General features: G+C 64.9%; 62 protein-coding genes (1 of these 62 only partly in view). 18 read left to right on the forward strand and 44 right to left on the reverse strand.

Annotated elements, in window-relative coordinates:
- From E4P29_RS00005 to E4P29_RS00015, 3 genes are all read right to left on the reverse strand, one after another.
- Positions 1–538, reverse strand: a 538-nt coding sequence (locus tag E4P29_RS00005; protein WP_135040868.1) for an extracellular solute-binding protein, incomplete at its 3' end; no start/stop codon positions are given.
- A 196-nt stretch (positions 539–734) separates the two neighbouring features.
- Positions 735–1,223: a general stress protein gene (locus E4P29_RS00010; protein ID WP_027498040.1), complete on the reverse strand. Its 489-nt coding sequence runs from the start codon at positions 1,221–1,223 to the stop codon at positions 735–737.
- A 65-nt stretch (positions 1,224–1,288) separates the two neighbouring features.
- Positions 1,289–2,245 (reverse strand): CoA ester lyase, encoded by a 957-nt coding sequence (locus E4P29_RS00015; RefSeq protein ID WP_135040870.1) that lies wholly within the window; start codon positions 2,243–2,245, stop codon positions 1,289–1,291.
- Positions 2,246–2,305: 60 nt separating this feature from the next.
- Here E4P29_RS00015 and E4P29_RS00020 point away from each other — a divergent pair, with 60 nt between their 5' ends.
- The 6 genes from E4P29_RS00020 to E4P29_RS00045 all read left to right on the forward strand — a co-directional run bounded on the left by E4P29_RS00020 (position 2,306) and on the right by E4P29_RS00045 (position 8,672).
- The gene (locus E4P29_RS00020; protein WP_027498042.1) at positions 2,306–3,580 is read left to right on the forward strand and encodes a CBS domain-containing protein; all 1,275 of its coding nucleotides are present in this window, start codon (positions 2,306–2,308) and stop codon (positions 3,578–3,580) included.
- Positions 3,581–3,600: 20 nt separating this feature from the next.
- The gene (locus E4P29_RS00025; RefSeq protein ID WP_135041808.1) at positions 3,601–4,131 is read left to right on the forward strand and encodes a DUF1003 domain-containing protein; all 531 of its coding nucleotides are present in this window, start codon (positions 3,601–3,603) and stop codon (positions 4,129–4,131) included.
- Positions 4,132–4,256: 125 nt separating this feature from the next.
- Complete coding sequence (locus E4P29_RS00030) at positions 4,257–5,129, forward strand: murein transglycosylase (protein WP_209205245.1); 873 nt, start codon at positions 4,257–4,259, stop codon at positions 5,127–5,129.
- A gap of 86 nt (positions 5,130–5,215) precedes the next feature.
- Positions 5,216–6,352 carry an Mrp/NBP35 family ATP-binding protein gene (locus E4P29_RS00035; protein ID WP_135040874.1) on the forward strand — a complete coding sequence of 379 codons (1,137 nt, stop codon included), beginning with the start codon at positions 5,216–5,218 and terminating at the stop codon, positions 6,350–6,352.
- A gap of 92 nt (positions 6,353–6,444) precedes the next feature.
- Positions 6,445–7,902, forward strand: a complete 1,458-nt coding sequence (locus E4P29_RS00040; protein ID WP_032369630.1) for an amino acid ABC transporter substrate-binding protein/permease — start codon at positions 6,445–6,447, stop codon at positions 7,900–7,902.
- Positions 7,899–8,672 (forward strand): amino acid ABC transporter ATP-binding protein, encoded by a 774-nt coding sequence (locus E4P29_RS00045; RefSeq protein ID WP_135040876.1) that lies wholly within the window; start codon positions 7,899–7,901, stop codon positions 8,670–8,672. Before E4P29_RS00040 ends, E4P29_RS00045 begins: the two co-directional genes overlap by 4 nt.
- Before the next feature lie 160 nt (positions 8,673–8,832).
- Here the strand turns inward: E4P29_RS00045 and tatB are convergent, their stop codons facing one another.
- The 4 genes from tatB to sigE form a co-directional block, all read right to left on the reverse strand.
- Positions 8,833–9,282, reverse strand: coding sequence for a Sec-independent protein translocase protein TatB (gene tatB, locus E4P29_RS00050; protein WP_135040878.1), 450 nt, complete (start codon positions 9,280–9,282; stop codon positions 8,833–8,835).
- An 18-nt stretch (positions 9,283–9,300) separates the two neighbouring features.
- Positions 9,301–10,806: a trypsin-like peptidase domain-containing protein gene (locus E4P29_RS00055; protein ID WP_135040880.1), complete on the reverse strand. Its 1,506-nt coding sequence runs from the start codon at positions 10,804–10,806 to the stop codon at positions 9,301–9,303.
- 85 nt (positions 10,807–10,891) lie between these two features.
- Complete coding sequence (locus tag E4P29_RS00060) at positions 10,892–11,218, reverse strand: zf-HC2 domain-containing protein (RefSeq protein ID WP_135040882.1); 327 nt, start codon at positions 11,216–11,218, stop codon at positions 10,892–10,894.
- Positions 11,219–11,234: 16 nt separating this feature from the next.
- On the reverse strand, positions 11,235–11,843 hold the full coding sequence (gene sigE / locus E4P29_RS00065) for an RNA polymerase sigma factor SigE (RefSeq protein WP_209205278.1): 609 nt from the start codon (positions 11,841–11,843) through the stop codon (positions 11,235–11,237).
- Between the two features lie 257 nt (positions 11,844–12,100).
- Here sigE and E4P29_RS00070 point away from each other — a divergent pair, with 257 nt between their 5' ends.
- Positions 12,101–12,712, forward strand: coding sequence for an O-methyltransferase (locus tag E4P29_RS00070; RefSeq protein WP_032365496.1), 612 nt, complete (start codon positions 12,101–12,103; stop codon positions 12,710–12,712).
- Between the two features lie 68 nt (positions 12,713–12,780).
- Here the strand turns inward: E4P29_RS00070 and glgC are convergent, their stop codons facing one another.
- Positions 12,781–13,995: a glucose-1-phosphate adenylyltransferase gene (gene glgC / locus E4P29_RS00075; RefSeq protein WP_135040884.1), complete on the reverse strand. Its 1,215-nt coding sequence runs from the start codon at positions 13,993–13,995 to the stop codon at positions 12,781–12,783.
- Positions 13,996–14,071: 76 nt separating this feature from the next.
- On the opposite strand from glgC, the gene glgA reads away from it, so the two are divergent.
- Entirely contained in the window at positions 14,072–15,235 is a 1,164-nt protein-coding gene (gene glgA, locus E4P29_RS00080; protein WP_135040887.1) for a glycogen synthase, read from the forward strand.
- Here the strand turns inward: glgA and E4P29_RS00085 are convergent.
- From E4P29_RS00085 to E4P29_RS25805, 12 genes are all read right to left on the reverse strand, one after another.
- Positions 15,205–16,083: a putative RNA methyltransferase gene (locus E4P29_RS00085; protein ID WP_135040889.1), complete on the reverse strand. Its 879-nt coding sequence runs from the start codon at positions 16,081–16,083 to the stop codon at positions 15,205–15,207. The two genes, glgA and E4P29_RS00085, sit on opposite strands and share 31 nt — an antisense overlap.
- 172 nt (positions 16,084–16,255) lie before the next feature.
- Positions 16,256–16,423 carry a DUF3117 domain-containing protein gene (locus E4P29_RS00090; protein ID WP_008714277.1) on the reverse strand — a complete coding sequence of 56 codons (168 nt, stop codon included), beginning with the start codon at positions 16,421–16,423 and terminating at the stop codon, positions 16,256–16,258.
- Between the two features lie 96 nt (positions 16,424–16,519).
- Positions 16,520–17,098, reverse strand: a complete 579-nt coding sequence (locus E4P29_RS00095) for a DNA-3-methyladenine glycosylase I (RefSeq protein ID WP_245154123.1) — start codon at positions 17,096–17,098, stop codon at positions 16,520–16,522.
- 26 nt (positions 17,099–17,124) lie between these two features.
- Positions 17,125–17,520, reverse strand: coding sequence for a DivIVA domain-containing protein (locus E4P29_RS00100; RefSeq protein WP_135040893.1), 396 nt, complete (start codon positions 17,518–17,520; stop codon positions 17,125–17,127).
- Positions 17,521–17,575: 55 nt separating this feature from the next.
- Complete coding sequence (locus E4P29_RS00105; protein ID WP_027498057.1) at positions 17,576–18,505, reverse strand: glucosyl-3-phosphoglycerate synthase; 930 nt, start codon at positions 18,503–18,505, stop codon at positions 17,576–17,578.
- On the reverse strand, positions 18,502–19,362 hold the full coding sequence (gene folP, locus E4P29_RS00110) for a dihydropteroate synthase (protein ID WP_032375486.1): 861 nt from the start codon (positions 19,360–19,362) through the stop codon (positions 18,502–18,504). The genes E4P29_RS00105 and folP overlap by 4 nt, the downstream gene beginning before the upstream one ends.
- 53 nt (positions 19,363–19,415) lie before the next feature.
- Positions 19,416–21,191: a long-chain-acyl-CoA synthetase gene (locus E4P29_RS00115; RefSeq protein ID WP_135040895.1), complete on the reverse strand. Its 1,776-nt coding sequence runs from the start codon at positions 21,189–21,191 to the stop codon at positions 19,416–19,418.
- 91 nt (positions 21,192–21,282) lie between these two features.
- Positions 21,283–21,846, reverse strand: coding sequence for a TIGR00730 family Rossman fold protein (locus tag E4P29_RS00120; protein ID WP_209205247.1), 564 nt, complete (start codon positions 21,844–21,846; stop codon positions 21,283–21,285).
- Complete coding sequence (locus E4P29_RS00125) at positions 21,843–22,613, reverse strand: TIGR00730 family Rossman fold protein (protein ID WP_135040897.1); 771 nt, start codon at positions 22,611–22,613, stop codon at positions 21,843–21,845. The genes E4P29_RS00120 and E4P29_RS00125 overlap by 4 nt, the downstream gene beginning before the upstream one ends.
- Positions 22,614–22,623: 10 nt before the next feature.
- Positions 22,624–23,709, reverse strand: coding sequence for a succinyl-diaminopimelate desuccinylase (gene dapE, locus E4P29_RS00130; protein ID WP_135040899.1), 1,086 nt, complete (start codon positions 23,707–23,709; stop codon positions 22,624–22,626).
- A 10-nt stretch (positions 23,710–23,719) separates the two neighbouring features.
- Positions 23,720–24,637, reverse strand: coding sequence for an SMP-30/gluconolactonase/LRE family protein (locus tag E4P29_RS00135; RefSeq protein ID WP_245154084.1), 918 nt, complete (start codon positions 24,635–24,637; stop codon positions 23,720–23,722).
- A gap of 69 nt (positions 24,638–24,706) precedes the next feature.
- The gene (locus E4P29_RS25805; protein WP_167735340.1) at positions 24,707–24,850 is read right to left on the reverse strand and encodes a hypothetical protein; all 144 of its coding nucleotides are present in this window, start codon (positions 24,848–24,850) and stop codon (positions 24,707–24,709) included.
- Between the two features lie 203 nt (positions 24,851–25,053).
- Here E4P29_RS25805 and dapD point away from each other — a divergent pair, with 203 nt between their 5' ends.
- On the forward strand, positions 25,054–26,007 hold the full coding sequence (dapD, locus tag E4P29_RS00140; RefSeq protein WP_135040903.1) for a 2,3,4,5-tetrahydropyridine-2,6-dicarboxylate N-succinyltransferase: 954 nt from the start codon (positions 25,054–25,056) through the stop codon (positions 26,005–26,007).
- 112 nt (positions 26,008–26,119) lie between these two features.
- Here the strand turns inward: dapD and E4P29_RS00145 are convergent, their stop codons facing one another.
- The 5 genes from E4P29_RS00145 to E4P29_RS00165 form a co-directional block, all read right to left on the reverse strand.
- On the reverse strand, positions 26,120–27,535 hold the full coding sequence (locus E4P29_RS00145; protein ID WP_135040905.1) for an HNH endonuclease signature motif containing protein: 1,416 nt from the start codon (positions 27,533–27,535) through the stop codon (positions 26,120–26,122).
- Between the two features lie 117 nt (positions 27,536–27,652).
- Positions 27,653–28,030, reverse strand: coding sequence for a DUF4440 domain-containing protein (locus E4P29_RS00150; RefSeq protein WP_135040907.1), 378 nt, complete (start codon positions 28,028–28,030; stop codon positions 27,653–27,655).
- 13 nt (positions 28,031–28,043) lie between these two features.
- Complete coding sequence (locus tag E4P29_RS00155) at positions 28,044–28,499, reverse strand: 6,7-dimethyl-8-ribityllumazine synthase (protein ID WP_135040909.1); 456 nt, start codon at positions 28,497–28,499, stop codon at positions 28,044–28,046.
- Between the two features lie 10 nt (positions 28,500–28,509).
- Positions 28,510–28,941, reverse strand: coding sequence for a DUF1810 domain-containing protein (locus tag E4P29_RS00160; protein WP_135040911.1), 432 nt, complete (start codon positions 28,939–28,941; stop codon positions 28,510–28,512).
- Between the two features lie 77 nt (positions 28,942–29,018).
- A complete protein-coding gene (locus E4P29_RS00165; protein WP_135040913.1) occupies positions 29,019–29,603 on the reverse strand; it encodes a TetR/AcrR family transcriptional regulator in 585 nt (194 codons plus the stop codon).
- A 61-nt stretch (positions 29,604–29,664) separates the two neighbouring features.
- Here E4P29_RS00165 and E4P29_RS00170 point away from each other — a divergent pair, with 61 nt between their 5' ends.
- The gene (locus E4P29_RS00170) at positions 29,665–30,426 is read left to right on the forward strand and encodes an SDR family oxidoreductase (protein WP_245154085.1); all 762 of its coding nucleotides are present in this window, start codon (positions 29,665–29,667) and stop codon (positions 30,424–30,426) included.
- Between the two features lie 3 nt (positions 30,427–30,429).
- Here the strand turns inward: E4P29_RS00170 and E4P29_RS00175 are convergent, their stop codons facing one another.
- From E4P29_RS00175 to E4P29_RS00195, 5 genes are all read right to left on the reverse strand, one after another.
- Positions 30,430–30,915: a CoA-binding protein gene (locus tag E4P29_RS00175; protein WP_135040917.1), complete on the reverse strand. Its 486-nt coding sequence runs from the start codon at positions 30,913–30,915 to the stop codon at positions 30,430–30,432.
- Entirely contained in the window at positions 30,912–32,210 is a 1,299-nt protein-coding gene (locus E4P29_RS00180) for an O-acetylhomoserine aminocarboxypropyltransferase/cysteine synthase family protein (RefSeq protein WP_135040919.1), read from the reverse strand. Before E4P29_RS00180 ends, E4P29_RS00175 begins: the two co-directional genes overlap by 4 nt.
- Before the next feature lie 4 nt (positions 32,211–32,214).
- A complete protein-coding gene (locus tag E4P29_RS00185; protein WP_135040921.1) occupies positions 32,215–32,727 on the reverse strand; it encodes an OsmC family protein in 513 nt (170 codons plus the stop codon).
- 190 nt (positions 32,728–32,917) lie between these two features.
- Positions 32,918–33,577, reverse strand: coding sequence for an SDR family oxidoreductase (locus E4P29_RS00190; protein WP_135040923.1), 660 nt, complete (start codon positions 33,575–33,577; stop codon positions 32,918–32,920).
- Between the two features lie 47 nt (positions 33,578–33,624).
- Positions 33,625–35,025 (reverse strand): acyl-CoA synthetase, encoded by a 1,401-nt coding sequence (locus E4P29_RS00195; protein WP_209205248.1) that lies wholly within the window; start codon positions 35,023–35,025, stop codon positions 33,625–33,627.
- A 17-nt stretch (positions 35,026–35,042) separates the two neighbouring features.
- Between E4P29_RS00195 and E4P29_RS00200 the strand changes: the two genes are divergently transcribed.
- Positions 35,043–35,465, forward strand: coding sequence for a hypothetical protein (locus E4P29_RS00200; protein ID WP_135040927.1), 423 nt, complete (start codon positions 35,043–35,045; stop codon positions 35,463–35,465).
- A gap of 13 nt (positions 35,466–35,478) precedes the next feature.
- On the opposite strand, the gene E4P29_RS00205 is transcribed toward E4P29_RS00200, so the two are convergent.
- The 5 genes from E4P29_RS00205 to E4P29_RS00225 form a co-directional block, all read right to left on the reverse strand.
- Positions 35,479–36,096 (reverse strand): LysE family translocator, encoded by a 618-nt coding sequence (locus E4P29_RS00205; protein ID WP_135040929.1) that lies wholly within the window; start codon positions 36,094–36,096, stop codon positions 35,479–35,481.
- A 265-nt stretch (positions 36,097–36,361) separates the two neighbouring features.
- Entirely contained in the window at positions 36,362–37,465 is a 1,104-nt protein-coding gene (gene dapC / locus E4P29_RS00210; protein ID WP_135040931.1) for a succinyldiaminopimelate transaminase, read from the reverse strand.
- 4 nt (positions 37,466–37,469) lie between these two features.
- On the reverse strand, positions 37,470–37,793 hold the full coding sequence (fdxA, locus tag E4P29_RS00215; protein ID WP_027498080.1) for a ferredoxin: 324 nt from the start codon (positions 37,791–37,793) through the stop codon (positions 37,470–37,472).
- Positions 37,794–37,907: 114 nt separating this feature from the next.
- Positions 37,908–38,663: a hypothetical protein gene (locus tag E4P29_RS00220; protein WP_032369652.1), complete on the reverse strand. Its 756-nt coding sequence runs from the start codon at positions 38,661–38,663 to the stop codon at positions 37,908–37,910.
- Between the two features lie 36 nt (positions 38,664–38,699).
- Positions 38,700–41,240, reverse strand: a complete 2,541-nt coding sequence (locus tag E4P29_RS00225) for a bifunctional FO biosynthesis protein CofGH (RefSeq protein WP_167735341.1) — start codon at positions 41,238–41,240, stop codon at positions 38,700–38,702.
- Positions 41,241–41,361: 121 nt separating this feature from the next.
- Here E4P29_RS00225 and E4P29_RS00230 point away from each other — a divergent pair, with 121 nt between their 5' ends.
- Genes E4P29_RS00230 through E4P29_RS00240 form a run of 3 tightly spaced genes read left to right on the forward strand, consistent with a single transcriptional unit; the run spans position 41,362 to position 44,098 of the window.
- The gene (locus tag E4P29_RS00230; RefSeq protein ID WP_135041814.1) at positions 41,362–41,841 is read left to right on the forward strand and encodes a PH domain-containing protein; all 480 of its coding nucleotides are present in this window, start codon (positions 41,362–41,364) and stop codon (positions 41,839–41,841) included.
- Complete coding sequence (locus tag E4P29_RS00235; protein ID WP_135040933.1) at positions 41,838–43,355, forward strand: PH domain-containing protein; 1,518 nt, start codon at positions 41,838–41,840, stop codon at positions 43,353–43,355. Before E4P29_RS00230 ends, E4P29_RS00235 begins: the two co-directional genes overlap by 4 nt.
- 41 nt (positions 43,356–43,396) lie before the next feature.
- Complete coding sequence (locus E4P29_RS00240) at positions 43,397–44,098, forward strand: uracil-DNA glycosylase (protein ID WP_135040935.1); 702 nt, start codon at positions 43,397–43,399, stop codon at positions 44,096–44,098.
- Here the strand turns inward: E4P29_RS00240 and E4P29_RS00245 are convergent.
- From E4P29_RS00245 to E4P29_RS00270, 7 genes are all read right to left on the reverse strand, one after another.
- The gene (locus E4P29_RS00245) at positions 44,025–44,477 is read right to left on the reverse strand and encodes a hypothetical protein (RefSeq protein ID WP_135040937.1); all 453 of its coding nucleotides are present in this window, start codon (positions 44,475–44,477) and stop codon (positions 44,025–44,027) included. The two genes, E4P29_RS00240 and E4P29_RS00245, sit on opposite strands and share 74 nt — an antisense overlap.
- A gap of 66 nt (positions 44,478–44,543) precedes the next feature.
- Positions 44,544–44,702, reverse strand: a complete 159-nt coding sequence (locus tag E4P29_RS25810) for a hypothetical protein (protein WP_008714214.1) — start codon at positions 44,700–44,702, stop codon at positions 44,544–44,546.
- A 27-nt stretch (positions 44,703–44,729) separates the two neighbouring features.
- Positions 44,730–45,638, reverse strand: coding sequence for an N-acetyl-1-D-myo-inositol-2-amino-2-deoxy-alpha-D-glucopyranoside deacetylase (mshB, locus tag E4P29_RS00250; RefSeq protein WP_135040939.1), 909 nt, complete (start codon positions 45,636–45,638; stop codon positions 44,730–44,732).
- A gap of 73 nt (positions 45,639–45,711) precedes the next feature.
- The gene (locus tag E4P29_RS00255) at positions 45,712–46,395 is read right to left on the reverse strand and encodes a haloacid dehalogenase type II (protein ID WP_245154086.1); all 684 of its coding nucleotides are present in this window, start codon (positions 46,393–46,395) and stop codon (positions 45,712–45,714) included.
- Entirely contained in the window at positions 46,392–48,170 is a 1,779-nt protein-coding gene (locus E4P29_RS00260; protein ID WP_135041818.1) for an ABC transporter family substrate-binding protein, read from the reverse strand. Before E4P29_RS00260 ends, E4P29_RS00255 begins: the two co-directional genes overlap by 4 nt.
- A gap of 103 nt (positions 48,171–48,273) precedes the next feature.
- On the reverse strand, positions 48,274–50,211 hold the full coding sequence (gene typA, locus E4P29_RS00265) for a translational GTPase TypA (RefSeq protein WP_032365354.1): 1,938 nt from the start codon (positions 50,209–50,211) through the stop codon (positions 48,274–48,276).
- A gap of 317 nt (positions 50,212–50,528) precedes the next feature.
- On the reverse strand, positions 50,529–50,954 hold the full coding sequence (locus E4P29_RS00270; RefSeq protein WP_135040941.1) for a (deoxy)nucleoside triphosphate pyrophosphohydrolase: 426 nt from the start codon (positions 50,952–50,954) through the stop codon (positions 50,529–50,531).
- Between the two features lie 14 nt (positions 50,955–50,968).
- Here E4P29_RS00270 and E4P29_RS00275 point away from each other — a divergent pair, with 14 nt between their 5' ends.
- On the forward strand, positions 50,969–51,250 hold the full coding sequence (locus E4P29_RS00275) for a 4a-hydroxytetrahydrobiopterin dehydratase (RefSeq protein WP_135040943.1): 282 nt from the start codon (positions 50,969–50,971) through the stop codon (positions 51,248–51,250).
- Here the strand turns inward: E4P29_RS00275 and E4P29_RS00280 are convergent.
- Positions 51,195–52,412 carry a mannosyltransferase gene (locus E4P29_RS00280; RefSeq protein ID WP_135040945.1) on the reverse strand — a complete coding sequence of 406 codons (1,218 nt, stop codon included), beginning with the start codon at positions 52,410–52,412 and terminating at the stop codon, positions 51,195–51,197. The genes E4P29_RS00275 and E4P29_RS00280 overlap by 56 nt on opposite strands.
- Before the next feature lie 301 nt (positions 52,413–52,713).
- On the opposite strand from E4P29_RS00280, the gene E4P29_RS00285 reads away from it, so the two are divergent.
- On the forward strand, positions 52,714–53,574 hold the full coding sequence (locus E4P29_RS00285) for a hypothetical protein (protein ID WP_167735360.1): 861 nt from the start codon (positions 52,714–52,716) through the stop codon (positions 53,572–53,574).
- Positions 53,575–53,679: 105 nt separating this feature from the next.
- Here E4P29_RS00285 and E4P29_RS00290 read toward each other — a convergent pair whose 3' ends face one another.
- Positions 53,680–54,417: a DUF1906 domain-containing protein gene (locus E4P29_RS00290; RefSeq protein ID WP_135040947.1), complete on the reverse strand. Its 738-nt coding sequence runs from the start codon at positions 54,415–54,417 to the stop codon at positions 53,680–53,682.
- Positions 54,418–54,656: 239 nt separating this feature from the next.
- Between E4P29_RS00290 and E4P29_RS00295 the strand changes: the two genes are divergently transcribed.
- Both E4P29_RS00295 and E4P29_RS00300 read left to right on the forward strand, forming a co-directional pair.
- Complete coding sequence (locus tag E4P29_RS00295; RefSeq protein ID WP_027498097.1) at positions 54,657–55,235, forward strand: TerD family protein; 579 nt, start codon at positions 54,657–54,659, stop codon at positions 55,233–55,235.
- Positions 55,236–55,358: 123 nt separating this feature from the next.
- Positions 55,359–56,172, forward strand: the 5' portion of a protein-coding gene (locus tag E4P29_RS00300) for a hypothetical protein (RefSeq protein WP_135040949.1). It continues 8 nt past the right edge of the window; 814 of the gene's 822 nt are visible here — the first part of the coding sequence; it begins with the start codon at positions 55,359–55,361; its stop codon lies off the right edge, out of view.

A 56,172-nucleotide genomic window follows, 5' to 3' on the forward strand; every position in this document is an offset into this window, starting at 1 on the left:
CTCCGATCTGAGCGGGCTTACCGGCGGCCGCATTGGCCTCGGCCACATCGATCAGCTGATCCCATGTCTGTGGCGGGGTACCGTCCGGCACCTCGTCGGGCCGGTACCAGAGCAACTGAGTATTGGAGTTGAGCGGAACGGCGTAGAGCTGGTCCTGCCATTCCGCAGTGGCGAGCGGGCCTTCCAGAGTGGAACCGTCGCGCAGCTTCGCCGACAGGTCGTCCGGAACGGGCAATGCCCATCCGGCCTCGGCGAATTCGGCGGTCCACACCACGTCGAGTGTCATCAGATCCAGCGTCTTGTCGTTTCCGGCGAGACGCCTCGCGAGCTGCAGGCGCTGATCGTTGGCACTCTTGGGCAGTGTCCGCTGCTCCACCCGGTACCGGCCGTTGGAGGCGTCCGAACACACCTGTGCCGCAGCGGCGTATTGCTCTGCGCCGTCTGCGGCAGTGTAGAAACTCAGAACCGGAACCGAACTGTCCGACGAACCACACGCTGCGAGCAACGGACTCGTCACCAGAGCCGCTGCCGCCAACACCCCTATCCTCGTTGCTTTCCCACGCCTACGACCACGATGTCTCGGCACTGTCCCGCCTCCGTACGTTCGGTTACTCGCGCAGCCCTTGTGTCGGCACTGCCGTGCACGAGAGAAACGTAACCGAACTCACTGGCCTCGAGGGCGATTTGGGGCTATTCCGTTACCTGTCGGTTGCCTGGTCGTCCAACCGGTGTGATCAAATCGACAGTTTGGCGAGCAGGTCCCGTGCTTTCTCCGCCGTCCGAGGCTCGCAGATGACGTCGTAGCGTCCGGCGACCAACTGCATGCTCGACGCGAAATCGCGCTGCCCCTTGGTGGCCGCGTACGGAATGGACGCCGAGATCAAACCGAAGATGATGCCGCCGCCGACGCCGATGAGCAGAGCTCCGAAGATGTTCTCGCTGAAGATGCCGAGGACCAGGCCGAGGAAAACCCCGAGCCACGCTCCCGAAACAATGCCTCCACCAATAACTTTGGGCCAGGTGAGGCGGCCGAGGACGCGTTCGACCTGCATCAGATCGACGCCGACGATGGTGACGTCCTGTACCGAGAATTCCTCGTCGGAGAGGAAGTCGACGGCGCGCTGCGCCTCGGCGTAGGTGGGGTAGGAACCGATGGGCCAACCGGACGGCGGCGTCGGCAGTCCTTGCCCTGGGCGGCCCGGCTGTGAGAGGGGATTGGTCATGACTCCATTGTCCCCCAAAACGGACACCGTCACACCCATTGTTCTGTCCGCGAACACTGCGTGGATCAGGAGGTGGGCGGCTCGAACGTCGTCATGCGTGTCAGACCGGCCGCGCGGCCCTTCGCCGAGACGACCAGCGCCATCTTGCGGCTCGCCTCGTCGATCATCTCGTCGCCGAGCATCACCGCACCGCGAGCGCCGCCCGCCGCCGAGGTGTGGAACTCGTACGCGTCGAGAATCAGCTCGGCCTTGTCGTAATCGTCCTGTCGTGGCGCGAAGATCTCGTTGGCCGCCTCGATCTGCGTCGGGTGCAGCACCCACTTGCCGTCGAACCCGAGGCCGGCCGTCCGTCCCGCGGCCCGGCGAAACGCATCGAGATCGCGTATCTGCAGGTACGGTCCGTCGATTGCCTGCAATCCGTGCGTCCGAGCCGCCAGCAGGATCGTCATCAGAATGTGGTGATAGGCGTCGCCGGTGTCGTATCCCACCGGCTGTTCCCCGACGACGAGGGTGCGCATGTTGACGCTCGCCATCAGGTCGGCCGGCCCGAACACCAACGTCTGCACCCGGGGGCTCGCGGTTGCGATCTCGTCGATGTTGCGCAGGCTGCGTGCGCTCTCGATCTGCGGCTCGATGCCGATGGCCCCGACGGCGAGACCGTGCTCCTTCTCGAGCTGAGTGAGCAACAGATCCAACGCCTGTACGTGTGCCGCGCACTCGACCTTCGGCAACAGAATGGCGTCGAGATTTCCACCCGCCCCGGAGACGACGTCGATGACGTCGCCGTACGTCCACTGCGTCGTCCAGTCGTTCACGCGCACGACCTTGAGCTGATCGCCCCAACCGTCGGAGTTCAACGCGTCGACGATGCGCGCGCGGGCCTCGACCTTGGCGATCGGCGCGACGGCATCCTCGAGATCGAGGAAGATCGCGTCCGCAGGCAGGCCCTTGGCCTTGGCGATCATCTTGTCCGAACTGCCCGGAACGGCCAGTACCGATCGACGCAATCCCGAAGCACCCATCGAAAGCACTACCCCTGTCTGATTCACCCGCTGTATTGCCCTGCCTCTAACCTTGCCATCATGGCAGCACTGAGCAAGGTATTCGCGGCCAGGCTCGCCGGCCTCGGCGTCCTGGGCCCCGACGGCGAATCGATCGGGCGAGTGCGCGACGTGGTGGTTTCCATGCGCGTGGGCAGGGCACAGCCGCGAGTCCTCGGGCTCGTGGTCGAATTGGCAACGCGCCGAAGAATTTTCGTCCCGATGCTGCGAGTGACCAGCATCGAGCCCAACTCCGTTCAGCTCACCACCGGAAACGTCAGTCTGCGCCGATTCACTCAGCGCGCGAACGAGATTCTGGTGTTCGCGCAGATCCTCGACTCCAAAGTGCGCGTCGACGATCCCGAATTGGACGAGTTGCACGACACCGATTCCGTCGTCGTCGATCTCGGCATCGAGCTCACCCGAACTCGAGACTGGAAGGTCGCACGCGTGGCGGTGCGTAAGCAGCGCCAACGCCTAGCGCGGCGCGGTGCCATCCACGTCGTCGACTGGCAGCACGTGCAGGGACTGACGCAGAACGAACTGTCGATGCCCGACCAGGGTGTGGCGCAGCTGTTGATGCAGTTCGAGGACCTGCGCGCCGCCGACGTGGCGAATGCCATGCGTGAGCTCCCCGTCAAGCGCCGCATGGAGGTGGCGCGGGCCCTCGACGACGAGCGTCTCGCCGACGTCGTCCAGGAACTTCCCGACGACGATCAGGTGGAGCTGATGCACTACCTCGGCGTCGACCGTGGTGCCGATGTGCTCGAGGCCATGGACCCGGACGACGCTGCCGACCTCCTCGGCGAGCTACCCGAAACCGAAGCGGAATCGCTTCTGCGACTGATGGATCCGGAGGACTCGGCGCCGGTTCGCCGCCTGCTCGAACACTCCCCCGACACCGCGGGCGGTCTGATGACGCCCGAGCCCGTGATCCTCACCGCGTCGACGACGGTGGCCGAGGCCCTCGCCCGGGTACGCAACCCCGACCTGACGCCCGCGCTGGCCTCGCTCGTGTTCGTGGTGCGGCCACCGACCGCAACACCGACCGGCCCGTATCTCGGCTGCGTTCACCTGCAGCAATTGTTGCGAGAACCGCCGGCGAGCCTGGTGGGCGGAGTCGTGGACAGCGCACTCCCGCGGCTGTCCCCGGAGGACAGCCTGACCGCGGTGACGCGGTACTTCGCGACGTACAACCTCGTCTGCGGCCCGGTGGTCGACGACGAGGACCACCTTGTAGGTGCCGTGACCGTGGACGACGTCCTCGATCACCTGCTGCCCGAGGACTGGCGAGATCAGGAAGTGGCGGGACAGTGAAAGAAACAGCACGCCAGAGAATGGACACGCCGCGCGGTTCGCGGCTGTTCAACGTCAACTTCGACTTCGATCTCGGTAAGTCGGGCGAGAAGGCAGCGCGATTCCTGGGTACCGGACGCTATCTGGCGATTCAGACCGGCATCGTCATCGTCTGGATCTTCCTCAACGTCGTGGCCGTCAATCTGCAGTGGGACCCGTATCCCTTCATCCTGCTCAACCTCGCCTTCTCGACGCAGGCCGCGTACGCCGCACCGTTGATCCTGCTCGCCCAGAATCGGCAGGACGACCGCGACCGCGTCTCACTCGAAGAGGATCGCTCGCGGGCTCAGCAGACCAAGGCCGACACCGAGTTCCTCGCCCGGGAGCTCGCGGCTCTGCGAATCGCCGTCGGTGAAGTCGCCACCCGCGACTATCTGCGCCGCGAACTCGACGACATCAAGGCACTGCTGGAGCAGGCGACGGGCCAACCCGTCAACGCACCGAAGAAGGCACGCAAGAAAGCAGCCGCGCGCCTGTCCGACGACGCGTCGAGCGAGACCGACCTGCAATAGACCGCGCACCCCTCCACGCCTGGTAACGGCCCGATAACGGAACAGTCTCGAATCAGGTACCCTCGACCCCGGTCATCAGGTCGGGCCCCGGAGATCATCCGGGGAAATCAGGAGGTACAGCGCGCGTGGGTCGTCACAGAAAAGCATCGAATTCCAAGGTTCGACGGAGCTCGGTGATTGCTCTGGCAGGCCTGGTCCCCGCAGGACTCGTGACAGCCGCGACCAGCGCCGGAGCGACCGAATACATCCCGTTCGTCAGCGCCAAGACGGCCCCGGCCGCACAGGAATCGAACTCCGTGGTCGAGACGCCGGAGCCGATCGCCCACGATCAGCAGGCGCAGCCGGTGGCCCAGGCCGAGCTGCCGACACCCGCACCGGTCCCCGCGCCGGCCCCGGTTCCCGAGATCCCGCCCACACCCGAGCTGCCCACCAACCTTGCGGTCAGCCCCATCGCGATCCCGGTCGTCAACGTCTCCGCCTACAAGAACGCAGAGCGCATCCTGGCCCAGCAGCAGCCCGGCTGCGGCATCAGCTGGACCGTCATCGCCGGCATCGGACGCGTCGAATCGACCCACGCCAACAACGGCAAGGTCGACGACTCGGGTGAACTGCACGAGCCCATCCTCGGACCGGTTCTGAACGGCACCCTCGCCGGCAATCAGGTGATCCGTGACACCGACGGCGGTGCGCTCGACGGCGACACCCAGTACGACCGCGCAGTCGGCCCGATGCAGTTCCTGCCGTCGACGTGGAACCTCTATCACGCGGACGGCAACGGCGACGGAGTCTCCGACCCCCAGAATCTGTACGACGCAGCCCTGGCAACCGGCATGTACCTGTGCGACGACGGCACCAACGCGCGAGACCTCGCCTCGACCACCCGAGCGATCCTGCGCTACAACAACTCGATGGCGTACGTGGCGAACGTGCTCGCATGGTCGGCCGGTTACGCCACCGGCATCGTGCCGTCCTCGGACCAGCTGCCGCGCATTCACTGAATCGACCGCAGCACTGAATCGGACACTGCACTGATCGCGCTGCCCTGCTGTTCATCGGGAGTCGGCGCACCGCCTAGCATGAAGCAATGGCTGTACTGACCGAATCCGACGTTCGGACCGCGCTTTCCAAGGTGATCGACCCGGAGATCCGCAAACCCATCACCGACCTCGGCATGGTCAAGAGCATCGACATCGCCGCCGACGGCGCAGTCGGTGTCGGCATCTATCTCACCACCGCCGGGTGCCCGATGAAGACCGAGATCAGCGATCGCGTCAAGAACGCAGTGGCAGACGTCGCAGGCGTCGGTGTCGTCTCGGTCGAACTCGACGTGATGAACGACGAGCAACGCACCGAACTGCGCAAGTCCCTGCGTGGCGATTCCGCCGAACCGATCATTCCCTTCGCGCAACCCGGATCGCTGACGCGCGTGTACGCGGTGGCGTCGGGTAAGGGCGGGGTGGGCAAGTCCAGCGTGACGGTCAACCTGGCCGCGTCCCTTGCCGCTCGCGGACTTTCCGTCGGTGTGCTCGACGCCGACATCTACGGCCATTCCGTGCCTCGCATGCTCGGCAACGACGCGCGACCCACGCAGGTGGAGAAGATGATCATGCCGCCGCAGGCGCACGGCGTGAAGTTCATCTCGATCGCGCAGTTCACTCAGGGCAACACCCCGGTCGTCTGGCGCGGCCCCATGCTGCACCGGGCACTCCAACAATTCCTCGCCGACGTGTTCTGGGGCGACCTGGACGTGTTGCTCCTCGACCTTCCGCCCGGCACCGGTGACGTGGCCATCTCTGTCGCGCAGCTGATTCCGAGTGCCGAGATCCTCGTGGTCACCACCCCGCAGCAGGCCGCGGCCGAGGTTGCCGAACGCGCCGGAGCGATCGCCCTACAGACGCGTCAGCGCGTTGCGGGCGTCGTGGAGAACATGTCGTGGCTCGAGCTGCCCGACGGTACCCGCATGGATATTTTCGGATCCGGTGGCGGACAGGACGTATCGGATCGCCTCACCAAGGCCGTGGGTGCAAAGGTGCCGCTGCTGGGCCAGATTCCGCTCGACACCGCCGTCCGTGAGGGCGGCGACGCCGGCACGCCGATTGTGCTGAGCGACCCGAATTCGCCTGCAGCACAAGCACTCGAGTCGGTCGCCGCAAAGCTTGCGGTACGCGAGCGCGGACTGGTGGGAATGTCGCTGGGAATCGACACCACCCGGAAACTGTAAGGCAGGAGCTTATACCCGACAAACGACGCGGGAGACAGGGTTGGAGCCTTATGATTTGCCTTCAATCCTACTGTCGATAGAGAGTGGCCTTCATGAAGAAGCCGCATCGGGTCAGGCCGGTCGTCGTTCCGGTACTGATCGCACTGCTGATGACCCTGCTGGGATCCGTACTCGGTCCCGGGCTGGCGTCGGCACAACCTGCCCCGCCTGCCCAGAATTACTCGATCGCGACAGACACCACGTTCGCGCCCTTCGAATTCCAGGACGAGACAGGCAAACTCGTCGGAATCGACATGGACCTGCTCGCGGCCATCGCCGTCGACCAGGGCTTCGACTACACCGTCGAACAGGTCGGTTTCGACACCGCGCTTCAAGGCGTCACCAGCGGCCAGTTCAACGGAATGATCGCCGGCATGTCGATCACCGACGAGCGCAAGGCCACCTTCGACTTCTCCGACCCGTACTTCGATTCCGGTGTCCAGATGGCGATTCTGGATTCCAACGACGAGATCAAGGGCTACGAAGACCTCCGCGGTAAGTCCGTCGCCGTCAAGAACGGCACCGAGGGTGCGACTTTCGCGACGTCGATCGCCGATCAGTACGGCTTCACCATCCGCAGCTTCGACGACTCCGCGACCATGTTCGAGGAAGTGCGTACCGGAAACTCCGCAGCGGCCTTCGAGGACTACCCGGTACTCGCCTACGGAATCACCCAGGGCAACGGATTCAAGACGGTCACCGAGAAAGAAGCCGGTGCCAGTTACGGATTCGCCGTCGCCAAGGGCACCAACGCCCAGTTGCTCGACCAGTTCAACACCGGCCTCGAGAACCTGCGCGCCAACGGCCAGTACGACGAAATTCTCGATACCTACCTCAACGCCGACGCATCCACCGCCGACACCTCCATCCCCGGCCTGATCGCCAGCAGCTGGCAGTTGCTGCTCAAGGGTCTGTGGCTGACGATCGTGCTGACCGTCATCTCGATCGCCATCGCGCTCGTACTCGGCGGCATCTTCGGCCTGTTCCGCGTCTCGACCAACATCGTGCTCCGCGGAATCGGTACCACCTACGTCGACATCTTCCGTGGCACACCGCTTCTGGTGCAGGCATTCTTCATCTACTTCGGCGTACCCGCCGCGCTGAACTTCCAGATGTCGGCATTCACCGCAGGCATCATCACGCTCTCGCTCAACGCCGGTGCGTACATGGCCGAGATCGTCCGCGGCGGCATCCTCGCCGTCGACAAGGGCCAGATGGAGGCGTCCCGCAGCCTCGGCATCAGCTACCTCAAGTCGATGCGAAAAGTGGTGATGCCACAGGCAATTCGCACGATGATCCCGTCGTACATCAATCAGTTCGTCATCACGCTCAAGGACACCTCGCTGCTCTCGGTCATCGGCCTGGCCGAACTGACCCAGACCGGCCGACTGATCATCGCGCGCAACTTCGAGTCGTTCAACATGTGGCTGATCGTCGGTGTCCTGTACTTCATCATCATCATGGCTCTCACCAAGCTGTCGAACCGGCTCGAGAAGAGGATCAACAAATGAGCACCGAACTGACCAAGGACCTGCCGGTCGACAAAGGTCCGGGAACGAAGATCTCGATCAAGGGCCTGCAGAAGGCGTTCGGCGACAACACGGTTCTCAAGGGCATCGACGCCGAGATCGCCAACGGCGAAGTGGTGTGCGTGATCGGCCCCTCCGGCTCCGGCAAGAGCACGTTCCTGCGCTGCCTGAACAAACTCGAAGACATCACCGCCGGATCGGTCGTCGTCGACGGCACCGACCTCACTGCCAAGAACGTGGACCTGGACAAGGTGCGCCAGAACATCGGCATGGTGTTCCAGCACTTCAATCTCTTCCCGCACATGACCGCCCTCGAGAACGTCATGCTCGCGCCCGTCGAGACCAAGAAGATGTCGAAGTCGCAGGCCAAGGACGCGGCCCTGCAGCTGCTCGAACAGGTCGGACTGTCCGAGCGCGCCGACTACAAGCCCGCCAACCTCTCCGGCGGGCAGAAGCAGCGTGTCGCCATCGCGCGGGCACTGGCCATGAGCCCGTCGATCATGCTGTTCGACGAAGCCACCAGCGCCCTGGACCCCGAAATGGTCGGCGAAGTTCTGCAGGTGCTGCGCGACCTCGCCAAGGGCGGCATGACGATGGTCGTCGTCACCCACGAAATGGGCTTCGCACGCGAAGTCGCGGATCGAGTGATCTTCATGGCCGAGGGCGTCATCGTCGAGGAGGGAACGCCCGACGAGCTGTTCGGGAACCCGCAGAACCCACGCACCCAGGACTTCCTGAACAAGGTGCTCTAGCCCCTGGCGCGCCCACTCCTGCCGCCCGCCCCGCCCCGGATCAATGCGCCTTTGTTGCACTCAGAGCGACTGAATCCCACATTCATCCGACGGGGGGCGCAGCGGTCGGGCGGGCGCAGCCTGCAGACTGGGTGGTTCGTCGGGCCGGTTGGGGCTATGCCTACGTGGCGTCCGCGTCGATGGGCGGGGTATCGCCCGCTGCGAGCTTCGGCGCGTCCTTGCTCATCGACACCCCACTCTGCGGAGTACCTGTCTGTGGCGTCGGTCCGCCGAGGTTCTTCGGCTTGGTGTCGAAGGGCTTGCCTTTGAAGGTGTCGTCCAGCGGATTCTTGAAGATCGAGTCGTCGCCGTCGAGCAGGTGCTTGGTGATCACGGCTCGGGGTGTCATGCCGCGGAGTTGGTTGAGGTCGGCGAGGGGCTTGCGCAGGTCCTCGAAGTCGGTCCCCAGCTCGTCCTTGAGTTGTTGGCTTGCGCCGTTGGCGTAGTCCTTGACCTGGCGGATGGATTTCGACACCCAGCTGATGGCACCGGGGAGACGATCCGGGCCGAGGATGACCAGAGCTGCTACGAGGAGAATGACGAGCTCTCCCCAACCGATGTTGCCGAACACGGATGCCAGCCTACGTCGTCAGTCGGAAACCGGCGTGACGGACAGGTCCACCAGCCGTCCCGAGCGTACGAGTTGCACCGGCACCGCCTGTCCGATCGTGGTTTCCTGCACCGCGACGACGAGCTCGTCCGCGTCCCCTACCGAGCGGTCGCCGACCTTGGTGATGACGTCCCCTTCGACGATTCCGGCTTGCTGGGCCGGCCCACCGGCCCGGACGTTGGCGACTTCTGCGCCCGCCGAGGTTTCGTTGATCACCGAGCGCGCGTTGATACCGAAATCCGGGTGGCGCATGACGCCGTCCCGGATGAGGGCCTGCGCTACTTCGGTGACCTCGTCGACGGGTATCGCGAAGCCCAGGCCCACCGATCCGCCGCTCTCGCTTCGGATGGCGGAGTTGATGCCGATGACGCGACCTTCGAAGTCGATGAGGGGGCCACCGGAGTTACCCGGGTTGATGGCTGCGTCGGTCTGTACCGCGTCGATGACGGCGTTGGTGTCGGTGCCCTCCCCCGACAGCGCGACGGGGCGGTCGAGCGCACTGACGATGCCCGAGGTGACCGTCTTGTTCAATCCCAGGGGCGATCCGACGGCGATGACATCCTGGCCGACGCGAACGTCGCCGGAGCTACCGAGCTGAGCCTCGGTGAGGTTGCCGACTTCGGTCTTGAGGACGGCGAGGTCGGTCTTGGTGTCGCGGCCGACGATGCGTCCGGGCACTTTGGTGCCGTCGGAGAAGGTGACTTCGAGGGTCGACTTGTCCTCGTCGGACGCGGCGAGCGAGATCACGTGGTTGTTGGTGACGATGTAGCCCTCGTCGGCGTCGATCACGACGCCCGAGCCGGTGCCTCCGGTCTCGCCGAGGGTCACCTGAATCGAGACGACCGACGGCAGGACCGCGTCGGCCACCTTGCTGATCTGGCCGCGTGGGACGTCGTCGCCACTGGACTGGGTCAGTGTCACTTTCTGGCTGGTCAGTGCGCCGGTCACTTCGGCGGTCAGGCGGCCGAACAGGCCACCGACCAAGCCGATGACGAGGGCAAGGACACCGAGTACGACGAGCGCCCGCACGGATACCGACCGCCCGAACAAGACGTCGCGCACACCGAGCTTGGTTCCAGGAGGGAGCACAGGAGGTGGTGGGGTGTCGAGGGCCGCGCCACCCAGCGACACTCGGGACGCAGGATCACGCCATGGATCGGCGGGAACCTGCGGGCCGGCGTCGGACTCGTCGACGGCGTCGGGGTCGCGCTGCAGTGACTCGGTGGCGTCGTCGGGACGTCCGAAGGCCTCGGCCAGGACGGGGTCCGGCGGCCGGACCGTCAGACGGGAAGGCAGTTGTTCGTCGGGGCGACGAGGGGAGAACGAACCGCCGACGTCATCGGGACGTCCGAACACCGAGGCCGACACCGGATCGACGGTGGGTCGATGGACCGGACGCGGCGGCAACCGTGGACCCTCGTCTGCTGTGCCTGTGGTCTCGGTGCTGGTCGAATTCGATGTCACGCGTCCGGTTACCCCTCGCATACGTCGGTGTGAGAGTTCAGTATCACTCGAGCGGTCGGGGCAGCTCGATGCAGGTGAGGACTCGTCGGGCAGAAAACGTGGGCGGTCAGCGTCGCCGGCGGCGCACGGCCTCGACGGACGCCATGAACGACCGCTTGGTTCGGGCGGGCCCGTCGTCGCCTGCACAGGACGGAATCTGGCTCAGCAAACCGAGGAGCGAATGCGGCATGGACATCTCGCCTGCGCCACGAAGCGCGTGGCGCGCCTGCTGCTGCGCCTCGACCTCGGCCGAGCACTCCGGGCACTCGGAAAGGTGATGAGCGGCGCGCAGGTGCGCGGCCATTCGCAGTTCACCGTCGACGTAAGCCGCAACCGCTTCACTGGCCAGATGTTCGGTGGAGCTGAATTGCCGAGGCTTACGTGCCTGCGTCATCCAACCCTCCTCGTAGCTAGTGGACACTTGCGTGACCCGAGTCGACCTTCCCGTGCACTCGAAGGTACTCCCGTAGCGCGTGACGGCCGCGGTGAATGCGACTACGAACCGTTCCGAGCTTGACTCCCAGTGTCGCACCGATCTCTTCGTACGACAGTCCTTCGATGTCGCACAACACGATTGCGGCACGAAACTCGGGTGCCAGCGAATCGAGCGCAGACTGCAGATCCGGGTCGAGGCGAGCGTCGTGGTAGATCTGCTCGGGGTTGGGCCGGTCCGACGGAACGCGGTCGTAGTCCTCGGGCAGCGCTTCCATGCGGATACGGCTGCGGCGACGAACCATGTCGAGGAACAGGTTGGTCGTGATGCGGTGCAGCCAGCCCTCGAACGTTCCCGGCTGGTAGTGCGACAGGGAGCGGAACACGCGGATGAAGGTGTCCTGAGTCAGGTCTTCGGCGTCCTGAGCGTTGCCGGAGAGGCGGTACGCGAGTCGGTAGACGCGATCACCGTGTTCGCGAACGAGCTCGTCCCAGGACGGCATGGTGGAGTTCTCGCCGGTCGCATCGAACACTGCGGTGCCGCTGAGGTCGTCGGGGGTGGGCACGGACTCGGGTAGACGAGCGATGTCGCGATCGCCGTTGATCTTGTAAATAGTTGGATCCTCCTGCTCAGGACTGCGTACGTCCTTCTGATGCAACCGACGACTACCCTCGGATGTTCCAGCTCACACTTCGCAATCGAGACGGACCTGCGATTCCTCCATAGCCTGACCGACCCGCGTGTGGGTCCGGTATGAATCACCTGAGGCGCACCTGAGAATGTGTGCGTGAGATCGAGCCCCCGGCACGATAACCTCGGGACGTGCCGACCAACGCCGAGAAGATGCTCGCCTATGCCGAAGACTCCGCTCAGGAGGACGAGGTTCTGATCGCAGCCAGAGAGCGAGCCGTCGATCTCGGTGCCGCTCCGGTGCCGCCGTCCGTCGGTGCCATCCTGAGCATCTTCACTCAGATGCTCGGCGCGAAGACGGTCGTCGAAATCGGAACGGGCGCAGGAATCAGCGGCCTGTGGTTGCTCGACGGGATGCGAGCGGACGGTGTCCTGACCACCATCGACACCGAGCCCGAACACCAGCGGGCAGCGCGAGAAGCATTCCGGGCAGGGGGAATTGCGCCGTCCCGCACTCGGCTCATCAACGGCTGGGCCTTGGACGTACTCCCCCGATTGGCCGACGACACCTACGATCTGGTCTTCATCGACGCCAGCCCTGCGGACCATCCACACTTCGTCGCCGAGAGCGTTCGGTTGCTACGCCCCGGCGGAGTTCTGGTGCTGCACAACGCATTGCTCGGTGGCCGGGTTGCAGATCCGACTCAGCGCGACGCGACTGCGGTGGCCGTTCGATCGGCCGCGCGCGCCATCGCCGAGGACGAACGGCTCACGACGGTGCTGCTCCCTCTGGGCGACGGGTTGATCTGCGCGTCGAGAGCGTGAGTGCGCTCCGCGCAGTGGTGCGGTTAGGTGCCCTCTGCGGCACCTAACCGCACCACTGCCGCAGGCACTCAGATCCAGATGCCCTTACCGACGGAGACGACTCCCCCGGCACTGACGTTGAAGCGTTCCCTGTCGCGTTCGAGATCGACTCCGACGATTTCGCCGTCACCCACGACGACGTTCTTGTCGAGGATCGCGTGCCGAACGACGGCACCCTTGCCGATCCGGACTCCGGGCATCAGGACACTGCCTTCGACGGTCGCGCCGCTGTCGATCATGACGTTCGAGCTCAGTACCGAGTTTCGGACGGTGGCGGCGCTGAGGATGCACCCGGCACCGACGACGGATTCCTGAGCGAGGCCGCCCTGGACGAATTTGGCGGGTGGCAGATTCTCGGCCGATCCGCGGATCGGCCAGCGGCGGTTGTAGAGATTGAAGATGGGATGCACCGACACCAGGTCCATGTGGGCGTCGTAGAAGGCGTCGATGGTGCCGACATCTCGCCAGTAGCCGCGATCGCGTTCGGTGGCACCGGGAACGACGTTGTCGTTGAAGTCGTAGACCGAGGCCACGCCTGCTTCGACGAGCGCCGGGATGATGTCACCGCCCATGTCGTGGTCGGAGTCGGAGTTCTCGGAGTCGGCCTTGATTGCATCCACGAGCACCTTGGTGGTGAACACGTAGTTGCCCATCGACGCATACGTGACGTCCGGGTCGTCGGGGGTACCGGGCGGCTGCGCCGGCTTCTCCAGGAACTGGGTGATCTTGCCGTTCTCGTCCGAGTCGATGCAGCCGAACGCGAATGCCTCGCTACGCGGAACCCGGATGCCTGCAACGGTGACGCCCGCGCCGGAGTCGATGTGCTGCTGCACCATCTGCTCCGGGTCCATTCGGTACACGTGGTCGGCACCGAAGACCACGATGTACTCGGGGTCCTCGTCGTACACGAGGTTCAGAGACTGGAAGATGGCGTCGGCGCTGCCGGTGTACCACCGGGGGCCGAGACGCTGCTGTGCCGGGACCGGAGTGATGTACTCCCCGGCGAAACCGGACAGTCGCCACGTCTGCGAGATGTGGCGGTCCAGGGAATGGGACTTGTACTGAGTCAGCACGCAGAGCCGGAGGTAACCGGCGTTCACGAGATTGCTCAGCACGAAGTCGATGAGTCGGTAGGCGCCCCCGAAGGGAACGGCTGGCTTGGCTCGGTCCGCGGTCATCGGGTAAAGGCGCTTACCCTCTCCGCCGGCAAGCACAATCCCTAGTACGTGCGGTTGTGTCCTCACCCACCCAACCTATCCGCACCGAGAGAACCTTGCTACCAGTACACGCACAACTGCCGGGGAATGTAGGTTCGTTCACGTGCGAGTAGCGATGATGACCAAGGAATACCCGCCGGAGATCTACGGTGGCGCAGGAGTTCATGTCACGGAGTTGACTGCGCAGCTGAAGTCGCTGTGCGAGGTGGACATCCATTGCATGGGAGCTCCGCGCGACACCGCACAGGTGCACGATCCCGATCCTGCACTCGCCGGAGCCAACGCAGCACTGACCACGTTGTCGGCTGAGCTGCGGATGGCCAACGCGGCCGCCGGAGCGGACGTGGTGCATTCACACACCTGGTACACCGGCCTCGCCGGTCACCTCGCGGCCGAACTGTACGGCGTTCCGCACATCCTCACCGCGCACTCTCTCGAGCCCCGTCGGCCGTGGAAGGCCGAACAGCTGGGCGGCGGTTACCGCATCTCGTCGTGGTCGGAAAAGAACGCGGTGGAATACGCCGACGCCGTCATCGCCGTCAGCGAGGGCATGGCCAAGGACGTGCTCGACGCTTATCCGCGCCTCGACCCGAGTCGAGTCCACGTGGTGCGCAACGGGATCGACACCGAGCGGTGGTACGCAGATCACGGCACGTCGACTCTCGACGAGATCGGGGTGGATCCCAGCAAGCCGATCGTCGCGTTCGTCGGCCGCATCACTCGGCAGAAGGGCGTGGGTCACCTCATCGCCGCGGCACACCATTTCGATCCGTCGATTCAGCTCGTCCTGTGCGCGGGCGCGCCCGACACTCCGGAGATCGCTGCAGAAACCGAACGCGCAGTGGCGTTGCTGGCCGAGCAACGCAGCGGGGTCTTCTGGGTCAAGGACATGCTTCCCACCGACAAGATTCGCGAGATTCTTTCTGCCGCGGCAGTATTCGTCTGCCCATCGGTGTACGAGCCGCTCGGCATCGTCAACCTCGAGGCGATGGCCTGCGAAACCGCGGTCGTGGCGTCGGACGTCGGCGGCATCCCCGAGGTCGTCGACGACGGCCGCACCGGACGGCTGGTGCACTACAACTCGTACGAACCCGACGTCTTCGAGCGAACCCTCGCCGACACCGTCAACGAGGTCGCTCTCGACCCCGCACTGGCGACGGCGATGGGCAAAGCCGGCCGCGAGCGGGCCGTTGCCGAATTCTCGTGGGCCTCGATCGCGAAACAGACCCTCGCCGTCTACAACGACGCGCTGGCGCGTCGGGGCTGAAACACCTTTCGGTAGGTCGACACCGTCACCGACGCGGTGACGGGGACGGTGTCGGGCAAATCCTTCAACGCCGCGGACCGCGCGTCGGGGTCACCGTGTCGAATCGACGGCCCCATACCGATGAGTTCCTCGATGTCGTTGTGCGAGAGCATCATCGAGTACTCGAGCGGGGTCTCGGCCACCGACTCGAACAGACCCGACAGCGACTCACCGAGCCGACGGGTCTTGTCCTCTTCAACGCCGATCAGCCCCAGCGGCCCGCGCAGTTCACGCTGATGCCGCGACGTCGGCGTGACGACCACCAACGTGCCGTCGTCGCCGAGAACCCGATGCAGTTCACCGGCATTGCGCGGCGAGAACACACACGTCACCGCAGACACGGCACCCGCCCGAATCGGTAGCCCACTCCAGATGTCCGCGACGACGCACCCGAGCCGCGGATGCGACCGCGCAGCTCGGCGCGCCGCGAACTTGGACACGTCCACGCCGACCCCCAGCGCGGCCGGACGCGCGTCCAGGACACCTGCGATGTAATACCCGGTGCCGACCCCGACATCGAGGACCACGTCCGACTCGGGCGGAACAGCCGCCGACACCGCCGCCGCGATGGGCTCGAAATGACAGCCGCCGAGAAACTTCTCGCGGGCTGTGACCATCTCGGCCGAATCACCGGTGAACTTGCCGCCGTCGCCTGTCAGCAAGCTGACGTACCCCTGCCGAGCCACGTCGAACGAATGCCCACGATCGCACCACAGACTTCGATCGGTCTCACCGAGACCCAGGCCCGACTCGACCTCACGGACGCGACACTGTGGGCAGACCAGCAATTCGACGACGTCGGTCAGCATCGAGCACCTCTTTCACATCGAGACAGATTCTCCGGCACTCCCCCGGAAACGACCTGCCGATCACAACCCTGCCGATCACAACCCTGCCGATCACAACCCTGCTGATCACAACACAAAGCCCCGCTGGCCGGTGCGGCGAGCGGGGCTGAGCGATGATCGATCGACGTGGCGATCAGCCGGTGACGCCCTTCAGTTCGTCACCGAGTGCCGCGGCCTCGTCGGGGGTCAATTCGACGACCAAACGGCCGCCCCCCTCGAGCGGGACACGCATGACGATTCCTCGTCCCTCTTTGGTTGCTTCGAGGGGACCGTCCCCGGTCCGGGGCTTCATCGCCGCCATCCTCTGCTCCCTCCAGATCTGCGCCTACCTGCTCGGCGCCTCGGCCTAAAAGATAAATTCGTCGCGGGGCGACGGAGTGTCCTGTGCCATTCTTCCCTATCGCCGTCGATGGGGGGAACCTGAGTCGGTATTCGTGACCTGCACCCAACACCCCGACAGGTGATCGTCGACCATTCCGGTGGCCTGCATCAATGCGTAAGCGGTAGTCGGACCGACGAACCGTAGCCCGCGGCGTTTGAGCTCTTTGGCCAATGCCGTCGATTCGGGTGTCGACGCGGGCACGTCGGTGAACTCCGTGACCCGCTGTGACCTGGGCTCCGGCGCGAAGGACCACAGCAGAGTGTCGAGATCGGTGTCGTCGAGGTCGACGATCGCGCGAGCGTTGCTCACCGCAGCCTCGATCTTGAGTCGGTTCCGCACGATCGACGCGTCGTTCATCAACCGCTCCACATCGGCGTCGTCGAAGCGGGCCACTGCGTCGGGATCGAACCCGGCGAAAGCAGTGCGGAAGCTTTCCCGCTTGCGCAGGATCGTGATCCACGCCAGGCCCGACTGAAACGCTTCCAGACACAGGCGCTCGTAGAGTTCGTTGCGGCCGTGCAGCGGCTGCCCCCACTCCGTGTCGTGATAGGTGCGATACAGCTCGTCGTCGGTGGCACCCCACGGGCAGCGCAGCTTGCCGTCCGGCCCCGCGACTGCGCTCACCGTTCGTCCGACTCGTCCGTGCCTGTGACGCCCGCACTGTCGGTGAGGTCCGAACTGTCTGTAAGGCCTGCACTGCCGGTCTGCCCCGACAGTGGGGATCGAGAACCCGACTCCTGCGCCGCGGACAGCCGTGACCGCAGCATGTCTAACTCGCCGCCCAGTCGCTCGAGAGCCCAGTCGACTTCGCTGGGCTTGTAGCCCCGCACCGTCTGCTGGAACTTCAACGCGCGTACATCGGCACCGGTGACTCCTTCGGCCGGCAGCACCGTCGCGGTGGTTCCCTCGGGCAACGGCCCGAGCTCTTCACCGCGACCGAACACCGCTGCGGCAACGAAGAACAACGCCGCAGCGACGACTGCAATGACGATGATGTAGATCAACAGCGTCAACATGCCACGATCTTGTCACGGCTGTCCGACACGTCGGCCGGACGCACCTCGCGGTCGGTCAGATCAGTGAGTTCATCGCCGGTCGATCGGCCAACGACACTTCGGTCGAGAACGGCTCGAACGAATCCCCGGCCACCCGGAACTGCATCAGTCCGGCACCGGAATCGACCATGCCGCACCGATTGAGCATCGTTCCGACGATCTGCCGACTCATCGCCCCGAGTTCGACCAGCGGCCGATTGCGATGCTTACGCACCCCCAGGTTCACCTGTCCGATGGCCTGCAGACCGAGCCGGTCGTACGTGTCGAGCAGCAGGCCGATCTCCACCCCGTAACCGGGCGCGAACGGCACCGCCGACAACAGCTCACGAGTGCCGGCGTACTCCCCGCCCAGCGGCTGGATCACGCCGGTCAGCTCCGGGCGCAGCGCCGCGAGCAAGGGTCGAGCCACCAACTCGGTGACGCGTCCACCGCCGTTGGCGTCCTCGGTGCCACTGACTCGAAGTGGACGTCGGTAGTAGCCCTTGACGAGATGGATGCCGTCGCCCATCAGCAGTGGCCCGAGTAGTTTCGGCACGAACGCGGGGTCGGGATTGATCAGATCGGAATCGACGAAGGCGATGAGGTCACCCGTCGACGCCGCGACCGATCGCCACAGCACCTCGCCCTTGCCCGGTACCGGATCGAGCCCCGGTACCGCTTCCTCGCGACTGATGACACGGGCACCGGCCGCTCGCGCGCGCACTGCCGTCTCGTCCGTCGAGCCCGAGTCCAGCACGATCAGTTCGTCGACGAGGCCACCGAGCAACGGGTGGATGGTGTCGATGACGGCGGCCACCGTCTGTTCCTCGTTCAGCGCCGGAAGCACCACGGACACCGTGCGGCCCGCCTTCGCGGCCTCGAGCTCGGCGATGGTCCATTCGGGGGTGTCCCAGCTGTTGGTCTCGGACCACATTCGGGTCACGTCCGTTCGATCGGCCAGTGTCATGCCAGCCCCCTGACCGTCCGCGCCGGGGTTCGTCGTCCCTGGATCGCTGCCACCATGTCGACGACTCTTCTGGTCGACGCAACCTCGTGCACCCGGAACATCCGGGCTCCGCCTGCTGCGGCCAATGCTGTCGCTGCCAATGTTCCCTCCAACCGGTCGGCGAGCTCTACCCCTAGAGTCTCGCCTACGAAGTCCTTGTTGCTCAGCGCCATGAGCACAGGCCACCCGGTGTTTACAAGAACGTCCACGCGACGCAACAACTCGAGCCCGTGATAGGTGTTTTTCCCGAAATCGTGGGTCGGATCGATCAGAATCGAATCCTTCTTCACCCCCTCCGCGACGGCGTTGTCGGCAGCTGCGGTGACTTCCGCGACCACATCGGCCACGACATCGGTGTACCGAACCCGGTGCGGACGGGTCCGCGGAACGGCACCGCCGGTGTGCGAGCACACGATCCCGACTCCCTCGGCAGCGGCGACGCGCACCAACTCGGGATCGGCTCCGGCCCAGGTGTCGTTGATCAGATCGGCTCCCACACCGCAGGCCAGGCGAGCGACCTCGCTACGCCAGGTATCGACACTGATCAGCAGATCCGGATACGCACCCCGGATCGCTTCGACGAACGGCACGACGCGGCGGATCTCCTCCGCCGCGTCGACGAGGTCACCGGGGCCCGCTTTGACGCCGCCGATATCGACCATGTCGGCACCCTCGGCGACAGCCCTGTGCACGGACGCCATCGCTGCATCGTCGGAGAAATTCGCTCCCCCGTCGTAGAACGAATCGGGGGTGCGATTGACGATCGCCATCACCAACGCGCGATCGTCGGCAACCGGTTTGCCACAGAGGGTGCTCATGAAATCAATAGTGGCACGCAGATTTCACCGCACCCGATCGGCGGGAACCGGCCCTATCCCTTCGGGGCCTTGCCTGCGGCCACCTCGTCGACGTAACCGTCGTAGAACTTCTCGTAGCCACCGGACTTGCCGCGCAGCACGTACAGGTCGCTGTCGCTGTCTTCCTCGTACCCGAGCTTGCGCAGGGCGACCTTCTGGCTCTTGAACGTCGAGGTCTGCTCGAGGCTGTCGACGACGCGGATGAACAACGGCACCGCGTATGTCGGCAACTTGTCGTAGAGGTGCCCGGCGAACGACTTGCCGTCGAAGGACTCACCGTCGCGCAACGTCACCGCAGCCATGCCGGCCTTACCGTCTGCACCCTCGATGTCGACGCCGTAGACGACGGCACCGTCCACTGCCGGATGGCTACCGAGTGCACCTTCGACCTGGGTCGTGGCGACGTTCTCGCCCTTCCACCGGAACGTGTCGCCGAGGCGGTCGACGAAGGCGACGTGCATCCAGCCCTGCTTACGCACGAGGTCGCCGGTGTCGAACCACGCGTCACCGTCCTTGAATCCGTCGCGCACCATCTTCTTCTCGGTGGCGTTGTCGTCGGAATACCCGTCGAACGGTGCCCGGTCGGTGATCTTGGACAGCAGCAGGCCCACTTCACCGGTGCCGACCTTGCGGAGCTTGCCGTCGTGGCCGCGCTTGGCCTTGCCCGACTCTTCGTCGTACTGCACCACGGCATACGGCAGCGGGCAGATTCCGGCAGTCTTCTTCATGTTCAGTGCGTTGATGAAGGCGATGTTGCATTCGCTGGCACCGTAGAACTCCGCGACGCGGGAGATACCGAATCGCTCGGTGAACTCCTCCCAGATCTCCGGCCGCAATCCGTTGCCGACGATCAGCTTGACCGAGTTGTCCCGGTCGGAATCCTTCTTCGGCTGCGTGAGCAAGTACCGGCAGAGCTCACCGATGTAGGTGAACGCCGTGGCCTTGTTGACGCGAATGTCTTCCCAGAAGTTGCTGACCGAGAACTGCTTACCGATGGCCATCGTCGCGCCGCCGGCCAGCACCGACGACAGTGTCACCGTCAGAGCGTTGTTGTGATAGAGCGGAAGGCAGCAGTAGATGACGTCGTCACCGCGCAGTCGCACACCCATGTTGCCCAGGCCCGACATCGACTTGAGCCAACGGAAGTGGCTCATCAGGCTGGCCTTGGGCATGCCCGTAGTTCCCGAGGTGAAGATGTAGAACGCCTTCTCCTTGGCCTGGATCTCCGCGGTGACCGACGGGTTGGCGCTCGACGCCTTCGCAGCGAGCTCGCCCAGCTCCTTCAGCGGCAACACCGACCCGACCTTGGGCTCGCCGTCCAGAGAATCCAGCGCTTCCTGCGCGTTCTCGTCGAGAACCAGGACCTTCGCGTCGAGAATTCCGAGACTGTGCTCGAGCACATCGCCGCGCTGGTTGTAGTTGAGCATGCCTGCGGTGGCACCGAGCTTGACGGCAGCCAGGGCCGCGAAGAGTGCCTCCGGGCGGTTCTTGCTCAGCACACCGACGACGTCGCCGCGTACGACACCCCGGTCGGCGAACACCGCGGCGTACTGATTGACCAGTGCGTTCGCGTCCTTGTAGGAGATCGACTCACCCTCGAACCGGACGAACGGTCGACTGCTGTTCTTGGCTGCCGCGTCCTGGAAAATCAGTCCGATGGACACCTTGTGGTCGGGCTTGCGGGTGAAGCCCGCCAGACCCTTGAGCAGGCTCGGCACCTCCGTCACCATTTTCGGCAACGCGACCGCGAGGTCGGTCACTCCGATTTTCTGACGGGCATCGACAGCCATGAGCTCCCCTTTGAGACGATGTGAGATAACTAACCCTACTAGAGAGTAACAACTTCCAGCACTTCGTCAGGCGGGCTCGGTTGGTGAACTTTCACAACGCGCCGCACACGTCCAGCGCCTCGTCGACCGAAGTGGTGCGTACGAGCGCGTCGAGGGCTCGTTGTTGCACGAACCCGGTGGAGCTCAGACCGTCGATCCATTGCATCAGGCCGTCGAAATGCCCGAACGGATCGAGCATCACCATCGGCTTGCTGTGCATGCCCAGGTAGCCGGCCGTCCACGTCTCGAAGAGTTCTTCCAGTGTTCCGATGCCGCCGGGCAACGTGATGAACGCGTCGGCTCGGTCCTCCATGATCTTTTTCCGCTCACGCATCGTGTCGGTGACGATCAACTCGTCGGCATCGACGTCCGCGACCTCGCGGTGCACGAGCGCTTTCGGGATGACACCGACGGTGTTACCTCCGGCAGCGCGTGTCGCCGCGGCCACCGCGCCCATCATCGAAACGTTGCCGCCGCCCGACACCAGCTGCCAACCACGTCGACCGATCTCGGTACCGACCTCACGCGCCAGATCGATGAACGACGCGTCGACGGGTCCCGATGCGCAGTAGACACACACGCTGATCGCCGGGACGCCAACCGGCTGCTCGCTCACTGCTGGGCCTCACGGACGATGCGGACGGCCTCGTCGACGCTGTCGGTGCAATGGATGAGGTCGAGGTCCTTCTCGGACACCTTGCCTTCTTTCACGAGAGTGGTCTTGATCCAATCGAGCAATCCCGACCAGAAGTCCTTGCCCAGCAACACGATCGGGAATCGGGTGACCTTCGCGGTCTGCACGAGCGTGAGTGCCTCGAAGAGCTCGTCGAGAGTACCGAAGCCTCCGGGCAGGCACACGAACGCTTGGGAGTACTTGACGAACATGGTCTTACGCACGAAGAAGTACCGAAAATTGACACCGAGATCGACCCAGTCGTTGAGGCCCTGCTCGAACGGCAGCTCGATGCCGAGTCCGATGGAGTACCCGTCGGCCTCGCTCGCGCCGCGGTTCGCGCCTTCCATCGCACCGGGACCGCCGCCGGTGATCACGGCGAAGCCTTCGCTCGCCAGAGCAGCTCCGAGTTCACGCGCCCGCTCGTATTCGGGATGGTCGACCGGTGTACGGGCCGAACCGAACACCGTCACCGCTCGCGGCACCTCGGCCAGCGCACCGAAACCTTCGACGAATTCGCTTTGGATGCGCAGCACGCGCCAGGTGTCCGAGTGGATCCAATTACCGGATCCGCGTTCGTCGAGCAATCGTTGGTCCGAGGTGGACGTCTCGGTGTTTCGACTGCGGCGCAGTACGACGGATCCCTTGTGTTTGGCGGGCTTTTCGCCGCCGATCTGTTCTGAACTACCTGGGCCCTCGACGCTGTTCATGGCGTTCAGGCTATCCGGCGGAGAGATAGCTCCGTAGAACCTGTGTGACGTGGGTGATCTGTTCGACCGGGACGCGCTCGTCGCGCTTGTGGGCGAGGTTGGGATCGCCCGGTCCGTAGTTGACTGCGGGTATGCCGAGGGCCGAGAACCGGGAGACGTCGGTCCAGCCGTACTTGGCCCGGAACTGGCCTCCCGCTGCCTCGATGAGGGCAGCAGCAGCAGGCTGGTTCAGACCGGGCAGCGCACCCGGTGAAGAATCGGTCACCTCGAACCCGAGATCGAGCCCGTCGACCAACTCACGCACATGCTCGACGGCCTCGTCGACACTGCGGTCCGGTGCGAAGCGGAAATTGACGTCGAGCTCGGCAGCGTCGGGGACGACATTGCCCGCCACCCCGCCGGCGATCCGAACTGCTTGCAGGCCTTCGCGATACACGCACCCATCGATATCGACGCTGCGAGCGTGGTAGGCCGCCAGGCGATTGAGCACCGCGCCGAACTTGTGAATTGCGTTGTCACCCAGCCACGATCGGGCACTGTGTGCTCGGGTTCCCGACGCCGTCAGCCGAACGCGCAGTGTCCCTTGGCAACCAGCTTCGATGAATCCTCCGGACGGTTCGCCCAGAATCGCGACGTCGGCGTTCAGCCATTCGGGTAGCTCACGTTCGATGCGACCGAGACCGTTGCGTGAGGCAGCGATCTCCTCGCAGTCGTAGAACACCAGAGTCAGGTCGTGTGCCGGGTTGTCGATCGTCGCGGCGAGGTGAAGAAACACCGCATCGCCCGACTTCATGTCGACGGTCCCGCAGCCGTGCAGGATGTCCCCCTCGGCGCTCTCGTGCTCGCGCCTCGACGGGACGTTGTCGGCAATCGGCACGGTGTCGAGATGGCCGGCGAGCATCACCCGTGATCCCAGCCCGCGGTTGGTCCTGGCCAGGACGGCGTTGCCGCTCCGAATTATCTCGAAGCCCGTGGTCTGCTCGCGGAGTGCCTGCTCCACCTCGTCGGCGATACGCGCCTCGTCCTCACTGACACTGGGGATGTCCACCAGCGCTGCAGTGAGGTCTATCGGGTCGGCATGCAAATCGAGCGTCACGGCGACAACCCTAGGCTTTGGGCCCCGGAATCTCGCGGACCACGCCGTCGAAGCCTGCGCCGAACAATCTTCCGCTCGAAAAGCCCTGCTCGGAGCGACCGTAGGAGACGACACTGGTCAACCGAGTACCGGTACCGATCACGCAGGTGACCCCCGGTGCATCGATGCGGACGACGGAACCGCCTGCATTGAGCGGTACCACCGGACGGCCGGCGGCGTCGAGAGTGAGACCGTCCGGGGCAGCCAACGAATCGAGCCCCTTCAGATCGAGCAGGTCTTCCGGTGCCGACGGATTCGCAGTCGGAATTCGACTGACGCCCGCGTTCACGAACGTCCGAGAGACGTAGAGATATTTCCCAGTGGCATCGAGCACCGCGCCGTTGGCGCTCGGTAAGCGCGCCCAGCTCGGGTCGACAGAACCATCGGGGGTGATGCGCCCGATGAGCGAACCGAAGTCGTTGGTGGCGTAGACGGTTCCGTCGGCCGCGACCGCGAGTCCGTTGGCTGCACTGAGTCCCTTAGCGAAGGGAGTGACGGCAAGGGTGTCGATGTCGAGTCGAACGACGCCGGCAGCTTTCACGACGTCCCCGACGAACACACGGGGATCGGCACCGTAGCCGACCAGCAGGGTGCCGTCGGGCATCCACGCCAGAGCTCCGCCGCCGCCGCTGGGCACCTTCGCAATGGGATACGCGGGCTGCCCCGGTGCGTCGATGCGGAACACCCGGCCCGAGACGATATCGGTGACATATGCGCGGCCCGACCCATCGACGGCAAGGCCCTCCAGCGCAGCCCCCGAAATTTTCGCGACCTCTGCCGACTTCCCGCCGACTCCGGCGCAGTTGGGTGCGGCAGCTGCAGTACCGACACCGACCACGCCGGTCACCGCCAAAAGTGATGCAGCGACCACCGAAATTATCGAACGCATAGCTATTGACCTGCTCGAACTCATGGAATCCCCCGCCTACGGCGACCCCCTGTCAGCCGATGGGCATTTCTACCACGCCTCGGCGACAACCAAGCCGAAAGCGACTCCAAGGATGATGGTCGAAGCGAAGGTGGTCACCAACCCGGTGAACGACATCCCGCCGGCCAGCATCGACACTGCTCCTCTTCCGAGCGAGACTCTGCGGGTGGTCATTGTCGTCACTCTGTCAGCCCACCGGCCCCGGGCCGGTCCCCGCGAATCCCGATGTGGTCACGCTCGTCAGTCGAACGGATAACGAACCGCCGTCATGACCGAACCGTCGGCGACCCCGGTCGGTGTGCCCGCAAATCGCGCTGGAACCTGCGGCACCCAGTCACCGAACCACGCGCGGCGAACCACCGCGTATTCTTCGAGCCGTGAGTGCACAGGGAGCAACAGCAGTAGGTATTGCCAACATCACGACGTCGGGCGTAGTTCTCGACACCTGGTTTCCGAGCCCGGAGCTCGGGTCCGATCTCGAGACCGGCACGACCCGGCTCGAAGGAACCGACATTCCCGACGAGCTGGCCGCTCTGGTCGGTGCGGACGAGGCGCGCGGCGTCGAGGTCGTCGCAGTGCGCACGAACATCGCATCTCTGGACGATGCTCCGATCGACGCCCACGACGCGTACCTACGACTGCATCTGCTGTCGCATCGCCTGGTCGAGCCGCACGGTCAGAATCTCGACGGACTGTTCGGACTGCTCGCCAACGTCGTCTGGACGAACTTCGGACCGGCCGCGGTCGAGGGCTTCGAGACTGTGCGTGCGAAGCTACGCGCCCGCGGCCAGGTGACGGTGTACGGCGTGGACAAGTTCCCGCGCCTGGTCGATTACGTCATTCCTACCGGCGTCCGGATCGCCGACGCCGACCGCGTCCGTCTCGGCGCGTACCTCGCGAGTGGCACGACAGTCATGCACGAGGGCTTCGTCAACTTCAATGCAGGCACGCTCGGTAACTCGATGGTCGAGGGCCGCATCTCCGCGGGCGTCGTGGTGGGTGACGGTTCCGACGTGGGCGGCGGTGCGTCGATCATGGGCACGCTGTCCGGTGGCGGCAAGAACGTCATCTCCGTCGGCAAGAGCTGCCTGCTCGGTGCCAACTCCGGACTCGGCATTTCACTCGGTGACGACTGCGTCGTCGAGGCGGGGCTGTACATCACCGCAGGCACGAAGGTCAGTGGACCGGATGGAACTGTGGTGAAGGCGGCGACGCTGAGCGGCAAGTCCAACCTCCTGTTCCGTCGCAACTCGTTGTCGGGGGCTGTCGAGGTGGTGCCGTGGAAGGGCACCGGCGTCGAGCTGAACGCTGCGCTGCACGCCAACGACTGAGAGCCTGATCGACTCCAATCAGATTGACGGACAATCTCTTCCAGCCCCGCACCGTGTTCTCGGTGCGGGGCTGGTGTGTTTGCGTGGGGCTGGAGTGTGTTTTGCGTGGGGTTCAGGCGATGTGGGGGCCGGCTCGGGCGTGGGATTGTCGGGGTTGTCGGTAAGGGTCGACGGTGGCCGGTGGCACGAACCACGGGTGCTGGTCGGCGGCGATGAACACTTCCCAGTCGCTGTGGTGGAGGAGTCGGTGGTGGAATCCGCAGAGTAGGACGAGGTTGTTCATGTCGGTGGGGCCGCCGTCGGCCCAGTGCCAGATGTGGTGGCCTTCGGTCCATGCGGCGGGTTTGCCGCAGCCGGGGAACGCGCAGCCGTGATCGCGGGCAGTCAACGCGCGTTTCTGTTTCGCGGTGACGGTGCGTGCGGTGCGGGCGAGGTTGAGTGGGTTGCCGTTCTCGTCCATGACGATGGCGGTGAGAAGGCAGTCGCAGGCCAGTTGGCGGGAGGTCTCGCGGGAGAGTGGCCCCATCCACGGTAGCCATCCGACCGACGTGCCGTCACCGAACAGGTCCCGATACGCGCCACGGTCGGCGGCCGGGCTATCTGGGTCGCCCTGGAAATCGGAGTCGGCCGTGTCGGGGTGGATCGGGTTTTCGGTGTCGGTGTCGGTGTCGATGTCGACCGGATCGGCTGGATCGTCGTTGTCGGATTGTTCGGCGGCGCGGGTGGTTTCGTCGTCGGTGATGTCGTCTTCGTCGCCGTGGCTCTGGAGGTCGGTGAGGTCCTGCAACCGGATGTGCAGGTTGACGTGTGGTTTTTCGCCGCCTTCGGTGGGCCTGTTGCTGGAGGCGAGGTAGCGGTCGAGGATGTGCCCGAAGGCGTCGGCTCTGCGTTTGGCGGGACTGCGATCGTCTGGGGTGCCGCCGTCGGCGGCGGGTTGGGGTTCGGTGAGCGGGGAGAGTGCGGTGAGCAGCTTCTCGCCGGTGATCGCATCGAAGTCGCCTTTGAGCACCAGGCGCCCGTTCAGGGTTGTGGAGGCGAAGAGTTCGTTGCGGTCGGTGTCTTCGGCGGGTGGTTTGTCGTTGCCGAAGCTGTCCTGCAACCTGGTGATGGCTGCGCGGATGCGGCTGGTGCGCGCTTCGGGTCCGGTGGCGGCGGCGATCAGAGCTTTACGTGCGGCATCGCGGCCCTCTTGGGGGAGGTTTTTCGGGGGTGTTTCGGCGAAGGTGAGGATCAACGCGGCGTGGTCGACGGACATGACTCCGGTGTTCACGGCGTCGGCGATGTCGGGGAAGTTCTTCATGCCGCGGGCGAGGGCGACGATCTTGGTGGCTTTGGACGGTGAGAGAAGGGTGGTGGAGGTCAGCCAGCCGGCGGGTCCGGGGAACCCGAGTTTCTCTCGGCTGACGCGGGTGTCGATGTCGGCGACAAGGGCAATCCGTCGGGCTTCGAGCAGTTGGATCTGGTGGGAGACCGCGGCGGCGTCGGCGAGGAGTTCTGCCTCGCTCAGTTGCCAGATCTCCGTGGTCATGGATCAAGTGTATCGAACGTGTGTTCGATACACAATGATGATCAAATCGAAAACTATTGCTGTGCATAAGGATTCGAGAATCCGAACCTGTCGGTGGCACATGCTAATAGGAATGCCCTAGAGCACGACGGTCCCCTGGTGATACAGGATTGTCCACTCCCCCGCGCGTCGCTGCCAGAGCGTCGCTCGCCGCGTGAGTCTGTCGACCTGCAGCAAGGTGTATGTCAGCAAGTACGTGTCCGGGGCAAGCTCACGGACCTCGAAATCACTGGTTTCCCAGTCGACGTCGTAGTCGCCTGCCGGGTCCTGTCTATAGCGCCTCTCCAGAGCGGCCCACACCTCGTCACGGTCGTATCGGGTACCGGACGCACCGACCTCCCAGAAATCGACATCGGTCAGACTATCGAAATCGTCACGCGTGATGCCGTACTCACGGCGGTGGAAGATCGGTTCCCGCCGTTCGAGCTCCGCGAGCACGGATCGCACGTCGACCATCGGCTGCCGGTCGTCAGCCGATGGTTCCGAGCGAAGCCAGTGTCTTGACCACGGCGCGCGCGGCCTCGGCACCCTTGGTTTCGAGGTGCGCGGTGAAGAAGGCGTTGTGATCGGCGTGTTCGTGGAAGTGATGTGGAGTCAGGACCACCGAGAACACGGGGACGTCGGTGTCGAGCTGCACTCGCATCAGCCCGTCGATCACCGCGGTTTCGACGAAGTCGTGTCGGTAGATTCCGCCGTCCACGACGAGTGCTGCAGCGACGATAGCGGCATACTTTCCGGTTCTGGCGAGCCGCTGCGCGTGCAGCGGGATCTCGAACGCTCCGGGTACCTCGAAGACGTCGACCGCGGTGTCGGCATGGCCCAACTTCTCCAGTTCGGCGGAGAAGCCCACCCGCGCACGGTCGACGATGTCCAGGTGCCAGGTGGCATGAACGAAGGCAATGGATCCGGCGAGTGGAGTGGTCATGGATGCGATGCTATCGGTATCGCTCGTCGAGCAAGTCGAGTGTTGCGCCATCGAATTCGCCGGAGAAATACTTCTGCAACACTTCGACGAAAACGGAGTGCCCCTTGGTAGCTTCGGCGAAAAGCGTCATGGACGAATGCAGCTTCAGATTGTCCGGGAAACCGAAGATCTCGTCGACCGTCCTGCCCTCGACCGCGACAGTGAGCTGCGCAGCTTTCTTCAGACGTGGCCCGAGAACTTCGTGGGTCAGGTACAGCTCGGCCTCGGTCAGGTCTGCGATGCCGAAGTGTTGAGCGGTGGCACTGCGGCCCAGCCCGGCCAATTGTGGAAACACGAACCACATCCAGTGCGTCTGCTTCCGGCCGGCCTTCAATTCCTTGACCACGGCGTTCCAGACGGGGTCCTGGGCATCGACGAAGCGTTGCAGGTCGTATTCGGTCATACCGACAACCTAGCGAGACAGGAGTGGAGCTTGCGGAATGACCCGATGGCAGGAGTGGAGCCTGCGGAACGACCAGGTCAGGTGAATCCGCGGAGCAGGGTGTCGACCGTGGCGTCGAGCAGGTCATCGGCAGGCATGCCGTCGAGGAGGTCGCCGGCGGCGAGCACGGCGAGTCCGTGGACGCTCGCGAACGCGACGCGGGCGAGGACGGCAGGCGATGCTTCGGTGATGACTCCCGCGTCCATCGCAGCGTGCAGCAAGGATTCCGTCGCCGCCATGCTTTCGTGCGCAACGTCTTTGAGTTGTTCGCTGGCCTCGGGGTGATGCTTGGTGCTGTACATGACGTCCAAGAGGTGTGGATGTTCGACGGCGAAGCCCAGGTAGGCGCGGGCGACACCACGAAACTTGGCCAGCAGCTCTCCCGGCCCGGTGGCCGCGTCGACCATTCTGCGATTCATTTCCTGAAAGCCGTGCAGCGCCAACGCATCCAGCAGTGCTTGCTTGTCGCGGAAGTGGCGCGCGGGGGCTGCGTGACTGACACCCACGTCTCGGGCCAACTGCCGCAGCGACAGAGCATCTACGCCGTCGCGGGCGATGCTCTGCTCGGCCTCCTCCAGGAGCACCGCGCGCAGATCACCGTGGTGGTAGCGCTCCGTTGCCATGGACTCACCCTAGGCGATGTTGGCGTTGACAACAATGCTGACAGTGCCTACATTTGCTCGCATGACATCCACTGCACTCATCACCGGGGCGAGCTCCGGCCTCGGCGAGGAATTCGCACATCGCTTTGCCGCACGCGGCGAGAACGTCGTCCTCGTGGCACGACGGGCGGACCGACTCGAGACGCTTGCCCGCCGCATCGAAGCAGACCATGGCGTCACCGCGACCGCCGTCGCCATGGACCTGGGCGTACCGGGCATCGGCGAGTCACTACGAAAGACCCTGGCCGACAAAGGGATCATACCCACGACGCTGGTCAACAATGCAGGATTCGGGACCCACGGGCGCTTTCGCGACGAGGATCCGGCGCGGGTGGCGTCGGAAATCGCATTGAACGTCAGCGCGCTGGTGGATCTGACACATGCGTTTCTGCCGAATCTGACCGGCGCGTTGATCAACATCGCGAGTACCGCTGCGTACCAGCCCACTCCGAACATGGCGGTATACGGGGCGACCAAGGCGTTCGTACTGAACTTCACCGAGGCGCTCGCCTACGAGTACCGCACGTCACCGCTGAAGATCCTCGCCCTCTCCCCCGGCCCGACGCGCACCGAGTTCTTCGACGTCGTCGGATCCGAGGATGCCGCAGTGGGCAACTTCCAGACTTCCGAGCAGGTCGTCTCGACGGCTATGCGCGCCTTGGACTCTCGCCGTACCCCTGCCAGCGTCGTGTCCGGTCTTTCCAACAAGATCAGCGCCGGCAGTGTGCGTCTCGCGCCACGATCGTTGGCCGCAAAAATCAGCGGTCGCCTACTGAAGGCATGACCCCTACCCCCGCGTTCGACGCGAATCGATCACTCCCGTATCGAATCCAGCCAGATGCAGTCCGCCGTGAAAGCGGGCGTGTTCGATCTTGAGGCACCGGTCCATGACGACGTTCAATCCCGCAGCCTCGGCGTCGTTGGCCACCTGCTCGTGCCACAACCCGAGCTGCAACCAGATCGTCTTCGCCTGCGCGGCAATGGTTTCGCTCAACACCTCCGGGAGATCGTCGTACTTGCGAAAGACGTCGACCAGATCCGGGCTCTTCGGTAAATCCGCGAGAGTCGGATAGACGGTCGTTCCTTCGATGTCCGAGACCGTCGGATTGACGAGAAATATTTCGTAGTTGCTTGTCGAGGACAGATACCGATTGACGAAATAGCTTGCTCGCGAGGGGTTCTTGGACGCACCGACGATCGCGACGGTCCTCGTCTCACGCAAGATCCGCTGGCGGTCCTGAGCGGAGGGTCCCTGCCAGGTTCGTTCGCTCATGACCGCGCCTTCCCGGTTGCCAGAGTCAAGGCCTGATCGAGATCCCACAGCAGGTCCCCATCGTCTTCGAGGCCGACACTGATCCGAATGAGTTCGGGCCCCACCCCCGCGCCGGCCAGTTGCTCATCGCTGAGCTGTCTGTGGGTGGTGCTGGCCGGGTGGATCACCAGGGTGCGTACGTCGCCGATGTTCGCGACGTGGCTGGCCACCTGGACGCTCTCGACGAACGTACGGCCGGCGTCCCGACCACCTTCGATTCCGAATGCGAACACCGCGCCCGGACCCAAGGGCAGATACTTCGCGGCCCGATCGTGGTGCGAATGACTCTGCAACCCAGCCCATCTCACGTACTCGATGCGTGGGTCCGCCTCGAGCCACTCGGCGACGACGCGCGCATTGGCAACGTGCGCGTCCATGCGCTGCGGCAACGTCTCGACGCCCTGGATCAGGGTGAAGGCGGATTGCGGAGCCAGTGCTGCGCCGATGTCGCGCAGTTGCTCGCTCCGCAGTTTGGTGAGAAATCCGTACTCACCGAAGTTGCCCCACCACGACAATCCACCGTACGAGGCCACCGGCTCGGTCATCTGCGGGAACTTGCCTCGGCCCCAATCGAATCGACCGGACTCCACCACGACGCCGCCGAGCGTGGACCCGTGACCGCCGAGGAACTTCGTTGCCGAATGGATGACGATGTCGGCTCCGTACTCGATCGGCCGAGTCAACCACGGTGTCGCCATCGTCGCGTCGACCACCAGCGGAATCCCACGCTCGTGCGCGACCGCGGCGAGACCCTCGAGATCGGCGATCTCGCCGGAGGGGTTTCCGATGACCTCCGCGTAGATCAGCTTGGTCGAATCCGTCACCGCCGCTGCATAGTCCGCCGGGTCCGTGCCGGGAACGAAGGTGGTCTCGACGCCGAAGCGCCGCAGTGTCACGTCGAGTTGCGTCACCGTTCCGCCGTACAGCCCCGCTGCCGCGACGATGTGATCACCGGTGCCGGCCAGCGCGGCGAACACCGCGAACTCGGCCGCCAACCCGCTGGCGAATGCGACTGCTCCGATGCCGCCTTCGAGGCTCGCGATGCGCTCCTCGAAGGCGGCGACCGTCGGGTTACCGATGCGGCTGTAGACGTTGCCGTACTTCTGCAGAGCGAACAGATCCCCTGCGTCAGCAGAATCCTCGAACACGTAGCTCGCCGTTTGATAGATCGGCACCGCACGCGAACCGGTTGCCGAGTCGGGCCGCGCGCCGGCGTGAATTGCTCTGGTACGCAGGCCGAATGTTCGCTCGCTCATGACGTCAGGCCGTTTCGAGGACGGTATGGATCGGCGTGGGGTTACGCGTGAGATCCAGTACCGGGCAGTGATCGTCGACGGCCTGCTGCAACTCCTCGTACCGCTCACGGGTCTCGGGTCCGGTGACCGTCACGACGACGCGTACCTCACCGAATCCCGGCCGCACGTCGTCGTCGAACCCGAAGAAGCCGCGTACGTCGAGGTCGCCCTCGGCCTTGGCCCTGATGTCGTCGACGACGATACCGAGCTTCTCGGCCCACACGCGGTAGGTGACCACCTGGCAGGACAACAGCGAGGCGAGGTAGTACTCCACCGGATTGGCGGCCGTATTTTCACCGCCGAGGGCCGGCGGCTCGTCGACCTCGACGCTGTACTTGCCGAGTGTGACGGTGCTGGCGACGGCGTCGTGCGCGGTGGCCGAACCGCGGAAGACGACCTGAGCATTCTTCGCGTCGGCCCGCACGGCGTCGTCGGTGGCAGCGATGACGCCGCCGAGATGGGAGACAGATGTGGTCATGAGTGATCCTATTCGTCGAAAAAGGTTGCCGGAACGACCCGAGGAGCGTGTAGAGCTCGTCGGGGCTGGGTTCGATCGACAGTTACGAACAGGAAGAAGTGCAGACCAGGCACAGATCGATGGTGCGACGACGCACGAGCCTTCTGCCCGCGTCGGTCACATGTGTCTCGGTCACGGTGCCGACAATAGCCTAAGAGAACCGGTCTGCGCCGACGTCGGTTTCGTCGTCGACGATCGCGGCCACGATCCGTGCTGCTACCGCCTCCGGCGTCAGACCCTGCGGTAGTTTAGGTGCCTGCCCGGCGATCGGCCGCGTCGCGAGTCCCGTCTCGGTGTGCGGTGGCCGTACGTCGACGATACGGATCTTCGACTTCCGTGCTTCTGTGCGAACACTTTTCACCAGAGCACTCGCCGCGGCCTTGCTCGCCGAGTAGGCACCCATGTTGGGCATCGGCTTGTCTGCGACCACCGCACTGATGTTGAGCACGAATCCACCCTGATCCAGGGTGTTCAGCGCTTCACGCATGATGCGCAGCGGTGCCAGGTAGTTGAGGAGCAGCAACTCGTCGACGGTGTCGTCGTCGACTTCGGCGACCGAGCCGAACGCTACGACACCGGCGGCGATCACGATCCCGTCGAGACCGCCGTGGTGTTCGACGGCCTCCGCGATCGCCGATCGAGCCGAATCCGGCAGCGTCAGATCGGCATTGACCGTGTGGTGCTCCGAGGACTCGAGGCTGCGTCCGCTGACGGTCAGCTGCGCACCGGCCTGTGCGAGTTGCTCGACGATCGGGCCGCCGAGTCCGCCACTGGCACCGAATACGAGAATGCGTGCGCCGTCGAGGTTCATGACTCGAAGCTAGCGCGTTTGCCCCGACCCGCGCTCACAACGCGGAGTCAGCCGAGAAGCTTCTTCTGCACCTTGCCCATCGCATTGCGCGGAAGCGAGTCGACGACGCGAATCTCCCGGGGCCGCTTGTGGATCGACAGTTCGGTGGCCACCAGGTCGATGAGCACTCGATCCTCGACCTCGGTACCGACGACGAACGCGACGATGCGCTGCCCCAGATCATCGTCCGGCAGGCCGACGACAGCCACCTCGTCCACACTCGGATGCCCCAACAGCACCGTCTCGATCTCCCCCGCGCCGACTCGATAGCCGCCGGTTTTGATCAGGTCCGTCGACGCTCGCCCGACGATGCGATGGAAGCCGTCCGGCTCGATGAGGGCAACATCTCCGGTGTCGAACCACCCGTCCTCGGTGTAGGTCTTCGCCGTCGCGTCGGGGTTGTTGAGGTAACCGTCGAACAGCATGGGGCAACGGATTTGGAGTGCGCCGATCGATTCACCGTCGTGTGGCACGATTTCGCCCTGCTCGCCGCGCAGACGGGTTTCGACGCCTGCGACCGGTAGTCCCACCGAACCCGGGCGACGCTCCCCGTCGGCGCGGGTGCTGATGGTGATGAGGGTTTCGCTCATGCCGTACCGCTCGATGGGAGCCTGACCGGTGAACTCACGCAGCTTCTCGAACACCGGAACCGGGAGCGGCGCACTGCCGGACACCAGCAACCGGGCGTGGGACAGGGCGCGGGCGGACGTCTCATCCGCGGCGACGCGCGACCATACGGTCGGCACCCCGAAATACAGAGAACCCCGCGCTGCAGCATAGAGCTCGGGAGTCGGCTTGCCGGTGTGGATCAACGGGCTGCCGACTCGCAGTGGGCCGAGCAACCCGAGAATCAGTCCGTGCACGTGGAAGAGCGGAAGACCGTGCACCAGAGTGTCTTTCCACGTCCAGCTCCACGCCTGCGCCAACGCGTCGAGTCCGGCCGCGATGGCGCTGCGAGAAATCAGCACACCTTTCGGCGGGCCGGTGGTGCCGGAGGTGTAGAGCACGAACGCGATCGACGACGGCTGCGGCTCGGGGTAGCTGTGCCACGACCGTGCGTGCTGACGCACCGGCAACACCGTCAGACCTGCGGTGTCCGGCGGCGCTTCGCCGAGCCACGCCTGCGCACCCGAATCTCGGAGGATGTGCTCACGTTCGGCCGAGCCTGCATCCGGTGGGACGGGAACAACGGTGACACCGGCAATCAACGCACCGACGACGGCGAGGACCGTCTTCACCGACGGCGTCGCGTGAATGGCGAGCCGATCTGCCCGCCCGATACGCTCGGCAACAGAGGTAGCCGCGCCCAGGATGTCCGCACGAGAGAGAGAAACTCCGTCGATGGTGACGGCGTCGGGAATATCGTCTCCCCGCGCAACGGCGAGTGGGTTCAGTGAACGAAGCAGCACATGGCTACCGTACAGACATGGACGTGGACGGAATCGACACCGGCGACTACGCCGAGTACATGACGGTCGCCGCCGGTGACCTGCAGGCGGGTGTCTACCTGATCGGAACCGACGCCGAACAGGACGTCGATTCCGAGGACGACCTCGACCTGGATCTCGAGGACGAGGACTCCGACGACGAGGACATCGACCTCGCGCACGTCAGTGACGGAGCGCCGCGACTGGTCTACTCGGTGCAGTCCGACGATTTCTGGACGCGAGTGGAGTTGGCCGACCTCCGAGCGACTCAGCTCTACGAGGAGGCGCACGCACGCAACCCCGAGGTCAACACCGAACCGAAGCGTTTCACCACCGTCGAGGCCTTCGGCAGCAACGAATTGGTCTACATCCTGCGCATCAGGCGCGGCGGATGGGACGTCGGCGAGCCGGGGCTCGACTGACGGTCCACCGCAACTAGGCCGAAGACGCGACCGTTCCGATTCCGAGGGCGACGAGGAATCCAGCGCTGATACGGTCCAGCCAGTCGGTCACGGCCGGTCTACGCAGCAGCGTCACAGCGCGTGAGGCGAGAACGGAGAACACTCCCATCACCACGGCAGCGACAACCACCTCGACCAGACCGAGCGTCATGGCACCGGTGAACGTGACCACAGTGAGGAACTGCGGCACCACCGCTAAGTAGAACAGTCCGACCTTCGGGTTGAGCGCGCACGAGAGAACTCCGGCACCGAACGCCGACCACGCGGACGCGGCAACGGGCACGAGCGGCTCGCCGGCCACCTTGTTCTTACGTCGCGCCCGGAAAGCCTTCACGCCCAGATACAGCAGATACAGCCCGCCGAGAACCTTGACGACGCGGTACGCCGTCGCAGACTGTTCGACGATCGCCGCCAGACCGACGGCCACCAGCACGGCCCAGAACAGGCCGCCGATCGCGACGCCCATCGCCGCGGCGACGCCTGGCTTGATGCCACCGATGCTGTAGCGGAGCACCAGAAACGAATCCGGACCCGGCAGAATCGCCAGCAGAAAGCACACACCGGCGAAGCTGAGCAGCAGGCTGAGGGTCATGGGTACATGAGAACACCCGGGTCGGGCCGGAGCCAACTGAGCTCAGTGTCCACAATTCGAGTCGAGCGACGGGATCCCGATCGCCAGGCCGAATAGTGGACACTCAGCGCACCTCGAGCTCACACGGTTCAGCGGCGTCAGCGGGCCGAAGCCAACTGAGCTCAGTGTCCACAATTCGAGTCGAGCGACGGAATCCCGTCAGCGGACGGGAATTGTGGACACTCAGCGCACTACAACCCTCAGCGCACTAGCCCAGAAAGCGCGACTAGCTACGCAGGCGCGCGGCCGCAGCCTCGATGCGTTCGTCCGTCGCAGTCAGTGCGATGCGGACGTGCTTGCCACCGTTCGGTCCGTAGAACTCTCCCGGTGCGGCGAGGATGCCCCGTTCGGCGAGCCAGTCGACGGTGTCGCGGCACGGCTCGTCGCGCGTGGCCCACAGGTACAACCCGGCCTCCGAGTGGTCGACGCGGAAGCCTGCTGCTTCGACGGCACCCTTCAGTACCGTTCGACGGGTGCGGTATCGCTCACGCTGGATGTTCTCGTGCTCGTCGTCGGCCAGAGCTGCGGTCATGGCGGCCTGGATCGGCAGCGGCACCATCATCCCTGCGTGCTTGCGAACCTCGAGCAACTCGGCGATCAGGGAAGCGTCGCCGGTGACGAAACCGGCGCGGTAGCTGGCCAGATTCGAGGTCTTCGAAAGTGAGTGCACGGCAAGCAGATTGGTGTGATCGCCGTCGCAGACGCGAGGATCCAGCACCGATACCGCTTCGGCCTCCCAGGTCAGACCCAGGTAGCACTCGTCGGAGACGACGATGGCGTCGCGCTCGCGGGCCCACTCGACGACCTTGCGCAGGTGATCGACTCCGAGCACCTTCCCCGTCGGGTTCGACGGTGAGTTGACGAAGATCAGCGAGGCACGCTCGGGGCCGAGACGGTTCAGTCCGTCTGCACGAAGAATCCGCGCACCGGCGAGCAGCGCACCCACTTCGTATGTGGGATATGCCAGTTCGGGGATGACGACCAGATCATCGGCACCCAGACCCAGCAGTGTGGGCAACCAGGCGATCATCTCTTTGGTGCCGATAGCAGGCAGCACTGCACTCGGTAGCAATCCGGGAATGGAGTAGCGCCGCTCGAGCGACGCCACCGCGGCATTGCGCAGCGCATCGGTTCCGACGGTCGTCGGGTAACCGGGCTCGCTCGCCACCGAGTTCAACGCGACCCGAATGACCTCGGCGACCGGGTCGACGGGCGTGCCGACGGACAGATTGACGATGCCGTCCGGGTGCGCCGACGCCTTCTCCTTGGCAGCGGTCAGCGAGTCCCAGGGAAAGTCGGGCAGCGTCGCTGCCACCGCTCTACGTGCCAAGGCGTCAGTTCTCGCCCATGGGAGGCAGAGCCTTGATGAACGGTGGGTCGTAGTCGGTCTTGCCGAGCTTCGCTGCGCCACCCGGAGATCCGAGATCGTCGAAGAAGTCGACGTTGGCACTGACGTATGCACTCCACTGCTCGGGCACGTCGTCTTCGTAGAAGATGGCCTCGACGGGGCACACGGGTTCGCAGGCTCCGCAGTCGACGCATTCGTCGGGGTGGATGTACAGCATTCGGTTACCCTCGTAGATGCAATCCACCGGGCACTCTTCGATGCACGCTTTGTCCAGTACATCTACGCACGGTTCTGCAATCGAGTAGGTCACTGCTGCTCTCCCCTCCTTGTATAGATCGTGGGCGCTCTCGCGCCCTCAGCATCCTAGTATCGCGGTCCGAACCTGGGACAATCCGACCAGGGTGACCTCACCTGCTCCGGCCTGCTATCGCCGGAGCTGCTTCGCGGGCGGGGTCACCGATGCCGACGCCGTCTTGTGGGCGGCGAGCCACTTGCGTCCCTGCTTGGCAGCGCGCGACAGCGCGCCCCGCTCACCGAGATATCCGGCGACGCCACCGACGAGTGGGATGGCTCCGAGTACCCGGTAGAACCCGCGTGGATGCGGGCGCTTCTCCAACTCGCCTGCCACGTCGCGCAGCACGTTGGCGATCTGCCACATTCCGCGCAGCAGTGCGAACGGGCCGGATTTCGGCGATTCTTCCTTCTTCGCAGGAGCACTGTCGGCCAACGACGTCAGGTCACGCTTGCACAGCACCGACCCGAGCAGCGCCACATGCGTCTCGCGGTCGGTCACTCCTGATTCGCGAGCCACGGCGACGAGCACCATTGCCTGGTTGGCGAACCCGAGCAGATCCTGGATCGGCAGACGGTTGACCAGGATGCCGAAGACGCCGGGGAAGGCCACCGCGACAGTGTTGAGAGCTCCGATGCGATTGACCCACCACTGCGAACGAGCATCACTGTCGAGCTTCTCCCAGCCGGCGGTGCCCGGGAAGTCGGTGGTGTCGAACGCCTTGGCCAGGAAGTCGATGACGTTGTCGAGGGTCGAATCGTCCGCGGAGGACTCGCGGAACGTCCGTCCTTTCAGTCCGATCGGGTCACGTGTGGCCAGAATGTCGAGCACGGGATGAATGATGGCGACGGCACTGCTCAGTACCGCGGCGACTCGACGGTCGTCCATGTCGGGCAAACTCCGTTTCGGGTAAAGACCTGTAGGTCAGATCAGGCCGGCGACCGACACCTCCGGTGCCGGGCCGTACGTGGTGGTGCGCTGACGAACCGGTCGTCCGATGCCGTCGGCGATCTCGTGCAGTTCCGCGACGGTCTTCTCCGAACCGTTCTGCGAACCCGCCATGCGCGAGATCGTTTCTTCCATCAGGGTCCCGCCCAGATCGTTCGCGCCTCCGTTCAGCATCGCCTGTGTACCCGTGATTCCCAATTTCACCCATGACGTCTGAATGTTGTCGATCCGGCCGTGCAGCATGATCCTGGCCAGAGCATGCACCGCGCGGTTGTCGCGGTTGGTCGGGCCAGGTCGTGAGGCCCCGGCCAGATACAGCGGCGACGACTGATGCACGAACGGCAGCGGCACGAATTCGGTGAACCCACCGGTCTTGTCCTGGATCTTCTTGAGCACGTTCAGGTGGCCGACCCAATGCGACGGATTGTCGACGTGTCCGTACATCATCGTCGAGCTCGACCGCAGGCCCACCTCGTGCGCGGTGGTGATCACTTCGATCCACTCGGCTGCGGGCAGCTTGCCCTTGGTCAGCACCCAGCGGACCTCATCGTCGAGAATCTCCGCGGCGGTGCCCGGAATCGAATCCAGGCCGGCGGCCCGCAGCTCGGTGAGCCACTCACGGATCGACTGACCACCGCGCGAGGCACCGTTGACGATTTCCATCGGCGAGAACGCATGCACGTGCATCGACGGCACCTTCGCCTTGACCGCCCGCACCAGATCGGCGTATCCCGTCACCGGCAGTTCGGGGTCGATCCCGCCCTGCATGCACACCTCGGTGGCTCCGACGACATGCGCTTCCCACGCCCGATCCGCCACCTCGGCGGTGGACAGCGTGAACGCATCGGCGTCGCCCTTGCGCTGAGCGAACGCGCAGAAGCGACACCCGGTGTAGCAGATGTTGGTGAAGTTGATGTTCCGGTTCACCACGTAGGTGACGGTGTCCCCGTTGACCTGCTTGCGCAGATCGTCGGCAAGCGCAGCGACGGCGTCCATGCCGGGGCCCTCGGCGGTGGCCAGTGCCAGGTACTGCTCGTCCGACAGACCGGCCGGGTCCTTCTCGGCCGCCGTCAACGCGGAGACCAGGTCACGATCCACCCGCTCGAGCCCTGCGAGATCACGCACCTGTTCGCGGATCGATTCCCAGTCGCCGAACGCATTCGCCAGATCCGAACGGGTCTCGGTATTGCGGCCCTCGGTGTCGATCTCGGTGTTCAGATCCACCCGACCCGAGGACTCCCACTCCTCGTCCGGCTCCTGCCACGGCAGACCGGTCGGGTTGACGCCCTCGCGCGCCATCCCGGTCTGTGGGTCGGCCACTGCCCGCACGTGCGCCGAGATCCGCGGATCGATCCACGGCGCACCGGCCAACACGTACTGCGGTTGTGCGGCAGTACGTTCCACGAGCGTGTAACCGGCGGCCGCCGACAGCTCGGCGAGAGTGTCGAGGTTCGGCCACGGCCGCTCAGGATTGACGTGGTCGGGGGTCAGCGGCGAGACACCGCCCCAGTCGTCGACGCCTGCACCGAGCAACGCGGCGGTCTCCTCCGCCGCGACGAGGTTCGGCGGGGCCTGAATCCGCATCGACGGACCGACCACCATGCGCGTCACCGCGATGGTCGCCAGGAATTCTTCGAGACCGGCGTCGGGCACGGACCGCATCGCGGTATCGGACTTGGCCAGGAAGTTCTGCACGATTATTTCCTGCACGTGCCCGAAAGACTTGTGCACCTTGCGAATTGCCATGATCGACTCGGCCCTGTCCCGCAACGTCTCACCGATGCCGACGAGGATGCCCGTCGTGAAGGGAATGTTGAGCCGGCCCGCGTCGGTCAGCGTGCGCAGCCGAACCTCCGGATCCTTGTCGGGACTGCCGTAATGGGCCTGCCCCTTCTCCTCGAACAGCCGACGCGAGGTGGTCTCGAGCATCATGCCCATCGACGGTGCCACCGGCTTGAGACGCGAAAGTTCCTGCCACGACATCACTCCGGGATTGAGATGCGGCAGCAGACCGGTCTCCTCGAGCACCCTGATCGACATCGCGCGCACGTAATCCAAGGTCGAGTCGTAGCCGCGCGAATCGAGCCAGGCCTTGGCCTCGGGCCACCGCTCCTCCGGTCGGTCACCGAGCGTGAACAGCGCTTCCTTGCACCCCAACTCGGCACCCTTGCGGGCGACGTCGATGATCTCGTCGGGATCCATGAACATCCCGTGCCCGGCGGCATTGAGCTTGCCCGGCACCGTGACGAACGTGCAGTAGTGGCACTTGTCGCGGCACAACCGCGTGATGGGTACGAATACCTTGCGGGAGTACGACACCGTCTTCGGCCGGCCCGCGGATTCGAGCCCGGCATCGCGTACCCGGGACGCCGACGACATCAGGTCCGTCAGATCGTCACCTCGAGCGTGCAGCAGCACCGTGGCTTCGTCGACGTTGAGAGACACTCCATCGCGCGCACGACGCAACACTCGTCGCATCGCAGAGGGGGCTGGTACGGGATCCGGTAGAGAAGTCACCCGTCGATCATGCGCCTTCCCGGTACGCCCGTGCCACTGCAGGGCCTTCGGGCTGCCGCCCCGCTCCGACTCGGGGTGGTGGATACCAAAAGACACCTCTAGGTTTGTACCCGTGACAATGATGACCGATCCCCAGTGGCAACCGTCTCCACGTGCACGTCTTCTCTGGGCCCTGAGTGCCGGTCTGCTGTGGCTGCCGGTCTTCGTCGCCCAGATCGTCTGGGCGGTCGTCGACTCGAATCGGACCTCGTGGCCGCATGTCGCCGTCCTCGTGGCATCGATCGTGCTGGCACTGCTGCACATCGCGATAGTGCCGCAGTGGCGCTATCGCGTTCATCGCTGGGAGATCAGCGACACCGCCGTCTACACCCGCACCGGTTGGCTGAGCCAGGAACGACGCATCGCCCCCATCTCGCGGGTACAGACGGTCGACACCGAACGCGGCCCGCTCGATCGCCTGCTCGGGTTGGCGACGGTCACCGTGACGACGGCATCGTCGGCGGGCGCGGTGAAGATCACCGCACTCGATCAGAACGTTGCGGACGAGACCGTCGCGCGACTGACCGACATCGCCGGCCGCACCGTCGGAGATGCCACATGACCGACCAGGCGGAACTGCTCGCCGTCGAGGAGGAGCAGCCGTGGTTGCGCCTGGACAAGCGAATGTTGTTGGTGCACCCGGTGAACGAGGGCATCAAGATCCTGCCGGTGCTGCTGATCTCGTTCTTCGTCGGCAGTCAGAGCGGTAACCACTACTGGAGTCTGGGCATCCTCGCCGTTGTCGTCGTGTTCGCGATTCTGCGTTGGTTCACCACCAGCTACCGGATCGGGCCGGTGCACGTGCAACTCCGCACCGGGGTGCTGCAGAAGAAGGTACTGTCCATCCCGCGCAACAGGATTCGGTCGGTCGACGTGGAAGCGAACGTGCTGCACCGGGTACTCGGATTGTCGATTCTGCGGATCGGCACCGGCCAGCAGGCAGGCAAGGGCGAGGCCTTCGAACTCAACGCCCTCGACACATCACTGGTGCCGGAGCTTCGCGGCGATCTACTGCAGCGAGTATCGGGACAGATTCCGGCAGCCGACGGTATCCCCACCGCAGCGCCGAATCCCGAAGTGGAGATTGCGCACTGGCAGTTCTCGTGGGTGCGATTCGCGCCGTTCTCCATCACCGGCATCGTCACCATCGCCGCCGCCGTGGGCGTGCTGTTCCAGTACGGCATCGGCCAGACGTTGGCGGAGACGTCGGTGGTCTCGAACAGCGTCGAATCGGCGCAACGGTTCGGCATCGCCCTGTTCGTCGTCATGGCGCTGGTTGCGTTACTCGTGGTGTCCAGCATCTTCGCCTGCGTTCGATACCTGATCACCTACGGCAACTTGACCGTCACCGACCAGGGTCGCACCCTGCACGTCAGCCACGGGCTGCTCCGCACCCGTCAGTCGACCCTCGACCGCAAGAGACTGCGCGGCACCTCACTGTCGCAGCCACTGCTGCTGAGGTCGGTCGGCGGAGCCCGGCTCGACGCCATCATGACCGGCGTGAGCGCCGAGAAGAAGGAATCGTCACTGCTGCTCCCCCAAGCGCCGCAGGCCGAGGCCCTGCGCATGATGACCACGGTGCTCGGCGACGCAGGCATGCACGGCAATGCCGACCGCCCGCTGCTGCGGCACGGCTCCGCCGCGCGCCGACGCCGCTACACCCGAGCTGCCGTACCGGTGCTGGTTCTCGCCGCGGGCATGGCGATCGCCACATATCTCGGAGCACCCGTTCCGATCCTCGCGTGGATCGCCGTGGCCGTGCTGTTCGTGGCTGCCGTCGGCCTCGCTCACGACCGTTACCGCGGCCTCGGGCACGCCGTCCTGCCCGGCTGGCTGATCACCCAACACGGATCGCTCGACCGCACTCGGCACAGCCTCGAAGCCGGCGGCATCATCGGTTGGACGGTGCGCCAGACGTTCTTCCAACGTCGCGCCGGCGTGGCCACCGTCGTCGCAGCGACACCGGCAGGCGTCGGACACTACGAGGTGGTCGACATCCCCATCGAAAACGCGTGGGCCATGATCGACGCCGTCACACCGGGTGCCGGGGACGTCTGGCTTCGACGCAGCACGTAAAGACGCAGCACGTGAAGACGCAGCCGGTAAAGAAGGAGCCGATGAAGAAGGAGCGCCCGCAGACCATCGCGCAACTCGACCTGGCGGTGTCCCAGTGTCGCGCCTGTCCACGGCTGGTGCAGTGGCGCGAACAGGTCGCTGCCGAGAAACGCGCTGCATTCGCGAACGAAACGTATTGGGGGCGAGCCGTTCCCAGCTTCGGCCCGGCCGATGCGTCGATGTTGATCGTCGGGCTCGCTCCGGCCGCCCACGGCGGCAATCGCACCGGACGGATGTTCACCGGGGACCGTAGCGGAGATGTGCTCTACCGAGCCATGCACGCCGTCGGGCTCGCCAGCCAAGCGACCGCGACGCACATCGGCGACGGGCTCACGCTCAACGGAGTTCGTATCGCAGCCCCGGTGCACTGCGCTCCGCCGCAGAACAAGCCGACTCCCGCCGAGCGTGATCGGTGCCGTCCGTGGCTCGACGACGAATTGCGCTTGCTGCGTCCGCGTCTGAAGTCGATTCTCGTGCTCGGGGCGTTCGGGTGGCAGTCGCTGCTACCCATTCTCGCCGCGAACGGGTGGGAAATACCCAGGCCTGCGCCGAAATTCGGTCACGGCGTGCAGCTCGACCTGGGCTCGATCACCCTGTTCGCGAGCTACCACGTCAGTCAGCGAAACACGTTCACCGGACTGTTGACTCCGACGATGATCGAGGACGTGCTCCGGAATGCGGGTCGGCACGCACGCTTGCTGTGATGGCCTTCATTCGGAACATGAACAGCAGCACACCGGCCGGCCCGGCCCCGGCAACGATGAGCAGCATCGTGCGCCAGTCGGCCAGCAGCAGAACATCGTTACCGGGACCGCCGAACATGCACAGCACTACTGCGACGAACCATCCGATCAGCGGCGACGCCACCCAGATCGGCCGTTCGGCTACTTTGCGCGCGGCCAGAATCAGAGCGACGTTCGCGATGCCCCCGAGCAACGCGCTGATGGGAAACTGCACCGACCCCACATAGGTCGGGAGAAAGAAGACCGACAGGATTCCGGACAGGAAGCCGTCGAACACCAGTACTGCGACCGTCGCCCACGACACCAGGGCGACAGTATTGGATGCGGCCTTCGAGATCATGCGCCCAATACTGCCTTGGCCCGGGTCGTTTCAGTGCACCGCATTCAGAAAACCGGGCATCGGCACTCAGGAAACCGGCGGATAGCCCAGCGAAGTGAGCAAGTTGCTCGCACCCATGGCGATCTGGCCCAGAACGTACTGGTACAGATCTGCCTGTGCGCCGAACTGCGGCTTGAGAGAATCGACGAACGCGACGATTGCGTCCTGCACTACCCAGTTGTACATGTGTGTTCCGCCCCTGCTGTCATGAGATCAGTGATTCGGAACACAGTCTAGTACCCCCGCGAACAGATCGTTCTCTCTGCCCGCCCCGTCGGAGCCGAGCGCGCCGCGCACGAGTACGTACTGCTCGTCGAGCAGGATCGGCTGAACGATGTCGTTGGAGAGCGCGTACTCGGTACCCGAGGGTGCAACCGTCACCTGAGTGGCGTGCGCACGCAACGCGTCGGTCTTCGCATCGAGCACACCGCGGACGTCGATGCTGGTGGTGATCATCTCCTCGGCCACACTCGGCAACTCTCCGTCGACAGGCATGCGCCACCCGTCGGGGATATCGGCGATCGCCCGCAGTCCGGCGTGCAGTTGCTCGTGGCCGGTGACGGTCCAGTAGAACTTTGCCACCTCCCACGGAGCTCCGGCCTGGGGATGGGCGTCCGTTCCACAGATCTCGACCGCTTCGGTCACCAGGGAGTGCACCTGCTGATGGTCGGGGTGGCCGTAGCCGCCTTCGGGGTCGTAACCGACGACGACCTGAGGCCGGAGTTCGCGGATGACCGACACAAGCGCACCGAGAGCCTCCTGCCGGTCAGCGTTGACGAATGCGCGTGGTTTCAGAGCAGCCGGGGTTCCGGCCATTCCGGAATCTCGCCAGCGGCCGGCACCACCGAGAAAGCGGGGCGGGTTGCAGCCCAACGCCGCGAGTGCGCGATGCAGTTCCAGAATTCGGTAGCCACCGAGTTGATCGGCTCGGTCGACCACGAGATCGGCCCACGTATCGCCGATCACTTCGCCCTCTTCACCGAGTGAGCACGTGAGCACGGTGACGTCGACGCCCGCGCGCACGTAATGTGCGATGGTCCCGCCGGTCGTGATCGTCTCGTCGTCCGGATGCGCATGGACCAGCAGCAACCGCTGCGGCTGCGTCATCGCCTGTTCCGTCATGGCCTGTTCCGTCATTCCCCGTCGCTCGCTGCTCGTGTCATGTTCTGTCTCGGTCCTTCGGTCGGGCAGCCGGTCATCGGTCGCCGAGCATTCGCGCCACATCCGGTAACGACTGCGCTGTCACATCGGCAGGAACGAAATGCTCGGGATAGGGACGGTTCTGACGATCGAGCCACGCGGTCGACAGGCCGGCCCGGTGCGCACCGTCGATATCCCAGGGGTGCACGGCCACCAGCATCGCGTCGGCGGGTTCGACACCGCACTGCTCGAGTGCATAGCGGTAGGCGTCGCCGTGCGGCTTCCACCGTCCGGCGTCCTCGACCGAAAGCAGCGACTCGAACTCGCTCCGCACGCCGGCACGCTCGAGCAGAGTCTGCGCGAGCGAAGCGGACCCGTTGCTGAGAGTGATCATCCGAACGCCAAGCGCTGCAAGAGCATTCACTCCGGCTACGACATCGGGATGCACCTCGAGCTCGGCCAAACCGGCCATGATGTGGTCCACTGCATCGCCCAACTCGCGATCGATCGAAGCATCGGACAGCAACGACTGAAGCACACCGGAACCGACCTCGGCGAACGGCCGAGCAGTACCCGCGACCGCGAGCGCGAACCCGTCGCGCAGTACGCCTGCGAACCACGTCGAAAACAGGTGCTCGTCCGCTCCGACGTCAGCGAATCGCGCCGCCAAGGGAGCCATGTCGGACAACGTCTCGTTCACGTCGAAGATGATCACCCGAGGCAAGCGCACGGTGCTCACCGAACCGTCCGCATCCACTTCGCGGCATCGGCGAAGATGCCGACCTCCACCGGCCCGGTCAACGAGACGCCGGTGATACCCGGAACCGCGGCCACTACCGACTGGTCCTGCATGATCGGCAGCGTCGACGCCAGCGACCACAGCTTGGGCTCGATCTCCTCGGTGACGACCGTCGGATCGACGCCGTTCACCAGGGCGCGGTCGATCGTCGGCTGCAATTCCGGCACACACAGACCGGACAGATTGCGCGGGGCTTCCACGCGATCGCTGCCCTGAGCCGGCTCGACCACACAGCCGAAGCGCGAGGCCAGGGCCGTCGCCGGGTCCACGCCCGCACTGGTCCACCCGACCACGGCGTCGACGCCGCCGTCGGTCAGCGCCGTCGAGTACAACTCGTCCGCGGGCAGCGGAGTGACGGTCGCGTCGATGCCGGCGCTGATGAGCTCGTCCGCGGCGGTGCCGGCCACGGCGAGTGCGATGTCGTCGTTCTCGACGGCACCGATGACGAATCGCAGCGCGGTGCCGCCGGCGTCTGCGAGTCGAGGCACTCCGGGAGCCGGCGCGCTCGTGGTCGGCGCGCTGGTGGTCGGCGGCGCAGCAGAGGTCGTGGATGCGCCCGCGCTCGGCGTCGAGGTCACGACGGCGTCGGGTGTCGGCACGAAGCCGGCGCGGCGAAGCAGGTCGAGGGCCGCGGTTCTGTCGATCGGGGCGGGTGCGGTGGCGGTGTAACCCGGGTCCGAGGGTGACGACAACTGCGCTGCTGCTCGGCGATCCGTCGCCCCGCCGCCGGCCCCTACTGTGGCCAGCAGGTTCGGGTCCAAAAGACCCATGATCCCCTGCCGCACGAGCGACTCCGACATGTTCGGGGCCCGGCCGTTCACGGTCATCGACAACACCCGCGATTGATGGATCGTGTCGGTGCGGACCCCGGGAATCGCCGAGAGTTGCGCGCGCGTCGCGGACCCACCGCGAACCTGTGCAATCTGCGCATCACTCGACCGCAACGAATCGGCCAACTGTGCTGGGGTGCCTCCGCGCCGAATCAGGATCTGGTCGGGCGAGGCCGGTTCGTCCCAGAAACGATCGTTGCGTTCCAGCAGAATCTCGTCCCGGCCCTGATCGACGGTCTTGATGTTGAACCGCGACCCGGAGACCGGCACGTTGTCGGTGAGGCCACCCTCGAATCCGCCGGGTGAGTCCTTGAGCAGGTGAGAGGGCACGAGGTCGGCGAACAATCGCTGCCACGCCGGATACGGCGACTCGAGGGTCACGTCGACGGTCTTCCCGCCGCCCGAGGAGGCGACATCGCTGATCAGTGCGTAACCGGCCGGATCGACGACGCCCGGCTGCGTGATCATCTGCTGCCAGAGGTAGCGGAAGTCCTCGGCCGCGATCGGTGCGCTGTCGGACCACTGGGCCTCGTTGCGCAACTGGTACCGGATGGTGAACGGAGACTGAGACGTCACTTCCGCAGAGATCAACAGCGACAGGTCAGGCTCCCACGTCGTCACGCCGGTGTCGGGGTTCATCGTGGGCCGGAACGGGCTGGGCAGCACGAGCGAACCGACCGCGGCGGTGGCGGGCGACTGGTCGGCCAGCAGGTGGGGGTTGAACCCGATGCCGACGTCGTCGATGGCCACGACGACAGGATCGCCGGTCTTCGACGGCACGGTCGTCGTGGTGACCGGAGTTTCGACGCTCTCGATCGGCGGCGGTGGATCCGCGGTGCATGCGGTGAGTACCAGAGCAGTGGCGGAGGCCAGAACCACCGGCATCAGTACGTTACGCAACGAGGATCTCCTTCGTGATCGGCTACAGGTACGGCAGAAGCGACGTCCCACGATGGTGACACGTCGCTTCTGCCGTACAGGATCTGTCTTACAGAGCAGCCTTGTCGCGCGTCTTGCTGCGCGAACGCTCACGGGCGCGCTCGTTGGAATCGAGGTGCACCTTGCGGACGCGGACGACCTCGGGAGTCACCTCGACACACTCGTCGCCTGCACAGAACTCCATGGCCATTTCCAGGTCCAGCTTCTTCGGCTTGGCCAGGGTTTCCATGACGTCGGCAGAGGACTGACGCATGTTGGTCAGCTTCTTCTCGCGGGTGACGTTGATGTCGAGGTCTTCCTGACGCGGGTTGATGCCCACGACCATGCCCTCGTACGTGTCAGCGCCCGGCTCGACGAAGAACGTGCCGCGGTCGGCCAGCTGGATCATCGCGAACGGGGTCACGGTGCCGTGACGGTCCGAGACGAGCGAGCCGGTGTGGCGGGCGCGGATCTCGCCGGCCCACGGCGCGTAACCGTGGAAGACGGCGTTGGCGATGCCGGTGCCGCGAGTGTCCGTGAGGAACTCGGTACGGAAACCGATCAGGCCACGCGAGGGAACGATGAATTCCATGCGAACCCAGCCTGCGCCGTGGTTCGTCATCTGGACCATCTTGCCCTTGCGTGCAGCGAGGAGCTGAGTGACGGCACCGAGGTACTCCTCCGGTGTGTCGACCATCAGCTCTTCGAAGGGCTCGTGCAGCTTGCCGTCGACCTGCTGGGTGACCACCTGGGGCTTGCCGACGGTGAGCTCGAAGCCTTCACGACGCATCTGCTCGACGAGGATGGCGAGCGCGAGCTCTCCACGACCCTGGACCTCCCACGCATCGGGGCGACCGATGTCGAGGACCTTGAGCGAGACGTTACCGATGAGCTCCTGGTCGAGGCGGCTCTTGACCATGCGCGAGGTGAGCTTGTGGCCGCTGACGCGTCCGACGAGCGGGCTCGTGTTGGTGCCGATGGTGACCGAGATGGCCGGCTGGTCGACGGTGATGCGGGGCAGAGCGACCGGGTTCTCCAGATCGGCGAGAGTGTCGCCGATCATGATGTCCGGGAAGCCCGCGACGGCGACGATGTCTCCTGCGACACCCTTCTCGCCGGGAACGCGCTCGACGCCGATGGTGTTGAGCAGCTCGGTGATCTTGGCCTTCTGGACGACGGGCTCGCCATCGACCTCACGCATCCAGCTGACGGTCTGGCCCTTGGAGAGCTGGCCGTTGTGGATACGAACCAGGGCGAGGCGGCCGAGGAAGGCCGACGCGTCGAGGTTGGTGACGTGTGCCTGCAGCGGCGCGTCGACGTTGCCCTTGGGCGCGGGGACGTAGCTGAGCAGAACCTCGAACAGCTCGTCGAGGTTCTCGGCGTCGGGAGCGTGTCCGTTCTGGGGCTGGACCTTCGAGGCCTTGCCCTCACGACCGGAGGCGTAGAGGACGGGGAGGTCGAGTGCGAGCTCGGCTGCCTCGGACGCTTCGTCGTCCAGATCGGACGCGAGATCGAGCAGCAGGTCGTGGCTCTCCGAGACGACCTCTTCGATACGTGCGTCGGGACGGTCGGTCTTGTTGACGACCAGGATCACCGGCAACGACGCGGCGAGCGCCTTGCGCAGCACGAAACGGGTCTGCGGCAGCGGGCCCTCGGACGCGTCGACGAGAAGGACGACGCCGTCGACCATGGACAGGCCGCGCTCGACCTCTCCGCCGAAGTCGGCGTGACCGGGGGTGTCGATCACGTTGATGACGGTGATGGTGCCGTCGGCATTGCGCTTGTGAACGGCCGTGTTCTTGGCCAGGATCGTGATGCCTTTTTCTTTTTCGAGGTCACCCGAGTCCATGACGCGGTCGATCGCTTCGGCACGTTCCTCGAACGCGCCGGACTGCCGAAGCATGGCGTCGACCAGGGTGGTCTTGCCATGGTCGACGTGTGCAACGATGGCGACGTTGCGAAATGTAGTGGTGCTGTCGATGTTGTCTGCACTGCTTGGGGCGCTCACGCGAAAAATTCTCCTGGAGTCGAATGCGGGCTCTTGTTCGCTAGCGGGCTTATGTCGCTAGAGAAGCGCGCTGCACCGCGAGGTTCTCGCGACTGATCGAGTTTACCCGTAGTTCGGCAGTGCCCCGCGCCACCCTCAGGTCTGTGACCTGCGCCACCCATTAGTCTTGGTGCTCATGGGCAAGGTAAAGGCCGTAGATGTCTCGGGGATGAAGCCCAAGAAAAAATGCTGCCGCAAGAAGGTTCGGTGCGTTACGTGCCCGGTCGTCATCATGCGAATGAAGAAGCTCGAATCGGCGGGCGCGACCAAGAAAGACCTCAAGAAAGGTCTGAAGACCGCTCGGGCGAAGTGAGCAGGATTTCTTGCAGGTCCGGCAGCCAGAGGCGGTCCGCATCGACCAGATCCACTGTCGGCAGCGTCTCGGCATCGACCCACCGCAGAGCCGAATGCTCCAGCGGCGCAGGGGTTCCCGAGACGATCGAGGCTCGATAGGCCCGCAGTACCATCCCACCGGAGAGCTCGACGTCTCCGCTGAGCGCGGCACCGATCGAACATTCGACTCCCAGTTCCTCGCGCAGTTCGCGCGCCAGCGCGGCGTCCTCGGACTCCCCCGGCTCGACCTTGCCGCCGGGCAGCTCCCACCGGCCGGCCAGCTCCGGTGGACGGGTTCGTTGCGCGAGCAGCAGACGGCCGTCCTCGATCAACGCGGCTGCGACAACCACAGCGGTAGGGGTACCGGACATGCCACCATCTTTCTATGACCGAACTGCTGACCGACCGCGATATCGACGACGCCCAGCTCGCCGACTGGACGGTGAAGGAAAAATCCTTGACTCGCACCGTCGAACTGACGTCGTTTCCCGCCGCGATCGAGTTGGTGAACCGCGTGGCCGACGCCGCGGAGGAGGCGGACCATCACCCCGACATCGACATCAGGTGGCGAACGCTGACGTTCACGCTGTCCACGCACAGCGCCGGCGGTCTCACACAGAAGGATGTGGATCTGGCGCGTCGGATCGACGCACTGATTGCGAATTGATGCGTCCCGCATAGGCGACCCAGCCGAGGAACAGAGCAGATCCGATCACGTCAACGGCACCGGCCCAGGCCTCGAGCCCGGGACGGGGAATGGTCCAGATCGATTCCTGGAAGAAGCTCAGCAACCAGGGCACCCCCACCGTGACCGTCACCAGCCAGTATCCCGCGACGAGCTTGGCTCCGGCGATATCGCGCAACGGCCCGTGCACCAGCCAGATCACCATCGGAATCACCCAGATCCAGTGATGGGACCACGAGATAGGCGACACCAACAGGCCCAGGAGTTGGACGATGACCAGGGTTCCCAGGTGGTCGCGGCGATCGAGTGCTCGCCATGCCAGCACAGCGAGAACCGCGGCGATCACCGCGGCGGCGATCCACAGCGGTCCCTGGCCGACGTCATCGCCCACGATCCGGCTCAGGGCTCCGCGCAGAGACTGATTCCAGACCGAGCCGACGGGGCCGATGCGCTTCGCATCGCCAAGCAGAGTAGTGAAGTACGTCGCCGCCTGATGCCCCAGCGCCGCGAAGCTGACAGCGACCGTGAGCGCGAATGCCACCGCCGAGAACGCCGCGGCCTTCCATCGCCGAGTCGCGAGGAAGTACAGGCCCGTGATGGCCGGTGTGAGCTTGATGCCCGCGGCGAAGCCGACGAGGCCGCCCGCCACCCACCAGCGCGAGCTGCGTACCGCGAGTAGCGCCAGCAGCACCAGGAACACGTTGACCTGGCCGTAGTCGAGGGTGGTGCGTACGGGTTCGAACCACAGCCCCAGCGCGGTCCACAGCATGGCGATTCGCACCCATCGCGGTTCGGCGGCTCGGTCGTCGCCGAGCACCATCGACAGCGCCAGCCGCACCACCGCGAACAACGCGGCCATGGTCGCGGCCTGCCAAACGACGCCGACCACAGAGAAGGGCAGGTAGTGCAGCGGAAAGAACAGCAGAGCGGCGAACGGCGGGTACGTGAACGGAAGCGGGAAGTCCGGGGTCTGTGTCGAGTACGTGTAGTCGTACAGGTTGTCGCCGAGCAGCGCAGCGGAGCCTTCGACGTAGACGTGCAGGTCGACGAGGTTCATACCGTTGGGAGTGACGAACGCCCAGACGAATCGGCTGATCACCGAGACTGCCAGCAGAACGGGGGCCAGCCGAACAAGTCGGTTCACGATGCGTGTGGTTCCGTTCGGTATCGATGCCGTTTATCGACAGCCGAGCTTATAGGGCAGTCGATACCTACCCTAACCGCGTCGATCCGCTCGTAACATTTACATCACCTTTCACACTGGTCACTCGTGTAACACGCTATTGTTCGATTCTGCGGAGAATTCGCAGCGCGTGGCCCATAGAATCCTCGTTGGAGTTCAGCCGGGGAGGACTGGACCTACTACGGCTGTACATCCGGGATCGCTCTACATAGAGTGACCCCTCGGGCACCGGCTGTCGCCGTGGACCTGCGTCATGATCAGAATGGGGAACATAACCGTGCTTCGTACTCGCGGAACGCGTCGCGTCGTCACAGCTCTGGCTGTGGCCGCAGCCGCCGCACTCGTTGTGCCGACCAGCGCATCCGCTCAGCCTCTGGTGCCCATGGCTCCGGCAGATCTGCCGGCTGCTCCGGCCGATCCCGCCGCGCTGATCGCCCAGTTCCTGCCTGCTCCCGGTGAACCCTTGCCCAACCTCTCCGACATCGAGGCACTCGCGTCCTTCGCGCCGGCCATCGTCGGTGCAGCTGCAGGCCCGGCCGATGTCGGTGCCGCTCCCGCAGCAGATCTGCTCGGCCAGGCTCGCGCGCTCCTCGAAACCGCGCAGCTTCCGGAGCAGGTCAAGTCACTGCTGGAATCGGTCATCACCTTCCTGGACGGATCCGGCGGCGGCGGGCCCGAGCTGCCCGCCGATGGCCCCGTCATTGCGCAGTTCCTGTACCCGACCCTGGGCAAGGGCTGCATCTCCGACACTGCGGATTCCGTCGGGACCGCATTGGCCGTTCCCGGACCGGCCACGTTGCCGCCCCCCGGACCGGCGGCAGGCCAGGCCGGTTTCGTGTTCACCGCCCTCGGTACCGCGCCTCTCGCCGCGCAGCAGTCTGCTCCGCTCACCGTGACGTGGCTCAACATCGACAACCGCCGATCGGGAACGCAGGACCTGACCGGCGCAGCCAAGATCAACGCCGACGGCCCCGCGACGTTGTCGGCCATCGCCGACACCGGCCCCGGTCGCGTGCTGTCCGTCGTGTCCGGATCGATCACCACTCAGTCCAAGGAAGACGCCGCAGCGCCGCCGCGCAGCTGCAACTTCCTGCCGACCATCGGCACGGTCTACGTTCCGTAGTTCACGAGACCACAACAATTCGCCCCCGGCTTCATCGAAGCCGGGGGCGAATGGTTTTCGTGCTTATCGGCCGGAGAAAAGACCGCCGAATTACACGAATGGTATTCAGACGATGTCGGCACCGGATTTCGACCACTGGCCGTAATCGGACTTCAGAATATTGTTGATATCCACTTTCACTCCACCCACCGTGTCCTTGTCGATACGAATCTGGTGAATGTGCGCCGCGGGATGCACGAACCCCTTCGGGGTCCCCCAATTGTGCTGCCAATACCACTGACCCAGTCCTGCGACGGACGCCAATTCGATGGTCGGAGAATTTGCGTAGATACCGGTGTTCTCCGCTCCGATCACCGACTGCCACCCCAGGATGTACGGCGCGATGAGGGTAGCGAACTCGACGGCTGTCGGGTTGTCGTCGATCGATGCGTAGATCGGCCGATCGGACGGGCCACCGGCCGCCAGATGGAGCTCGAGTCCACGTTTCGCATGCTTGACGCCCGCCACGTACCCGCCTCGCCAATCCGCGGTGGCACCCTTACCGAACTGATAGTTGGAGACCACCTCCAGGCCGGCCTCGGTGAGGGACTGCGCCTCCGACGCGGTCATCGGCTTGCCGACCATCCAGGTCGCGTCGGGACGCCGATCCGAGACGTAGCGGACAGCTCCCAGATGGCCTGCGCTCTTGATGGCCGACGCCGACGGCACCCCTCCCGCGTAGTCGACGAGCGTTCCCAGCCCCGCGTCGGCATGAGCGGTGGCCGAGCCCAAGGCGGCCAGGCCGACGGCGGCTGCGGAGCCGGCCGCGGCGTACTTGAACAGTTCACGTCGCGAAACCTGCACAAAAATCTCCCATGCCGTTCGATTGCCACGGCGCGCCTACGTACCGAAGCGCGCCATCACTGCTACTTTTCGATGTTTTGTCGTATCCCACCACAAACACATGTGCACCGCCAGCCCCACTGCTCACACCCCACCCGCATCCCTCGTCGTTCACACATGCAACTCCAGCACCGCGCCCGCAGTCATGAATAGGGTGGGGAGGACGAAGCACGAACGACGGCGTGAAGGAGTGGTTGGACATGGGCGTAACACTCGCCAAGGGCGGAAACGTCTCGCTGACGAAGGAAGCACCGAACTTGACGGCGGTCACCGTCGGACTGGGCTGGGACGTCCGCTCCACCACCGGCGGGGACTTCGACCTCGACGCGAGCGCGATCGGCCTCGGCACCGACAAGAAGGCGCTCAGCGACAACTACTTCGTCTTCTACAACAACCTGCGCTCCCCCGACGGGGCAATCGAGCACACCGGAGACAATCGCACCGGCGAGGGCGAAGGCGACGACGAAAGCATCGACGTGGACCTTGCAGCGCTGGCACCCGAGGTGGATTCCATTGCATTCCCGGTGTCGATTCACAACGCGGACGCGTTGGGACAGAACTTCGGCCAGGTCGTCAACGCCTTCATTCGGGTGGTCGACAAGTCCGACGGCCGCGAACTCGCGCGCTTCGATCTGAGCGAGGACGCGTCGACCGAGACTGCGATGGTCTTCGGCGAGTTGTACCGCCGCGGTGCCGAGTGGAAGTTTCGCGCAATCGGTCAGGGCTACGCGTCCGGCCTGGAGGGAATCGTGCGCGATTTCGGCATCGACGTCGGCTGACGCGAGGTGTGCGTGTCCGTCTCGATTGCACAACGGTCTACAGCTGAGCTTGTGACGTCCAGATGATGTGTGGTGATATCAGCGCACACGCAACATCAGCCACATAAGTCACAGGAGTCACACATGTCTCGTCGCCTCAGCCGTCTGGCGGGCGCGCTCGCGCTCTCCTGCGCGGCATTGCTCGCCGTTCCCGCCACTGCGGCAGCGGATCCGGCTCCCGCCGATCCGCTTGCCCGGGCGATCGCCGCATTGCAGGGGCAAGACGGTGCTTCGCTCGCCGCAGCGAATGCCATCGCCGACTCGCGCACCCCGGTTGCCGAGAACACCTCCGCAGACCCCTTCGCTGCCCTCGACGCGGCCAACAAGGCTCTCACCGACTTCGGCATCACGCCGTTCTTCTATCCGACCGCTGCGATCAACTGCGCCGCCACACCAGGTGCCCCGCTCGGAATCGTGCCGGGCGTCGCCGGTGGTGCCGGCGGACCGTGGCCGCAACTGAAGGCACCCGCCATCCCCACAATCCCAGGTGTGCCGCCCTTGCAAATTCCCGATCTCAATGCCGTCGACAAGGGCGAGACGATGTTCGCATTCGTTCCGGCCGGCATCGTCAACGACTCGGCCGACAAATCCGGCATGCAGGTGGCGTGGTTCAACGTCAACACCCTGCAGGGCGGCTTCGCCGACTTCGGCGGCCTGGTCACCACCCTCGCCCAGTCGATCCTCGACAACTCCGGAATCCCGGCCGAGTTGAAGGAAATGGCCCGACCACTCGTGGTCAACGCACTCAATGCGTTGCCCGCTGCCGGTGCACGCGCTGTCCCCGTGCAAACCGGATCGGGAACCGTCCTGGCCGCGGTGTTCGGCACCGTGAACCACAAGGCAATCGACGGCTCGGACAAGAGTTGCTTCTTCTTCCCGACGGTCGGCCTGGTGAACG

Source organism: Rhodococcus sp. 1R11 (assembly GCF_004563845.1).
Taxonomy (GTDB): Bacteria; Actinomycetota; Actinomycetes; order Mycobacteriales; family Mycobacteriaceae; genus Rhodococcoides.

Bases quoted from the DNA above. Each gene is read 5' to 3' on its own strand.
- E4P29_RS00010 (WP_027498040.1), bottom strand. From the start codon at position 1,223: ATGACCAATCCCCTCTCACAGCCGGGCCGCCCAGGGCAAGGACTGCCG.
- E4P29_RS00015 (WP_135040870.1), bottom strand. From the start codon at position 2,245: ATGGGTGCTTCGGGATTGCGTCGATCGGTACTGGCCGTTCCGGGCAGT.
- E4P29_RS00020 (WP_027498042.1), top strand. From the start codon at position 2,306: ATGGCAGCACTGAGCAAGGTATTCGCGGCCAGGCTCGCCGGCCTCGGC.
- E4P29_RS00025 (WP_135041808.1), top strand. From the start codon at position 3,601: ATGGACACGCCGCGCGGTTCGCGGCTGTTCAACGTCAACTTCGACTTC.
- E4P29_RS00035 (WP_135040874.1), top strand. From the start codon at position 5,216: ATGGCTGTACTGACCGAATCCGACGTTCGGACCGCGCTTTCCAAGGTG.
- E4P29_RS00040 (WP_032369630.1), top strand. From the start codon at position 6,445: ATGAAGAAGCCGCATCGGGTCAGGCCGGTCGTCGTTCCGGTACTGATC.
- E4P29_RS00045 (WP_135040876.1), top strand. From the start codon at position 7,899: ATGAGCACCGAACTGACCAAGGACCTGCCGGTCGACAAAGGTCCGGGA.
- E4P29_RS00055 (WP_135040880.1), bottom strand. From the start codon at position 10,806: ATGCGAGGGGTAACCGGACGCGTGACATCGAATTCGACCAGCACCGAG.
- E4P29_RS00060 (WP_135040882.1), bottom strand. From the start codon at position 11,218: ATGACGCAGGCACGTAAGCCTCGGCAATTCAGCTCCACCGAACATCTG.
- E4P29_RS00070 (WP_032365496.1), top strand. From the start codon at position 12,101: ATGCTCGCCTATGCCGAAGACTCCGCTCAGGAGGACGAGGTTCTGATC.
- E4P29_RS00085 (WP_135040889.1), bottom strand. From the start codon at position 16,083: ATGCTGACCGACGTCGTCGAATTGCTGGTCTGCCCACAGTGTCGCGTC.
- E4P29_RS00090 (WP_008714277.1), bottom strand. From the start codon at position 16,423: ATGGCGGCGATGAAGCCCCGGACCGGGGACGGTCCCCTCGAAGCAACC.
- E4P29_RS00100 (WP_135040893.1), bottom strand. From the start codon at position 17,520: ATGTTGACGCTGTTGATCTACATCATCGTCATTGCAGTCGTCGCTGCG.
- E4P29_RS00105 (WP_027498057.1), bottom strand. From the start codon at position 18,505: ATGACACTGGCCGATCGAACGGACGTGACCCGAATGTGGTCCGAGACC.
- folP (WP_032375486.1), bottom strand. From the start codon at position 19,362: ATGAGCACCCTCTGTGGCAAACCGGTTGCCGACGATCGCGCGTTGGTG.
- E4P29_RS00115 (WP_135040895.1), bottom strand. From the start codon at position 21,191: ATGGCTGTCGATGCCCGTCAGAAAATCGGAGTGACCGACCTCGCGGTC.
- E4P29_RS00125 (WP_135040897.1), bottom strand. From the start codon at position 22,613: ATGAACAGCGTCGAGGGCCCAGGTAGTTCAGAACAGATCGGCGGCGAA.
- E4P29_RS00135 (WP_245154084.1), bottom strand. From the start codon at position 24,637: ATGCGTTCGATAATTTCGGTGGTCGCTGCATCACTTTTGGCGGTGACC.
- E4P29_RS25805 (WP_167735340.1), bottom strand. From the start codon at position 24,850: ATGACCACCCGCAGAGTCTCGCTCGGAAGAGGAGCAGTGTCGATGCTG.
- E4P29_RS00145 (WP_135040905.1), bottom strand. From the start codon at position 27,535: ATGACCACGGAGATCTGGCAACTGAGCGAGGCAGAACTCCTCGCCGAC.
- E4P29_RS00150 (WP_135040907.1), bottom strand. From the start codon at position 28,030: ATGGTCGACGTGCGATCCGTGCTCGCGGAGCTCGAACGGCGGGAACCG.
- E4P29_RS00155 (WP_135040909.1), bottom strand. From the start codon at position 28,499: ATGACCACTCCACTCGCCGGATCCATTGCCTTCGTTCATGCCACCTGG.
- E4P29_RS00160 (WP_135040911.1), bottom strand. From the start codon at position 28,941: ATGACCGAATACGACCTGCAACGCTTCGTCGATGCCCAGGACCCCGTC.
- E4P29_RS00165 (WP_135040913.1), bottom strand. From the start codon at position 29,603: ATGGCAACGGAGCGCTACCACCACGGTGATCTGCGCGCGGTGCTCCTG.
- E4P29_RS00170 (WP_245154085.1), top strand. From the start codon at position 29,665: ATGACATCCACTGCACTCATCACCGGGGCGAGCTCCGGCCTCGGCGAG.
- E4P29_RS00175 (WP_135040917.1), bottom strand. From the start codon at position 30,915: ATGAGCGAACGAACCTGGCAGGGACCCTCCGCTCAGGACCGCCAGCGG.
- E4P29_RS00180 (WP_135040919.1), bottom strand. From the start codon at position 32,210: ATGAGCGAGCGAACATTCGGCCTGCGTACCAGAGCAATTCACGCCGGC.
- E4P29_RS00185 (WP_135040921.1), bottom strand. From the start codon at position 32,727: ATGACCACATCTGTCTCCCATCTCGGCGGCGTCATCGCTGCCACCGAC.
- E4P29_RS00190 (WP_135040923.1), bottom strand. From the start codon at position 33,577: ATGAACCTCGACGGCGCACGCATTCTCGTATTCGGTGCCAGTGGCGGA.
- E4P29_RS00200 (WP_135040927.1), top strand. From the start codon at position 35,043: ATGGACGTGGACGGAATCGACACCGGCGACTACGCCGAGTACATGACG.
- E4P29_RS00205 (WP_135040929.1), bottom strand. From the start codon at position 36,096: ATGACCCTCAGCCTGCTGCTCAGCTTCGCCGGTGTGTGCTTTCTGCTG.
- E4P29_RS00220 (WP_032369652.1), bottom strand. From the start codon at position 38,663: ATGGACGACCGTCGAGTCGCCGCGGTACTGAGCAGTGCCGTCGCCATC.
- E4P29_RS00230 (WP_135041814.1), top strand. From the start codon at position 41,362: ATGACCGATCCCCAGTGGCAACCGTCTCCACGTGCACGTCTTCTCTGG.
- E4P29_RS00235 (WP_135040933.1), top strand. From the start codon at position 41,838: ATGACCGACCAGGCGGAACTGCTCGCCGTCGAGGAGGAGCAGCCGTGG.
- E4P29_RS00240 (WP_135040935.1), top strand. From the start codon at position 43,397: ATGAAGAAGGAGCGCCCGCAGACCATCGCGCAACTCGACCTGGCGGTG.
- E4P29_RS00245 (WP_135040937.1), bottom strand. From the start codon at position 44,477: ATGATCTCGAAGGCCGCATCCAATACTGTCGCCCTGGTGTCGTGGGCG.
- E4P29_RS25810 (WP_008714214.1), bottom strand. From the start codon at position 44,702: ATGTACAACTGGGTAGTGCAGGACGCAATCGTCGCGTTCGTCGATTCT.
- mshB (WP_135040939.1), bottom strand. From the start codon at position 45,638: ATGACGGAACAGGCGATGACGCAGCCGCAGCGGTTGCTGCTGGTCCAT.
- E4P29_RS00260 (WP_135041818.1), bottom strand. From the start codon at position 48,170: ATGCCGGTGGTTCTGGCCTCCGCCACTGCTCTGGTACTCACCGCATGC.
- E4P29_RS00270 (WP_135040941.1), bottom strand. From the start codon at position 50,954: ATGTCCGGTACCCCTACCGCTGTGGTTGTCGCAGCCGCGTTGATCGAG.
- E4P29_RS00275 (WP_135040943.1), top strand. From the start codon at position 50,969: ATGACCGAACTGCTGACCGACCGCGATATCGACGACGCCCAGCTCGCC.
- E4P29_RS00285 (WP_167735360.1), top strand. From the start codon at position 52,714: ATGGGGAACATAACCGTGCTTCGTACTCGCGGAACGCGTCGCGTCGTC.
- E4P29_RS00295 (WP_027498097.1), top strand. From the start codon at position 54,657: ATGGGCGTAACACTCGCCAAGGGCGGAAACGTCTCGCTGACGAAGGAA.